This window comes from Bradyrhizobium commune (assembly GCF_015624505.1).
GTDB lineage: Bacteria > Pseudomonadota > Alphaproteobacteria > Rhizobiales > Xanthobacteraceae > Bradyrhizobium > Bradyrhizobium commune.
Map to the genome: position 1 here is coordinate 6,877,042 of NZ_CP061379.1, position 57,671 is coordinate 6,934,712.

The following is a 57,671-nucleotide window of genomic DNA, read 5'->3' on the forward strand; positions in this document are numbered from 1 at the left end:
CGGGCACCACCACCGTCGGCGAGCCGACCGCGATCCTGATTCAGGAAAATCTCGCCAAGATCGGCATCAAGGCATCGATCGAGAAGATTCCGGGCGCAAACTGGCGCACGACCCTCAACAAGAAGGAGCTACCGCTCGCCCTCAACCGCTTTAGCGGCTGGCTCGATTATCCCGAATACTATTTCTACTGGAATTTCCACGGCAACAATTCGATCTTCAACATCTCCTCGTATCAGAACAAGGCGATGGACGCGCTGATCGACAAGGCGCGCTTCACCACTGATGCGGCGGAGTACGACAAGGCCGTGAAGGACTTCATCGCGCTCTGCGTGCAAGATGTTCCCGTCATCCCGCTCAACCAGCCGATCCACGACGTCGCCATGCAAAAGGGCATCAGCGGCTATGAATTCTGGTTTCATCGCGAGCCGGACTACCGTCAGTTCGCGAAGGGCTAGTGCCGGTCGACGATGCGGGTAAGGCTTGAGGCGGCTCGCGCCTGCTCTGTCGAGAACGAACGCACGAGCCGCGCCTCGCTCGCACGCAACATCGCCGCATCGAGCCTGCCTTGCCGCAATCCGTCGAGGGCGCATCCAAAGATCCGGTAGAACTGCGCGCCGTCATAGGCGACCAGCAGCAGGTCGACGCCGGCATTGATCGCCTCGACCACCGCTTTGCAGACGTCGTGCTGGTAGATCGCACCCATCACGAGGTCGTCGGTCATGACGACGCCCTGGTAGTTCCATCGGTTGCGGATGATCCCCTCGACGACGGCCTTCGAATGCGAGGCAGCGTGGTCGGGATCAACGGCGGTGAGCGTGACATGGCCGACCATGAGTGCGCTGTGCGATTGCGCGAGCACTTCGCGGAACGGGAGCCAGTCGGATGCTTCCAGCTCCCTGACCGGCGTATTGAGATCTGCGCTGAAATGATGGGTGTCGGCGCGCACGCGGCCGATGCCCGGGAAATGCTTGAGCGTCGCGCCGACGCCGGAGGCCTCCAGCCCGCGCACATAGGCGCTTGCGATCGCGCCGACCACGACAGGATCGGTGGCGATCGCGCGCTGGCCGATCAGCGTGTGGAAATCGAGGCGATTACGCCGCTGCGGCGGCTTGAGATCGAGCACCGGCGCGAGATTGAGGTTGACGCCGAGCCCGGCAAGCTCGCGCCCATGGATGCGGCCAAATTCCTCCGCTTTGACCTGCTGATCGTCAGGGCTGAGCCCGGCGAGCGTCGCCAGCGCCGGCACCTTTGTCAGCGGAGGCGAGAGATGTCCGACGATGCCACCCTCCTGATCCGCGGCAATGATCAGCGGCGGCAGGCCCGCCGCGCGCCGCTTGTCCTGGAGCGCCGCGATCTCGGCGCGCAACGCCTCGACTGTCCCGCCGCGAATATTGTGCCGGGTGACGTAGACGCCGCCGATCAAGCCCTGCTCGGCGAGGCGCGCGACCTCGGGGAATGACGAATAGCCGACCATGAAGTGCGCACCGAGCTGCCGGGCCTCGGGAACGCTTGCGCTGAGGACATCGTGCTTGCGCAGCTCGAAGCTGAGATGCGCCACCGCCATCAGCATCGGCGGCAGGCACCAGAGCATGACAAGCAGCTTGCCGGGCAGGCTGAGCCAATGCCCTCTGCGCAGCAAGACGCTGGCGATTGCGATACTCGCAATGACAAGCGCGATATTTCCAACGCCACGCAACGGCACCAGATAGGGATCGTTCTTGTTCGCAGCCGCGAATGCCACGACCGGTGCGGTCAACCAGAGCAGGACGAGACCGGAGCGACGGAGGAATTGCATGATGCGTCACTTGCGAAAAGTGAGGAATGCTCCGCACCTATCAAAGCGAATCTCGCTGCGCGAGAGGCAAACGCGCATCTGCACGAAATCTGCAGAAGACTCCTGAAACCGTGCAGACGATGATCGCGGCTTCTGCACAAGGCGCGTCCAGACTTCGTGACGTCACCATCCACGAAAGGTCTTTTGGACATGACAAGCCTGGCTTCGACGATCGCAGCCGACATCCTGCCGATCAGGCATTCCTCGATTCCGGCCAAGGTCGGCCTCACGCTGGCGCTGGCCGCGCTTGCCGACTGGCTGTTCTATGGCGAGCGGATCGGGCTATCGCTCACGCTCTTTGCCATCGCCATCATCTGCGTGTCCCTGCTCTTCAATCACGCAACGCTGGACTTTCGGCGCGCAGTGACCGGTGCAACCATTCTCGTCGCCGGCCTGGTGCCGGCCATCGAAGAACTGAACGTTCTGTCGGTCCTGATCCTCGTCGCGGCGCTGACGATTGCGCTGCTGCTCACGACAAATGCGGAGACGACCGGGCTCGCCGACCGGACCCGGGCGCTGCGTAACTTCTTTCTATTTGGTCCGTTCAGGTTCTTCCCCGAGGTGCTCCAGATCTTCAACATGTCGGCGTTCACCCGCGGTATCGCGCTCTGGCTGCTGCCAGCGGTGCTCGGCACCGTCTTTGTCGCCCTGTTCGCCGCGGCCAATCCGTTGATCGAGCAATGGGTGTTGCTGCTCAATCCAAAACTCATCCTCGACTATGTCAGCATCCCGCGCGTGCTGTTCTGGACGATGATGCTGGCGCTGGTCTGGCCGTTCGTCCATGTGCGCTGGCGGCGCACGAAGATCGTCACTCCGGCCGCCGCCGATGTCGCCGAACCGGAGCCGTTGCCGCCTCTCGTCTCAGCCGAGTTCCTGGGGCCCTCCACGATTCTGCGCTCGCTGATTCTGTTCAACCTATTGTTCGCGGCGCAATCCGTCCTGGATGGTATCTATCTCTGGGGCCACGTGGCGCTGCCGGCCAACATGACCTATGCAGCCTACGCCCATCGCGGCGCCTATCCGCTGGTCGCAACTGCCCTGCTGGCCGCCGCCTTCGTGCTGGTCGCAATGCGTCCGGGCGGGCCGGCGGAAAAATCGACGGTGATCCGGGCGCTGGTCTATCTCTGGGTGGGGCAGAATGTGCTGCTGGTCGCTTCCTCCATCCTCCGCCTCGACCTCTATGTCGATATCTACATGCTGACCTATTGGCGCATCGCCGCCTTCATCTGGATGGGGCTGGTGGCACTGGGCCTGATCCTGATCGTGGCGCGCATCGTGCTCGACCGGTCCAACCGGTGGCTTGTCAGCGCCAATCTGATCGCGTTAACGATGGTGGTGTATATCTGCTCGCTCATGAACTTCGACGCGTTCATTGCCGACTATAATGTCGCCCACAGCCGGGAAGTCTCGGGCCAAGGCATGCCGATCGATGTCAACTACCTTGTCCAGCTCGGACCGCAGGCTCTGCCAGCAATCGAGAGGATCATGCCTATTCGTCCGATTGGATGCCGCAACCGGCTTGTGGCCACACAGCGTCTGGACATGGCCTGGCGGGCCTGGGGCCTGCGGAGCTGGCGGTTGCAGCGTCGGCTGGATGCCGAGGCCAAAAGCCAATCCGGCAGCCAGCCGGCAGGGTGAGCGGAGAGGCCCTTGGCGCATCGCATTCTCATCGTCGACGACGAGGGCCACATCCGCGAGGTCATCCGCGTCGCCTTGAAGAAGGCCGGCATGGACGTGATCGAGGCGCGCGACGGCAGGGAGGCGCTCGGCCGCTTTGCCGTCGACAGGCCCGATTTGATCGTGCTCGACATCGGCATGCCGGAATTCGACGGCCTCGATGTCTGCCGCGAGGTGCGCAGGAATTCCGACGTGCCGATCCTGTTCCTGTCGGCGCGCGACGAGGAGATCGACCGCATCCTCGGCCTCGAGATCGGTGGCGACGATTACGTGACAAAGCCGTTCAGCCCGCGCGAGCTGGTGGCGCGGGTCAATGTCATCCTGCGCCGTCTCAGCCCGCGCAATGGCGAGGCCAAGACCAGCGCCACCGCGCTGTCGCAAGGCGGCCTGCTGATTGATCCCGAACAGCATGTCGCGTCCTTTGCCGGCTCACCCCTCAAACTCACCGCGATCGAGTTCGGCATTTTGCGCGCGTTCCTGACCCGGCCGACCTCGGTGTTCAACCGCGAGCAATTGATGCGGGCAGCCTATCAGCTCAACATCCAGGTTTCCGACCGCACCATCGACAGCCATATCCGCAACATCCGCGCAAAACTCGCCACGCATGCCTGCAACAACGTGATCGAGACGATCCACGGCGTCGGCTTCAAGCTCGGCCGCTGCGAGAAAGAGGCATGAGCGCGGCGCCAGACAAATGGCGGCCGTCCCTCGGGCTCGTGATCTTCGCGGTGCTGGCGACCGTCGCGGTGCTGCCGCTGGTCGGCCTGTTCTTCTTCCGCCTCTACGACAACCAGCTGATCCGCCAGACCCAGGCCGAGCTGATCGCGCAGAGCCGGGTGCTGGCGACGATCTATGCGCAGGAGGTCGAGGCCCGGCTCGACAGCGGCCTGACGCTCGGCGCCGAGGTGCCACCGAACGTGCTGCCTGATCCCGGCGACCAGGTCACGCCGATCCGGCCGGCGCTCGATCTCACCGCCGACGATTTGTTGCGGCGGCGGCCGGATGCGCAACCCGCGCCGCGGCCCGCGCAGCCGGCCTATCTCCAGATCGGCGCCAAGCTGACGCCGATCATCCGCGAGACCCAGAAAGTGACGCTGGCGGGTTTTCGGATCCTCGATCCGCAAGGCGTGGTGATCGCCGGGCGCCAGGAGGTCGGGCAATCGCTCGCCCATATCGAGGAGGTCGCCGACGCTCTCCACGGCCAATATCGCGCCACCTTGCGCAACCGCGTGCCGGACAAGCCGCCGCCGCCGATCTATTCTTTCAGCCGCGGCCTCGGCGTGCACGTGTTCTCGGCGATGCCGGTGATCGTCAACAACCGCGTTGCGGGGGTAATCTACACCACGCGGACGCCCAGCAACATTTTCGACCATCTCTACCAGGAGCGGGCCAAGTTCGTGCTGGCGGGGCTCGCCGTGATCTTCGGCACGATCGCGATCGGGCTGGTATTCTCGCGCACCATCACGCTGCCGATGCGGGAGCTGATCGAGCGCGCGGCACGGATCGGGCGTGGCGACCGCGAGGCCTTCCGGCCGCTTCGGCACTACGGCACGCGCGAGTTCGCCCAGCTGTCGCACAGCTTCCTCGGCATGGCCGAGCAGCTGGCGCGGCGGTCGGACTACATCGCGACCTTCTCGGCGCATCTCACCCACGAGCTGAAATCGCCGCTGACCTCGATCAAGGGCGCGGCCGAGCTGTTGCAGGATTCGTATCACGGCAAGGCCGGCAGCCTGACGCCGGCCGAGCAGACAACGTTCATTGCCAACATCCTGTCGGACACAAAGCGGCTGGAGGCGATGGCGCAGCGGCTGCGCGAGCTGGCGCGGGCCGAAACCCTGCCGCAGAACGAGCGCACCGAGCTCGCGCCCGTCATCGCCGATCTCAGGAGCCGGTTTCCGGAAAGCTCAATCGAGGCCAGCGGCAGCCTCGACCGTCCCATCGGCATGTCCGGCGAGAAGGCGCTGATCGTGCTGTCGCATCTCGCCGACAATGCGATGCGGCACAAGGCGACGACACTCAGGCTGGAGGCAATCGATGAGCGCACGACCGTGCGGCTGACGGTGAGCAATGATGGCGAGGCGATCTCGGCACCGAACCGCGACAGGATCTTTGACGCGTTCTTCACCACCCGCCGCGACCAGGGCGGCACCGGCATGGGGCTCGCGATCGCGCGCGCGGTGATGGCGAGCCATGGCGGCTCGATCAGGCTCAAGCCCACCGACGCGGGCGCGGCCTTCGAGCTTCAGTTTCCAGCGGCCTAGATTGCGAACACCCAGGCGGCGACGATGGTGCCGATGGTGACCAGACCGGCGATGGTCCAGCCGGCGGCGTATTCCAGCTCAGGATGACCGGTCGCCCGCATGATCTCGACCGGATCGGCGGTATGCTTCTCTGCCATGACTGCCTCGCACGTGTTTCCCCGCGTTATGGATAAGTCGCGTCAGCCGCCATAAGGTTCCGTCACGGACGCGCGAGACAACAAAAAAGTCGAAAACAACCCCATGCACAGTAGAACGGCCCCCTCGGCGCGAGGCGGGGTCGCGTCGCGCAACCATTTGGCGCAGCGCGGCAAAACGGTGGCGCCGCGCAATCGCAGCGCGGTCGGCGGGCTTGCCTTCCGAATCGGGTTGCATGCTAGATTGGCCGCACGCATTCCATGGCAGGAGAGGGAAGCATGGCCGACAACAAGGCAAAGCGGGGCGGCGCGGATCGCGCGCTGATCGCACTCACCGAGAGGTACGAAGTCGCCTACTGGTCGAAGAAGTTCAAGGTGACCCCGGCGAAGCTGAAATACGCCGTCAAGAAGGTCGGTCATTCCGCACGCAAGGTCGAAGCGTACATCAAGCTCCAGAAGCACCGCGCCGCCGACAAGAAGCTGATCGCGCTGAGCGAGCCCTATGAGGTCCGCTACTGGTCGAAGAAATTCAAGATCACGCCGGCCAAGCTGAAGACCGCCGTCGCCACAGCCGGCCATTCCTCGAAAAAGGTCGAGGCCTATCTGACGGCCCAGAAGGCCGCGAAGAAGAAAAAGGCGGTCAAGAAGATGAAGAAGGCCGCAAAGAAAAAGAAGGCCGCCTCGGGGAAGAAGGCCAGCTAGGGTGTGTATAAAGGCAGAAGTCGGCGCGGCTATTCGATGACCTCGTCCGCACGCACCAATAACGACTGCGGTATCTCGATGCTGAGCGCCCTTGCGGTCTTCAGGTTGATCACCGTCTTGAACTGCGTCGGCTGCTCAATCGGAAGGTCGGCTGGGTTGGCACCCTTCAATATCCTGTCGACGAAAACAGGGGCGCGACGAAACATGGCGGTGAAGTCCACCCCGTAGCCTGCCAGGGCGCCCCAGCGGGAAGCGACAATGGGCGCGGCAATGGATGGCACGCGGCACCTGTCAACAAGCGCAGCGACCAGCGACGAGTTGGCGACAAATGCATTGGCGTCCGTGATCACGAGGCCGTCCATGGCGGTGGAGCCCACGGCGGACAGCGCGCTTTCGAGGTCGCCGGGGATGTCAACCTCGATCGGCCGCAGCTCTACCTTCAATGCCAGCGCGGCGGTCGTCATGGCGCTCATTGTGCCGGTGTTCAAGGGGTTGCCTCGTTGCATGAGGACCCCTGCCCGGGTCATCGACGGAGCTATGCCTGCAAGGACCTCTAACCGCTTGGCTCCTAATTCTGTGAGAAAGAAGGTCTGCCCCGTTATGTTACCGCCGGGATGAGCCATGCTGCTGGCAAGGCCTATGGTCACCAGATCGGGGCCTACGATCATCACGATCGGAATTTTCGTCGTCGCGCGGTGCGCGGCGATAATCCCGGGAAATGTCGCCGTCACGAGGACGTCGATATCGAGGGCGACCAGTTCTGCCGCCAGCGCAGGCAGCCGACCGTCGTCACCGCCAGCGTCACGATATTCAACATGAACGTTCTCGCCCTCAACCCAACCCAGATCGCGAAGCCCCCCGAGGAACGCCTCTACTTCCAGATTTCGGGGTGGGGGGAGGAAAAGGCCGATCCGCGCGATTCGCTTCGCTGGCTGAGCACGCGCTGCCAATGGCCATACCAATGTCCCACTCGCCAGCGTGATGAATTCGCGTCGCTTCATGGCCAATCTTAACCGCTTTCCCTCGGAAGCAGAGAGTAGGCAAATATCGACACAAGTCCAAGCGGGTCAATGACCGGGTTGGGTCAATCGCGGCGTTCTGACCAAGGACTGAACATTGTCGCTCATTCCCGGCAAGTAGACATGATCGCCGCCCGCCTTACTCGTAAAGGCGACCATAGCATCACATCGGTTTGCGCGAGCTCGCACTGAGATCGTCTCTGTTGTTTGCAGGGCTGGTCGCCCGCGGCAACACAATCGTGAACTCGGTGAATTGCCCGGGCTGCGTATCCACCTCTATCCTGCCGCCGTGTTGCTTCACGATGATGTCGTGGCTCATCGAAAGACCAAGCCCGGTGCCTTCTCCGGCCGGTTTGGTCGTGAAGAACGGATTGAACATTTTTTCCTTCACCTCCGGCGGGATGCCGGTACCATTGTCGCGGATGCGTATCTCGATGTGGTTGCCGAGATTTTTGGTGGCAGCGCCGAGCACCGGCTCGAAATCCGCCTCACCGTTCTCGGCTTCACGCTTGCTCGCGGCATAAAATCCGTTCGAGATCAGATTGAGCAAGGCGCGGGTGATTTCCTGCGGGAACAGCTCTACCACGCCGGCGTCCGGATCCAGGTCGCGCTGCAGCGTGATATTGAAACCCGGTTTCTCGGCGCGGGCGCCGTGATAGGCGAGATTGAGGCTCTCGTCCAACAGCGCATTGATATCGACCGCCCGCTGCTCACCCGATCCTTCCCGGGAATGCAACAGCATGTTCTTGACGATGGAATCGGCGCGCTTGCCGTGCTGAACGACCTTTTCGAGATTGCTTTTCAGGAGTTCGCGGATTTCATCCAGTTCCTTTCGTCGGCCGGCCTCGTCGAGCGCCGGATTTTCAAACATTTCGGTCATCTCATCGATGAGTTCGCTCGACAACGCCGCGAAGTTATTGACGAAATTGAGCGGGTTCTTGATCTCGTGGGCGATGCCGGCGGTGAGCTGGCCGAGCGAGGCGAGCTTTTCCGTCTGCACCAGGCGATCCTGCGCGGTGCGGAGGTCGTCGAGCGAAGCGGCAAGCTCTTTGGTGCGCTGCTGCACCTCGTCGAACAGGCGGGCATTCTCGATCGCGATCACGGCCTGATCGGCGAAAGTTTCGATCAGTTTGATCTGTCGCGGGGTGAATGGCCCAGCGACGGGTCTAGCTAGATCGAGAACGCCGAGCACCTCGCCATCGCGCAGAAGCGGCACGCCGATGATCGACTGCCAGCCTCCGAGCTTTATGGACTGGGGAAGCCCGTATTCGGCATCGGCGGCGATGTCGGGAATGTGGATCGTGCGACGCTCGACCGCGGCGCGTCCGGCGACCGTAGCGCGATCGAAACGATGCGGATGGTTCGACAGATATTCGACGAATTCGGGCGTGCCGCCGTAACTCGCGCCCACATGGAGAAGGTCGCCCTGCGACTGGAACAGAATGCAGATGGACGCATCGCAGAGACTGGCTGCGGATTCAAGAAGCGTCTGCAGGACCGTCTTGAGATCGAAGACCGAACGGCTGATCACCTGCAGCACCTCCGACGTCGCGGTCTGCTGCTGCAGTGACTCTTCGAGGTCGCGGGTCCGCTCCTGAACTTGTCTGAACAATTTCACATTGGAAATGGCGATCACCGCCTGGTCGGCGAAGGTCTCCAGCATATCGACATGATGATCGGCGAAGGGACCCGGCTCGACCCGCGTGACTCCGATGACGCCGATGGCCTCGCCTTCGAGCAGCAGCGGGACCCACAACGCGCTGCGCCATCCCCGCTGGCGCACCATCGTCAACTGATCGGATTCAGCGGCAAGTTCTAGTTCGGCGTCGACAATCCTGTGGATCTCGCCCCGGCGGACAGCATCGCTATAACTGAAGCCCGACAATGGCCGGGGATAGAAAGCCCTGAGCGCCGCATCGGCCGCAGGCGTCGTCGACGTAAACGCCGACAAGTGAACGATATCATCGACAATGCTCACGACGATCGTCGCAAATCCGCCGACAAGGTGATTGGAGCGCTCGGCAATGGCCTGGAAGACGGGCTGCACGTCATCGGGCGAACTGGCGATGACCTTCAGGATTTCCGCAGTCGCGGTTTGCCGCTCCAGCGCCTCCCGGGTCTCGTTGAACAGCCGCGCGTTCTGGATTGCGATCACCGCCTGGTCGGCGAAGGTCGACAGCAGGTTGATTTGCTTGTCGTTGAACGGACGCACTTCGGTGCGGCGCAGCAGGATCGCGCCGATACTCTCGTTCCCACGCAGCAAGGGCACGGACAGAACGGTATGAATGGTCGAGCCTGTGCTTTGGCCCATGGCTCTGGCGTCCGGAAACTCCGCGCCGTCCCCGGATAGCATGTCGTGAACATGGACAGGCTTTTGGTCCACAAAGGCGCGTCCAGCGGTCCAATTGCGGCTGATCGGCCATTTGTCGATCGTTACGGGAATGGGACCGGAATGCGCGCTGAAGCGGAGATGTTCTGCGTCCCGCAACAGCACGACTGCATCGTTGGCTTCGCAAAGCTCTCGCGCGCTTTCGACGATCTCTTTGAGAACCGGTTCGACATCGGTGGGCGAAGAGGCGATCACCCTCAGAACATTGCTGCTCCCGGTCTGGTAGGCCAGTGCCTGCTTGGTCTCGTTGAACAGCCGCGTATTCTCGATGGCGATCACGGCTTGGTCGGCGAAGGTCTCGACCAGCTCGACCTGCCTTGCCGTGAATTCCCCCGGTTCCTGCCGCGACATCGCCATCACCCCCTCGACTTTCCCGTCGCGCAAAAGCGGGACCGCGAGCACGGCGCGGATGCCGGCCAGATGGGTCGGCATCCTGATCTCAGGATCGGCCTCAACGTCGGGGGTACAGACGCTCCGCGCCGACGCAATGGCGCGGCCGATGGTCGAATGGCGGCCGGCCTGCAGCGGATTGGCTTTCATGAACCGGATCCAGTCCTCATTGAGATCTGGATGCGATGCCGCCCGGAAACGGAACACGTCTCCGTCTCTCAGAAATACGGTCCCCCGCCGTGCCGAACTGAGTTCGACGGCCGAGCGGGCCAGGGTCTCGAGCACCGTCTGAAGATCGAAGGCCGACCGGCTGATGACCTTGAGAACGTCGGCGGTCGCGATCTGCTGTTGCAGGGATTCTTCAAGGTCGCTGGTCTTGGCCTGAACCTCGTCGAACAGGCGGACATTTTCGATCGCGATCACCGCCTGGTCGGCGAAGGTCGCGACCAGTTCAATCTGCTTCTCGGTAAAGGCACCGGGCTCGCTGCGATTCAGCGATAGCGCGCCGATCAGCCGGCCTTCACGCAACAGCGGCACCGCAAGCGTCGCGCGATAGCGTGCGCGGCTCTGCTCGCCGGTCAGGCCATAATCCGGATCGGCCAGCACATCCGGAATGCAGACTGGTTTCAGGGAGGCTCCCGCGCGTCCGATCGCGGAGGGATGGCCGGGCGTCAACGGGCGGCGTTCGAGCATTTCATGAACTTCGGGGGGGAAGTTCCAGCTGGCAAGGATGCGGAACACGTTGCCATCGTAGCGAAAGAACATCGTCTGCTCGGATCCGCACAGCCGCGCCGCGGTATCCGAGATGGCCTCAAGCACGGGATTGAGATTCGAAGGCGAACGGCTGATGGCCGCAAGGACTTCGCTGGTCGCAGTCTGCTGCTCCAGTGCCTCGCTGAGGCCGCGCGTGCTGGCCTGCACCTCATCGAACAGCCGCGCGTTCTCGATGGCGATGGCGGCCTGATCGGCAAAGCTCTGAATGAATTCGATCTCGGTCTCGGTAAATGGCTTCCTGGGCCGGCGCGTGACGACGAGGGAGCCGACACCGCGAGATTCGGAGATAATTGGAGCGTAGAGCACCGTCATGCCGCCGGCCGCTTTCACAACTGCCCTTTTGTCCTCCGGCAGGTCGGCCTTGTCGGCGAGATCGGGAAAGTGGACCGGTTGCCGCTGTGCGATCGCCGCGCCGGTCGAACTTCCCTCGAGCGGCATCGAATCTGCTCCCCAGCCCCCCGCTCCAGCGCCGCGCCGCGCGACGCCCCTCACCCTGTCGCCTTCGACCAGGTAGACGGCCGCATCGTAAGGATTGAACAGGCGCTGGCAGGATTCGAGGATCGTGTCGAAGACCGGCGCCGCGTGCGCGACCGAACGGCTGATGATCCTCAGAATGTCTGCGGCCGCGGTCTGCCGCTCCAACGCCTCCTTGGTCTCGTTGAACAGCCGCGCGTTCTGGATCGCGATCAAGGCCTGATCGCGGAACGACTCCGCGACCGCGATGTCTTGCCCGCTGAAGTGATCGGGCTTGCTCGCCGTCAGCAGGAAGACGCCGATGCATTCGCTGTTGCGCAGCAAGGGCAGATAAAGGCCGCATTTGATGCCGTAGCGATCCGAGATGTATTGCTCGTGAGCGGGCAGCTGGGTCGCCAGGTAGTTGGGGACATGCACTGTCCGCCTTTCGACGGCCGCCATGGCCGGAAAATTGTGATCCGCTGCCAGCGGCATATCAGGTGCGAATTCGTGTCGTTCAAACAGCCTGTCCGCAAACGCCCCGGTGATAGCTGTCAGCGAGGCGCCTTCTATCCAGAACACGCCCGTCAGGTCGCAGTTGAACAATCGCGCCGCTGTAGCGCAGATGGCGTCGAATACCGACTTCACGTCGGTGGGCGAAGCGCTGATGACCTTCAGAATTTCTGCCGTCGCGTCTTGACGGGCCAGCGCCTTGTCTAGCTCTTTGGTCAGTTCGACGATCGGCCGACCCTTGCGCGGCGCGGCGACACGGGTCTTCCGACCGTTAGTCTTGGCGGTCTTCCGGCCTTTTGCCGGACTCGCCTTGCGGGCTTTCGTCTTGGTCTTCTTACCGCCCGCCTTCGATATCCGCGCCATATCCACCCCTGATTAAAAGGGGCATCTTATCGGGTGACGGCATCGTTCTGGAAGGGCCGGATTGGCCTCTGTCGCTCGTCGCGGACTGGCCGACTGATGTCGTCGCAGATGGGTCAATCGCTTCCGAAATGCCATGTCCGCTATCCCGAGAGCGACCGAACGGCGGGTGTCGTGGGACATCTCACGTCTGCTGCGCACAAACTCGCTTGCGCGCGGAGGATTTCGGCGCTTGCCTGCTGTTGCATCCGAGCGGCTACGCGTTCAGGAGTCCACGCCCTGGCACTTCGGACACTTGTCCTGCGGCCAGACGCATCAGCCGGCGTGCATCGCCGGCTCGCGCACGCGCAACGATGGTGACAATCCAGCCAGGTCAGATCGCCAACTACGTCAGATCAGTTGGCGCATCGATACGCCAGGCTGCGATAAACTGACGCGATTGTGAGACGCGCGCTGCGCGTTCGGCTTTGCCGCATCAGCATCCCGCTGCTAGGATGCATTACTTCATTTTGCTATTTAAGGTTTGACATCATTCTTTCGCGCCGGCTGATTTTTGCCGGCGCAGCTCGATCCATTTTCGAACACCTGAAAACTTTCGAACGAGCAGAACCAGCGTTCGCCATTCATGCTTCCCGGTTCGTCAACCACCCCCGTGCAAGGAGGAAATATTATGTCCCCTAGTGCAACACCCCACATGGTCGAACTTCCCAACAGCGTCCATCAACTGCCGACTGGCTCGAAGGCTCTGCGCCGCACCAGCGGCCAGCGCTGGATCGAGCTGACGCTCGGCGTGAAACGGTCCGCCGATCTGCCTGATCTGTCCGATCTGGACAACAAGCTGCCGAAAGCACGCAAATACATGACGCGCGACCAGCTTGAGGGCAATTATGGCTCCGATCCCAAGGCCCTCAAATCGATCGAAGATTTCGCCAAGGCGCACAAGCTCGTCGTCACGCGCAACGAGCCCGCCGCCGCGCGGCTCGGCATCGCCGGCACGGTCGACGATATCAGCGACGCCTTCGGCGTCACGCTGTTCGACTACGCCCATCCGCATCTCGGCGACTTCCACGCCCGCACCGGCCCCGTGCATGTTCCTGCCGAGGTCGGCGATGCCATCACCGGCGTGTTCGGCCTGAACAACCATCGTGTGCTGCGGCGCTCGCGCCATTCGGCACAGAGCGCCAAGCCGGATTTCGCCAGCGCGGTGCGACACTGGTTCGTTCCGACCGAGCTCGGCGCCATCTACGGATTCCCCCAGGTCGACGCCAGCAAGCAATGTATCGGCCTGCTCGAATTCGGCGGCGGCGTGGAGACGCCGGATGTCGCGGCCTATTTCGCCAAGATCGGCGTTCCCGCGCCGGCCGTTGCGGTTGTTGCGGTCGACGGTGTCTCGACCGATCCCGCCGGGGATCCGGACTCGACCGGCGAGGTGATGCTGGACGTCGATGTCGCCGGCGCGCTCGGAGGCGGCGCCAGGATCGCCACCTATTTCTCGACCTTCGACGAAAAGGGTCTGGTCGATTGCCTCGCCAAGGTCGTCAGCGATTCCGACAACGACCCCTCCGTCGTCTCGATCAGCTGGGGGTGGGATGAGAACCAGGCCTTCAACAATGCCGGCGTGATCTGGTCACCGGCGGCGATCGATCACTGCAACCACTCTTTCCTCGCGGCCGCGCATCTCGGCATCACCTTCTGCGTGTCCACCGGCGATGACGGCTCGGAAGCGCAGATGCAGGACGGCCGGGCCCATGTGAATTTCCCGGCCACCAGTCCCTATGTGCTGGCGGTCGGCGGAACGACCTTGCACGCGCGCAAGAACGCGAAGAAGCAGGTGCAGATCACCGAGACCGTCTGGAACGACGGGCCCGGCAGCGGCACCGGCGGCGGTGTCAGCGACGTCACGCCGGTTCCGAGCTGGCAGAAGGGCATCGTGCCGAAATCGATCAATCCCAAACACTTTGCCGGGCGCGCGATCCCGGACGTCGCCGCCAACGCCGATCCGGCCACGGGCTATCTGACGATGTCGGGCGGCAAGCTCGGCATCGTCGGCGGCACCAGCGCGTCCGCACCGCTGTGGGCGAGCCTGATCGCCCGGATCAACGCGGCAAACGGCGCGCGGTCCGGCAACTTCAATGCCCTGCTCTATTCCAAGTTCGGGCCTGCCGGCGTGCTGCGCGACATCACCGTGGGCAACAATGACACCGACGGTCTGCTCGGCGGGCAGTTCAAGGCGGGCCCGGGATGGGATGCCTGCACCGGCTGGGGCGTGCCTGACGGCGCAAAGCTCCTCACCGCGCTTCAGGGCGGGCCGACCAGTTAGCCTATTCGGTCTCGCGCAGGCGGGCGATTTGCCTGCCTGCGCGACCCGCAGAGACCCGGCCGCGTCCGTTCGACGCGGCCGATCGCGTCCCTGAACGCGTCCGCTTCTTCGGCGGAAGATCACGGGCTCCTTTGGCAAAGATATCCGCCAGCGCCCCAAATATGGCCGGCGCGCGTTCCACACGGGCAATCGTTCGTCCGCCTTCGATGGCAGCGACCAATGCGGCTGCGCTACCGGATGCGCGCGCGGGAGCGAAACCGCACCCCCTAAGATGCTCTGCAATAATCTCGGTCAGATGAGCAAATCCGAGTGCCAGCCGTTTGGTCAGCTCAGTGTCCAGCGGGGACAGCTCATTCGCCAGATTTTGCATGAGACATCCATACTGGAAGTCGTCGGCAATCATTTCGGCCGCGATGGCCGCAAAAATCTGACTGAAAAAATTCGGAGCGTCGCCTGTCGTGTTCGCTGAGACATGCCGGAACGCAGCAGCCCTCTTCGCAAGGTAAGGATCGATTGTTTCCTCTGCGAGCTGGGTCTTGCCGCGCGGAAAGTGAAAGTAGAACGATCCTTTTGGCGAGCCACTTTCTTCAATGATCTGGTTCAATCCAGTCGCAGCGTAGCCCTGGATGCGGAACAGTCGTTCGGCGGTGGCAATCGCGCGGGCGCGGGCGTCAGTTTTGCGTGGCATGTCGCAAACATACCGCGGCTTGCTTGACAGCGCTATGGCGATCGCCATATTATGGCGATCACCATAGTAAATGAATGCCGCAATCCCACGCTTCCGTCTGGAGATTTGCCTTGTCCCTGTCCATGTACGACGCCGCCGTTCCCGGCATGGTGCGCTCGCTGAAGAATCTCGACGCCATCCTCGACAAGGCAGTGGCCTATTCCGAGCGCAAGAAGGTGGACCCGACCGTCCTGGTGGGCAGCCGGTTGGCCATCGACATGCTGCCCTTCTCGACCCAGATCCATCGCGCCACGGAAACAGCGAGGGGCGGCGCGGCGCGCCTGGCCCAGGTGGAGATCCCGAGCTTCCCCGACGAGGACAAGACCGTGGCGGACCTGAAGAACCGCCTCGCCAGGACCATCGCCTTCCTGGAGAGCGTGCCGACGGAGAAGTTCACGGGGGCCGAGGACCGCACCGTCACCCAGAAGCTCGCCGGCAAGGACATGACCTTCCCCGCCAAGCAGTATCTGTTCGGCTTTCTGATCCCGAATTTCTACTTCCACGTGACCACCGCCTACGCGATCCTGCGCCACAACGGGGTGGAGATCGGCAAGATAGACTTTCTCCGCGGCATCTGAGGCGAACGCGGACTCGTCCGCGGTATTTTGCCTGGCTTCTATTGATTTGGATCAATCGCCGAATATCCCGACGCACTTATGGGCCGAGGTCTTATATTGTTCAGGTATTTGGAGGAAACATGAAATACATGCTTGAGTACACCGTACGCACAGCAGGTCTTTCCCATGACCAAAACTTTGCGGGGTCGCAGTCGCTTCTCACCGCGTTCAGTAAATGGAAGCCAGAAGAAGAGAAGGGTTTGACGATCCACGCCTTCGTTGCAAACTTGGCCGGACGGGGCGGTTATGTCCTGGTCGAAGCCGACGATCCCAAGATCATCACCACATTCGTTTCGAAGTACAACTTCTGGAATGACATCACTGTCGTTCCTGTCATCGATATTGGCGAGTCGGTACCGATAAACGCGAGTTCACTCGCGTGGGCGCAGAGCGCGTCTAGGAGCTGATGCGATGCGCCTCGGTGAAGTCATCGGGGCGCATTTCGCTGATCCCGTCATGGGCGTGGACAACATAGGCACTGTTTGATCTCTGTCATGTCCGCTAACGGTCCAATTGCAGACTTCCTGGGAGCGGGCGCCGAGGTCAGCTAGGGGGCCGATTCCGGAAGTCAACGACGATCCATGCGGGCACCTGGGTCGGTGCGAGCGTCGCACTTGAAATCTCAGAATTACGGTGCCAGTGCACTCAATTGGCCGCTTCGCTTCAGGCTCGGCACGCACGGACCGAAGGCTGTGCCGTCTAGCGAAGCATGATTAAGTACACTGTCACCGTAATTGCGCCTGACTGTCTCTTAAGCTGGCTTGGCGTTGCTCACTGATCTAGCTAGCTAGATCGAGCCTATGCATCTTTAAGCCGCGAGGCGTTCCAACGGAACGCTCAGCTTTAGTCGAAGGCCACTTCGCCGCCAGTCGTGCTCGATCTTGCCCAACAATTCTCCGGTCACACTGCGCTCGGTAAGAATGCTGCCAAAGCCGCGAGCCAATGGTGCGGTGTCGATCAACGGGCCGCCGGTTTCTTCCCACTCAAGATGCAAGTCGTCACCACTCGCACTCCATGTAACGCTGATTGAACCGCTCGTCTGCGAAAGCGCCCCGTACTTAACCGCATTCGTCGCAGCCTCATGCAACGCGAGGGCAAGGCCAGTCACAGCCTTTGCCCCGACAGGCACATCGGGACCGCTCAGGATGATGCGGGCGGGCGAGCCGTCTTCATAGGGCTGCAAGACTGTGCGCACCAGCGCATCCACCGTCGTGTGCTTGCTTGCGTGTTCCGTACCCATAATGCCGGGTCGAATAAGGTCCTTGGCCCGCAACAGCGCGTCCAGCCGACCACGAAGAGCTTCGGCCATTTCCTTGGGAGTGCGGGCAGATCTGGCACTCAGACTAATCATCGAATGGAAATTGGCGAAGATGTTTTTGACCCGATGGTCCGCCTCACGGGCAAGTAACCGTTGGCGCTCTTGCGCATTCTTCTGGCTCGTTATGTCCACCACCACGCCGACGAAGCGTGAGGACCCACCATCCTGGTCGGACAAGCACTCGCCACGCGCCTCGACCCAGCGGATACTTCCGTCCTTGCGCAGCAGCCGGTATTCCTGAACATAGCTTCCTCCGGTGGTGACGGCGCGGTTGACTGCGTTAGCGACCCGTTCTGCGTCCTCAGGATGAATGCCCGCAAGGTACTCCGCCAAAGGTGCGCCCTTGTCCCCTTTGGCGGGATCGACCGAGAACATTTCTGCGAACTGGGCATCGGCGAAAAAAGTGTCGGACTGCACATGCCAGTCGAATGTGCCCACCATCCCGGAAGCATTCAGGGCTTGACGAAGCCGCTCCTCCATTTTCGCTAGTGCCCGCTCGGTCAGAACCCGCTGCGTCGTCTCCACGACAATGGCGAGGACGCCAGCGGGACGGCCGTTCTCGTCCAGCACGGGGCTGTAATCGAGGTTCATCCAGACTTGCTCGGGAAAGCCTTTACGGTGAAGCGTGAGTTCCTGGTCGCGGTAGGAGAGTGTTCCTCCACTCAAGCCCACCTTCATCACGTTGTCGTTGAAGTCGGCGACCTCAGGCCAGCCCTCTCGCACTTTCGATCCGAACAGGAGGGGATGGCGTCCCCCTGCAAAGTCCGAGTAGGCGTCATTGTAGATCATGACGCCGTCCGGTCCCCACAGGAGCACGATGGGGAGTGGCGAGCGCAGCAGTATTCCGACCGTGGTCTTCAGGCTTTGTGGCCACCCCGAGACCGGCCCTAGGCCCGTGTCGGACCAGTTGCGGAGACAGATGAGCGTGCCCATCTCGCCCCCGCCGAAAGGAAAGCTATCGTTGTTCGCGGAATTTGCCATGTCAAAAGGCAGTTTCTACCGTGAAGACCTTTTGCATACAAGTGCGAGAGCAGCGTGCTTATCTCTGCTTCGGGGTCAAAAGCCGAAGGAATTCGCTTTGAGCACAATTGGTCCGCGGACCTCCGTCCGGCCCGTCATGAATACACATCAAGTGACTGCGCGGCGCTCAACTCTTCCCAGCCTGTGACCATAGCTCTCCCCTGGATGGGAAATCTGTCATAGGCTGCGCCCATCTGTGGCGGCGAAGCCGAGGGGAAACGCCAATGAAACGCACGATCTCAGCTTGCCTCGCTGGTGCCGTCCTTGTCGCCGGCGCGGCCCACGTCGCCGACGCCAACGGCGCCAGCGTTGCGCCGTCCAAAATCTCCGGCTCGACTGCGCTGGCGCTCGCGGGCGTGATCGCGCCGCTGTCGCCGGTGCTGTCGGGCGCCGAGAAGAAGGCGGTGGCGACGCTGTTCGCCGCCAATGCCGACATTTCCTACAAGAAGTCGATCGTGGTGACCGCGGACAAGATCGTCTGCCGCACCGGCAATGTCGACATCACCGTGCGCAATTGCGAGGTGACCTTCGGCAAGAAGGTCAAGACCGTGAACGGGCCCACCGCCAACGAGATCTTCGCGACCGAGGCGCTGGCCGGCATTCCCCCCGATGGCGCGGCCGGGTCGAATTTCGAGAGCCTGAGCAAGCTGAGCTGCACCATCGACCCCAACGCCATCCGGCAGAAGGACGGCAGCGGGGCGGATTGCACGTTCCAGCCGGGCAGCTGAGCCGGACCGGGAGAGCAAGGCAAGGGCGCCGCGAAATCGCCGCAAGACCAGCCAAGAACTAACCGGCCAAGAACTAATATGGCGAATTGAAAAGACAGGCCAAACCGGCGCACCCATATGAGGTGCGGAAGGCCCGCACCCTCATGATGAAAACTTGTCTCGCTTTTGTCCTGCTTCTGACCGCGACGGCGGCCTCCGCACATGGTCCATTGCCGACGCGGCCGACCGCGCCCTCCGATCTCGTCCGGGCGGGCCTCACCGATTCCGATACGACCGCCGGCGGCACCGCACGGCTGTGCGAGCAGGTCACCTTCTCGCGAGGGCTGCGCTATGGCGAGAGCGAGGCCAATGTGCTCGACGTCGCCACCAGCGCCGCCACCAAGGCTGACACGCCGCGGCCGGTGCTGCTGTTCGTGGCGGGCGACACTTTTACCGGCGACCGCGCGGCGCCGGACCTGTCGCGCGAGGTCCAGGACCAGACCATGTGCTTTGCCGCGCGCAACGGCATGATCGGCGTGCGCGTGAACTATCGCCTGGCGCCCGCGGCGACCTGGCCGACCGGTGCGACCGACGTCGCGGCGGCGCTGTCCTGGATCCACGGCAACATCGACCTGTTCAACGGCGATGCCCGCGAGATCGTCGCGGTCGGCTACGGCGCCGGCGCCTTCCATGTCGCAAGCCTTCTGGCGCATCCCGAGCTCCAGACCGACCGCGCCGAGGTCGCCGCGGTCGTGCTGGTGTCCGGCATCTACCGCGCCGGCAAGGATGCGAGCGACAGCGAGAAGGCCTATCTCGGCACCGACGCCGGCCAATATGACAAGCGGTCTGTGTTTCCCGGCATCCTCAATGTCGACGTGCCGATCGTGCTGGCCTGGGCCGCGGACGATCCCGCGAACCTCGTGGCCCAGGGCGAGACGCTGAGGAAAACGCTGTGCGGCGCCGGCCACTGCCCGCGCGCCTCGCTCCTGCGCAACCGCGACGGCATCGCCGCCGCGTTTGGTTTGGACGGTTCCGCCAACAGCCTCGCCGAGCCGACGCTGCTGCTGGCGCACCAGCTCGAGGCGCGGGGGTTGCCGTAGGGGCGCGGCACCAAGCTCCCCCCAGCCTCACCAATCTCGATCGCGGCAATCGGTCTCCCACCGTCACCCTGAGGTGGCCGCTTCTTCAGCGACCCTCGAAGGGCGACGGAGCCCACAGCGCGTCAGTACGCCTGCCGCTTTCGTCCTGCGCCATCAAGCCACAAGATCGACAAACGCTTGACCTAGATCAAGCGGCCCTGGCGCCGATTGAGCCGACCTCGCCAAGGGGCCAACAACAAGGTGTCGAACATGCGCGTCGCCGGCAGGATGCTGTTCGTTTCGATGGTCGCCTTGGCGTCGCTTGGCGCGATGTCCGGGCAACGTGCGGACCAAGCCGGAGACGACAAGGAAATCCGTATCGGCAACATCATGCCGTATTCGGGACTGCTGTCGGAGTTCGGCGCGATCGGTCAGGCGGAGGCCGCCTATTTCGACATGATCAACGACCGCGGCGGCATCAACGGCCGCAAGATCCGCTTCATCACCCGCGACGACAATTCCGACCCTTCGACCGCGCTGGAGCTGACGCGCAATCTGGTCGAGAAGGACGACGTGCATGTGATGTTCGGATCGTTCGGCACGCCCGGCAATCTCGCCACGCGCTGGTATCTGAACGAGAAGAAGATCCCGCAATTGTTCCTCGCCTCCGGCGACGAGGAGTTGAGCCAGGCCAAGGCGTTTCCCTGGACCATGGGCTGGCAGCCATCGTTCCGCTCCGAGGGGCGCATCTACGCCAACTACATCCAGGCCTATTATCCGCATCGCAAGATCGTGGTGCTCTGGCAGAACGACCAGTTCGGGCGCGCGCTGCTCAAGGGCATCGAGGAAGGTCTTGGCGACCTGAACCGTCTCGTCCTCGTCGATATCGCCTTCGACATCGACGACGAGCATCTCGACGGGCATGTCTCGATCCTCAGGCGCGCCGGCGCCGATATTTTCGTCTTTCTCGGCGTGCCCTCGACGGCGGCCAAGGTGATCCAGCTCGCAGCCGCCCTGAACTGGCACCCGGTCTTCGTCGTCAACGACGCCTCCGCCTCGATCGCCAATGCGATGGCGCCCGCCGGCCTGGAGAATTCGGCCGGGGTGATTTCGGCGGCCTTTCTGAAGGACCCGAGCGATCCCGCCTGGAAGAACGATCCGGCCATGAAGGACTGGTTCGCCTTCATGGACAAGTACCACCGCGTCGAGAGCACCAACAACAGCGCGGCGCTCTATGGCTACGCCGCGGCCGAGGCGCTGACGCAGGTGCTGAAGCAATGCGGCAACGATTTTTCGCGGGACAACATCATGCGCCAGGCGGCTTCGCTGAAGAATTATCAGCCCACCGTTGCGCTGCCCAACATCCGGATGAACACCTCGCCCGAGCGCTATCTGCCGATCAAGCAGATGCGGCTCGTCCAGTTCGACGGCCGGTCCTGGCAGCCCTTTGGCGAGGTGATCGAGACGGCATTCACGGAGGGCGCGGCGCGATGAGGCTGCTCACGTCGCGCTTTTGCCCGCGCGTAGTCTCCACACTGTCGCTGTCCTCCCCTGCGCTTCGCCCGCGGGCTTTTCGTTTCATGACGAATGTTTAAGATCGGCATGAACCACATTCGCCCCGCCGGGAGATTCCATGACCGAGACCATCCGCATCAAGCGCTTCAACGCGCGCCCCGTGATCGTGCCGATGAATTTGCCGCTCCAGACCGCGACCGGAGCGGTGGCCGAGGCACCGCTGGTGCTGATCGACTGCGAGACCGACCAGGGCGCGATGGGACACGCCTATCTGTTCGCGATCACGCCTTCGGCGCTGAAGCCGCTGACCGCAATGGTCGCGGAAATGTCAGAGCTGATCGCAGGCGACGAGCTGTTGCCGTTCGAGATCGAGCACAAGCTGACCCGGCGCTTCACGCTGCTCGGGCTCGCCGGCCTGCAACGGCTGGCGCAATCCGGCATCGACATGGCGGCATGGGACGCGCTGGCGCGCGCTCGAAGCCTCCCGCTGGCCCGCCTGCTCGGCGGCGCACCAAAACCGGTCAGGGCCTATAATTCGAAGGGGCTCGGCATCATGCCGGTCGGTGCCGCGGTCGAAGAGGCGCACAAGCTGCTCGCCGAAGGTTTTCGCGCTGCAAAAATCCGCGTCGGGCGGCCCGATGCGCGGGAGGATCTCGCCGTCGTCCGCGCGGTGCGCAGGGCCATCGGCGACGATGTGACGCTGATGTGCGACTACAACCAGGCGCTGACGGTGACGGAAGCGATCCGCCGCGGCGAGATGCTCGACGACGAGGGGCTGACCTGGATCGAGGAGCCGATCAGCCACGACGATTACAACGGCTGCGCCCGCATCGCGGATGCGCTGCGCACGCCGGTCCAGATCGGCGAGAACTTTGACAGCGCGTTCTCGATGCAATCAGCGCTTGCCGCGGAAGCCAGCGATTACGTGATGCCCGACGTACAGCGCATCGGCGGCGTCACCGGCTGGCTGCGCGCCGCGTCGCTGGCGCATGCCGCCGGGATCGAGATGTCGACGCACCTGTTCTCGGAGGTCAGCGCGCATCTGCTCTGCGTGACGCCGACGGCGCATTGGCTGGAATATGTCGACTGGGCCGACGCGGTGCTGGCGACGCGGCTGAAAATCAAGGACGGTTTCGCGCTTCCGGGCGAAGAGCCGGGGAATGGGATTGCGTGGGACGAGGCGGCGGTGAGGAAGTACGCGGTGGGATAGGTGTGTTCCCTCGCCCCGCTTGCGGGGAGAGGGAGAGGACTCACCGCGCCGCCGCGTTCAGATCCATCGTCTCGAGCAGGCTGTTCTGGCGCCAGTCGATGAAGGCGTCCTTGAGGCGGCTGATCTCACCGGCGTGTTCGGGCACGCCCCAGAGATTGTGCTGCTCGAGCGGATCGGTGGCGAGATCGAACAGCTGGCCGTCCTCGGCGCCGTGGATGAACACGACCTTCCATCTGTTATCGCGCACCATAGTGATCAGCCGCGCTCCGGTCATGGCGACGTCGCCGGCCTGCTCGCTGAACACGAATTCGCGGCCGGCCCAGTCCTCGCCATTCAACGCCGGCAGCAGGCTCCTGGCCTGGAACGGCTTTGGATGCTCCGCGCCGGCAAGGTCTAAAATGGTGGGCGCAAGATCGAACAGCTGGCACTTTTCGCGGATGCGGCGGCCGTCGGCGAAGAGGCTCGGCGACCAGAACAGCAGCGGGATGCGGGTGACGGGCTCGTACATCGACCATTTCTGGCTCAGCCCATGCTCGCCGAGATTGTCGCCATGGTCGGACATGAAGATGACGACGCAATTGTCGAGATAACCCTTGTCCTCCAGCGTTGTCAGCAGGCGGCCGATCTGCTCGTCGATCATGGTGACGTTGGCATAGTAATGCGCGCGCAGGCGGCGCATCTCTTCATGGGTCGGCTTAAGCTTCCATGACACCGCGTCGTGATCGACCTCAGTGTCGTGGCGGCGCTTCTCTTTCAGATAGGCCGGCAGTCCCTCGATCTCGGCCTCGGTCTGCTGCGGCACCGGGAGATCGTTACGGGCGAGATAATGCTCGAGATATTCCGGCAAGGGATCATAGGGTGGATGCGGCCCGGGCAGGCCGATCTGCATGAACAGCGCATCGGGCTTCGGCCGCGTCTGAAGCCACCACATCGCGGTTTCCGCGACGAAGATGTCGGGGTGCAGCGATTTCGGCATCTCCCAGGTGAAGGCGCCCATGCGGTCGCCGTAATCCGGCAGGCTGCGATAACCGGCGCGCGACGGTTTTGTCAGCTTGTGCGCGGCAAAGGCCTTGTCGAGCTCGTCGGCAAACCAGCGCCCCTCCAAGAAGCGGTCCTTGTTCTCGACCACGAAGCGCTCGTGGAAGCCGGCCTTGGCGTCATAGGGGATGGTGTGCATCTTGCCGACATTGACGCAGTGATAGCCGGCGTCGGCGAGATTGCTCACCCAGGTCTTCTGCCAGTGCTGCCCGTTCCTCAGCACGCCCGAGGCATGCGGATAGAGGCCTGAGAACAGCGCGGCGCGCGAAGGCACGCAGCTCGGCGCGTTGATGAAGCAATTGTCGAAATAGACGCCCTCGCGCACCAGACGATCGAGATTCGGCGTCTTCATATAAGGATGGCCCGTCGCGGCGATCGTGTCGAAGCGTTGCTGGTCGGTCATGACCAGAACGATGTGGGGCTTTGTCACGGTTGATTTGTCCTGCGCGGCGTTGGCTCGAGAGAAAATATGTCTGACATAATAATTCTTGTCAAACCTCCGGCGATCGGACTATCTTTCATACTGGAAGCCAATTCTCGCGTTCGCACTTGCAATAAATCTGACATTTATCCTGACGTTATCCCCGTGGCCGATCACAACGACAATCCGCAGTCGAGCGTCCTGGTGGCCCGCGAGGTGGCGCGGCTGATCCTGACCGGCGTGTGGCGCGAGGGTACGACGCTGCCGCGCGAGATCGAGCTCGCCGCGCGCTTCAACGTCAGCCGCGCCTCGATTCGCGAGGCGCTGTCGCTCTTGAAGGCGAAGGGATTGATCGCCTCGAAGCAGAAGGCCGGCACGCATGTGCGGGCGCGCTTCGACTGGAACATGCTCGACGAGGAACTCCTGAACTGGACGCTGTCGGCATTGCCGACGCAGGAGTTTGCCAAGCAGATCATGGAAGTCCGCAGGATCGTCGAGCCGGAGGCCTGCGCGCTCTGCGCGGCGCGCGGCTCCGACGAGGATTTTGCCCGGATCGAGCGCGCCTATCGCGGCATGGATGCAGCCGGCATGGACCGCGTCGCCTATGCCGAGCCGGACTTGCAGTTTCACCGCGGCATCCTGATCGCCACCGGCAACGATTTCCTGATCGCCTTTGGCGCCACGGTCGCAGCCGCGCTGCGGATGTCGTTCAATTTGTCGAGCACCAATCCGGGCGCGCCACGCAAGAGCCTGCCCTATCACCGCGCCGTGCTCGACGAGATCTGGGCGCGCAACGCCGGCGGCGCGCGCCAGGCCATGCACAGGCTGATGGATCTCACCGAACAGAACATCGTCACGGCGATGTCGCGCCAGAAGAAGAAGGACGCCGAGGACGAGAACGTCCGCACCAGACGGACGCGCTAGACCGCCGAACAATATCGAGGGAGGACAATATGAAAAACGCATCGCGCGCGAGCTCGATCACCCGCCGCAAACTGCTGAAGGCCAGCGCCGCCGGCGCAGCGCTCGCCGCATTCCCCGCGCCGCTGATCGCGCAGACAAAGCCGTTTGCCGGCGTGACGCTGCACGGCGCCTCATTCCAGCACCGCTTCTTCACGCTGCTGCAAAAATACATCCCCGAGTTCGAGGACCAGACCGGCATGAAGGTCGACCTCCAGCTCTCGGCCTTCCCGGTCTACAACCAGCAGGCCAATCTCGAACTGTCCTCGGGCGGCTCGGCCTATGATTTCGTCAATGTCACCTTCATCCTCGCCGCGCGCTGGGTCGCGGCCGGGCTGCTCGCCAATCTCGACGAATTCACGGGCGACGCAAACCTGACGCCGGCCGAATGGAATCCGAAAGACTTCGTCGACGGCGCGCAGGTGCCCTATCGCGACGCCAAGGGCGCCACCTACGGCTATTCCTGGGAAGGCGGCGCGATGCTGATGGGGCTGTCGCGCATGGATCTGATGGAGAAGAAGGGGCTGAAGATTCCGAAGACGTTCGCGGAATTGCAGCAGGTCTGCGCCGAGATCAACGGCACCGACGGCGTGGCCGGCATCACCTCGTTCCAGCTGCATCACTGGAACCTGCCGCCCTACATCCAGGGCTTTGGCGGCAACATCTTTAGAAATCCGCCCGGCGACATCATGCCGACGCTGAACACGCCCGAGACCATTCAAGGCATCGAGTTCTACGCCAACCTGCTCAAGAGCGCGCCGAAGGGTGTGCTGACCTACACCGAGGACCAGGCGCGGCAGTCGCTGCTCACCGGGCGCTCCAACATCTTCATCCACTCCAGCTCCTGGGTGACGCCGATCCTGCTCTCCGACGAGAGCAAGGTGAAGGAGACCTCGCGCGTGGTGCGCTCGCCCGCCGGTCCCGTGCACGACTATCCGGCCTCGAACAGCCAGGGGCTCGGCATTCCCAGGAACGCCAAGAACAAGAAGGCGGCGTGGGAATTCATCAAATGGGCGCTCTCGCCCGACATCTCGATGCGGCTGGTCAAGGAGCATGGCCACTCCTCGATCTGCCGCCGCTCGATCATCACCAGCGAGGCCTATCGCAAGCTCAACACGGTGAACGGCCAGGATCTCGGCGCGCTCTATCTCGACGTGCTGGAGCTGCCGGCCAAGGGCCAGAACTACATGGCCTATCGCACCGTGAAGGAGTTCCCGATCGTCGGCGACGTCCTCAACAAGGCCTTTGAGCAAGTCGCAACCGGCCAGTTGCCTGCGAAGGACGCGATGAATGCGGCGCAAGACCAGGCCATCGCCGCGCTGCGCCGAGCCGGGACGCAGCTTTGAGCGAGAGTGGAATTGACGCGGAGCGACGCAGCTTCAATGTCTGGGCGCTGACGCCGAGCCTGATCGTGCTGTTCGCAGTCGCCGTGCTGCCGGCGATCTATCTGGTCGTGACGAGCTTGACGCCGTTCCAGCTGACGACGCCGGGCTCGGCGACCGATTTCAGTTCACCGCTGCGCAATTACGGCCTGCTGCCCGGCGACCCCCGCTTCGTCAATTCGCTCCTCGTGCAGGCCAAGCTCTCGTTCTGGAGCGTGCTGTTCCAGGTGCTGATCGGCATGGGGCTGGCGCTGCTGCTGAACGTGCCCTCGCGCTTCGTCGAATTCGCCCGCACCTTCTTCCTGATCCCGATGGTGCTGCCGCCGATCGTGGTCGCGGTGATCTGGAAGCTGATCTACACGCCCGACATCAGCCCGCTCTATTACGTTGCGCAAGCCCTCAACTTCACCATGCCGGCACTGACCTCGAGCGTCGATTTCGCGCTGACCGCGATCGTCATCGCCGATACCTGGGAATGGCTGCCCTTCACCTTCCTGATGGTGCTCGCCGCACTCCAGACCATTCCGGATGAATATTCGGAAGCGGCCCTCGTCGACGGCGCCAACAAGCTGCAGATCTTCTGGTACGTGACCCTGCCCTTCATCACGCCGATCCTCGTCATCTCCGGCATGTTCCGCCTGATCGACAGCGTGAAGGCGTTTCCGCTGATCTTCCTCTTGACCAGCGGCGGTCCGGGCACGGTCACCGAGGTCACCAACTATTATGCGTATCTGCTCGCCTTCGACACCAACGAGATCGGCTATTCCAGCGCGGTCACCGTGGTGATGCTATTGCTGGTCTGCGGCATCAGCCTGGGCCTGGTCTGGACGGGCCGGCGCCGGGAGGCACTGGCATGAGCGAGTATTCCGGACGCCGCGCCACGCCGGGCCGGCTGTTCGCGATCTCGGTGACGCTGCTGATCCTGCTCTCGCCGTTCCTCTGGCTGTTGCAGATGAGCTTCAAGTCCAACGACCAGATCCTGCAATTCCCGCCGCCGCTGATCTTCACACCGACGCTGGAAAACTACGTCTCGCTCTGGCACAGCGCGTTCTCGGCCTCCTTCGTCAACAGCCTCGCGAGCGCTTCGCTGTCGACCGCGCTTGCGCTGCTATTGGGCGTGCCCGCAGCTTACGCGCTGTCGCGCTGGGCCGGGCGCGGCAAGCACGTGCTGAGCTTCGCGATCCTGGTGACGCGCATGGCGCCGCCGATCGCGTTCACGATTCCCTTCTTCCTGTTCTATCGCTGGATCGGGCTGCTCGACACCATCACCGGCCTGGTGCTGGTCTACACCAGCTTCAACCTGCCGCTGGTGATCTGGATGATGCAGCCATTCTTCGACACTATTCCAGTGTCGCTCGAAGAGGCCGCGCTGGTCGACGGCGCACGGACGCGCACGGTGTTCACAAAAATCGTGCTGCCGATGGTGACGCCCGGGATCGCCGCGACCGCGATCCTGTGCTTCCTCTATGCCTGGAACGATTTCTTCTTCGCGCTGATCCTGACCCGCACCAATGCGCGCACCGCGCCGGTCGCCGTCGTCAACTTTATGAACTATGAAGGCTGGGAATGGGGCAAGATCGCCGCCGGCGGCTCGCTGGTGATGGCGCCGGTCTTGATCTTCTCGCTCGCGGTGCGCCGCTATCTCGTCTCAGGGCTCACGGCCGGCGCGGTCAAGGGGTGAGATCATGAAGCTTCCAACCGGCGCATCGCGCACCGTCTTCATCTTCGCCCATCCCGCCGGCCATGTCGGCGCGCCCCGCTACTACACGCCCTATTTCGAAGCGCATGGCCTCGACTGGCACATGGTGGCGATGGACGTGCATCCGGACAATCTCACTGAAACGATCCGGGCGCTGGCGAAATCGGCGAGCACCGCGGGCTTCAATCTGACCATGCCGCACAAGCCGGCCGCGTTCGAGCTTTGCGACGAGGTCGGGCCGGCCGCGACCTTCGAGGGCGTGGTCAACACCATCCGGATCGAAGCCGACGGAAAGCTCGTCGGCGAATCCTTCGACGGCGGCGGTTTCCTGAACGCCGCGCGCGAAGCCGGCATCTTCGATCTCAATCGCCGTACCGTCGTGATCGGCACCGGCGGCGCCGGCCGTGCGATCTGCCACGCGCTGGCCGCGGCCGGTTTGAAGCGCTTGCGCATCCTCAACGAGGTGCCGGGCCCGGTCGAGGCGCTGGCAACAAAACTGCGCGGGCAATTTCCGGATCTCGACATCAGCATCGAGGAACGCTTCGACGATGCCGGCCTCTGTGTAAACGCGACCTCGCTCGGCCTGCACGCGACCGACACGCTGCCGATGGATCCGGCAAAGCTGCCGAAGGATTGTGCCGTGTTCGACATCATCGCCGCACGGCGCACCGAGTTCATGGAAGCCTGTGCGGGCCGCTGCCTGAAGGTGGTCGATGGCGTCGCGATGATCCGGCACCAATTGCCGCTGCAAACGGCGTTCTGGCGGGGCGTCCCGTCATCCTGAGCTGCTTCCCCATCGTCATTGCGAGGAGCCCTTGCGACGAAGCAATCCAGAGTCTTTCCGCGGAAAGATTCTGGATTGCTTCGCTGCGCTCGCAATGACGGAATGTGGAGCAACGACCCGGCCTGATCGGCAGGCCTACCACACCTCCGCGCCGGGAATTTTCTTGCGCACTGCGATGCGCTGGATCCAGATGCAGCGACGGACGGACCTGTTGGAACGGCCGACGGCGGATATGCCTTCGCCAGCTTGAAGCAGCGGCGCGATGTTCTCGCGCAGCGCGCGGCAGCGGGCGAACTCGGCCTGCCAGTCGATGACAGCGGCTTGCGCGCTCGACGTGACCAGCGCCAGCATCACAAGCCCAAGAGAGCCTGCCCTGATCATGCCCCGCATCTCCTTTACTGCGCCTTGCCGGCGTCGCGCCGGTAGCGAAAATCGCAATGATCGGCGCCTTGCATGATGGTCTGCGTGCGCGTCAGCTTGACGTCGGGGCCAAAACCTTCCGCGGTCGCGAAATCGGCGGTGCAGATCAGGAGAAATCCGAGCTCCGGCTCGCCAAGCGCCTTGTAGAATTCAGCATAGGCGCACCGCTTCACGTCGAAGGCGAATGCGTCCTGCGACTGCTCGATCACGTCGTAGGCAAGCGCGTCGTCGCGGGCGTAGGTCTTGAAGGCGGAGGCGACGGCCTGGCCGAGATTGGCCTCGTTCTTCGCCTTCCAGAATTCCTCGCCAAAGCCGCGATAGAGTTCGCCGAGCGTCTTGCGCACCAGCGCGTTCGCACGCGCCTCGCCGAGCTCGGCCTGGAACGCCTTAACCAGCGGCACCAGCACCTGTGCCTGGATTTTGGCCTGTTCGATCACGGATATGCTCATGGGCAGCCTTCCCGGCTTCGGATGCCTCGATTTCAGCGTGAGGCCTGTGAAATGGAACACACTTGAAGCATCGTTAAGGTTGTATCATACTCACGATGTAACCAAGGCGCACGGGACGCACGAGCCCCGGACCTGTTTTTAGATCATTTCATTCTCGAACACAGAGTTGGAGTAGGCAATGCTTCGCTCAATTCTCGGTGCTCGCTTATTGCCGTCGCGGTTCGACCGCAGACTTGATCCGCATCCCACCGGCTTGAAAGCATCCCCTCGCTCGGGGTGAGACGGATGACCACGACCGGCCTCGAAAAATTCCGTCCGCCGTGCCGTCCGGCTCAACGACGTGAAGACGGCATCGCGCGCAGGCGTTGCATGACCGAGCGGGTGTGAACGGCGCAGCATCGCCTCGACGAAGAGACAGTCCGCCAGCCCGGGAGAGCGCCGGCATCGACAGCTCGCAGCATCGAAAGGACGCCCATGGACGAAGCCAAGCCGCTGACCAGCGCATTCTCCAGGACCGCGAATTTCTCGATTCATCAGGTCGACACCGCGTTCAGGGCTGCCGCGCGGGCCGCCGCTGTCCCCGCTGCGGTGCCGTTCACCCCGCCACCTACGCTCGGGCCGCTGGCTGCTTTCGCAGGCACTTTCACCGGCCAGGGGTTCAACACGATCTTCCGGCCCGACAGCGCGACAACGCCGACGCCAATGCCGGGACCGATCAACACCACCGACCCGGCCGACAACGTGCTGGAGCTCAATCTCACCGACGAGACGCTATCGTTCTCGAACAATCTCGGGTCGATCCCCAATCGTGGCTCGGGGCCGCAGGCCGACGCATTCTTGAACGGCGTGCCGTATCTCCAGACCATCAACGACGTCACCACGGGTGCGCCGATCGGCATTCACTTCGAGCCCGGCATCTGGCTCGCGGTGCCGGAGACGACCAATCCGCACGAACCGGTCACCGTCGCGCGCATGGCCTCGATCCCGCATGGCACGACGATCACGGCGCAGGGGACCGCACTGCCGCCGGTCGCCGGCAAGCCGACCATCGCCGCCGTCGACATCACGCCGTTCCTGAACGGCAATCCGGCCAACAAGCACACATTCCAGAATCAGACCGCCGCCAACAAGACCACGCGCAGGCTGCCGCAAGACCTCACCGCGCTGATCGCCTCCGGCAAGCTCACCCAGGCCATGATCACGGACCCCAACACCTTGCTGCGCAACCAGATCGCGCACCAGACCATCAGTCAAACCATCATCATCGAGACCTCGACCAAGCCCGGCTCGCCGCTGTCCGGCGGTCCCTTGCCGGCCGTCACCTCGGCGGGACCGCATCCGCAGGCGCCGAACTTCGCCGGCGGCACCGCGAACATCGCGTTCCTGCAGGGGGTCCCGGCCCCGCCGCCGGGCCGCGCGGGCGCCAACGCCAACGCGTTCCAGATGGACGCCGTATTCTGGATCGAGACGGTGATCTACGACATCGACGTGCCGCGCATCCCGTCCGGCGAGCCGCCGATCATCCTCCAGCCGGTGCAGAAGAGCACGGTGCCGCTGGTGCCGAGCTTCGTCGCAATGCTGCCGTTCGTGCCCGGCAAGGGATTTGCCGGTGGCCGCGTCAGGGTGGCGACGACGCAGATCCAGTATTCGCAGAAGGTGATGCTGGATTTTGCCGGCCTGACCTGGCCGCACGTCTCCGTCGCCTCGCTGGTGCCGGCAGCCCCGGTGCCGATTCCGGAGCATCTGCTGCCGCTGACGTGAGAGCGGCTCACGCAGGTTTTTATACTTTAAAGTACAGAAACTGGTCCCAAGCACAGGGGCGCAGCATTCTCGATCCGGGATCAGGCCAGGTTCGGCGTAAAGATGACCTTACCCTTGAAGCTCGCAGCCTGGGCGATCGCATCGGGAAATTGCTCCAGGCCGTAGGTCGCAGCGACCGGCGCCGTGAGTGCTCCCGACGTCACCAGCGCGGTCAGATGATCGTACATTTTGCCCATGGTCTCGGCCGTCGCAGTCTTGTGCCAATGCACGAGCCAGAAGCCGCGCACCGATACCTCGGCAAAAATCGCTCTTTGGCTCGAGCCGGAGAAGGGCTGTCCGCTCATCGCGCTGTAGAGAACGACCATGCCTTTCGGCGCGACGCAGTTCATCAGGTTCAGGGTCGATGCGCCGCCGACCATATCGAGCGCCAGATGGATGGAGGCTCCGCCCGTCTCGCTGGCGACGCGCTTGGGCAGATCGGGACCGTCGACGAGCACCACATCCGCTCCCAGCGCGCGCAACTCCGGCACCAGTTCCTCGCGGCGAACGACGTTGACCAGCTTGATTCCCAGCGATTTCGCAACCGCGATGACCGCACGACCGGTTGCCGAATTGGCGCCATTCTGAATCACCCAGCCACCGTTCGGGATCTTTACCATATCGGTCAGCAGCAGATAGGCCGTCGCAGGATTGACGCCGACCATCGCGAGCTGCCGAACGTCCGCCTGCAGCGACAAGGGCCGCTGCCATGTCGCGGTGAACTTGACCCGCTCGGTCCAGGTCGGAACCATGATCGGTATCAGGGTTCGGTCGCCTTCCTTCAGGTGCTTTACGTTTGCACCGGCCGCGATCACACGGCCCACGCCTTCGATTCCGAGGGTGGCCGGCAGCGGCGGCAGAAATCCGTAGCGTCCCGCCGCGATCATGAGGTCGGTGGCATTGACGGGAGCGGCCTCGACGGCGACCACGACGTCATCAGGGCCTGGAGTACCCACATCGGGCACGTCGTTCAGCTTCACTGCGTCCGCAGGCTTTCCGAACGCCACGACTTGAACCGCCTTCATCTGTCGTCTCCCTTTGCTTCATTCTGTACTTTGTAGTATAGAATAGGAGGAAGGTCAACGAATCCGCCGGATTGCTCCGGTCACGTCTCCTTGAGGACTTAACTTCCGCAGCCGGAGTGCATAAACAGGTTGGATGGCAAGACCACGCAGTTTCGATCCCGACGACGTCCTCGAAGTCGCGCGCGAGGTGTTCTTGCGCAAGGGCTACCAGGCGGCGTCGCTCGACGAGATCACGGCGGCGAGCGGCATCGCCAAGCCGAGCCTCTATGCGGCGTTCGGCGACAAGAGCGCGCTGTTCCTGCGCGTGCTCGATCGCTATCACGACCGCATCCTCGGCTGGGCGGAGCGCGTCCTGGCCCAGCCTGGCCCGGCCCGCGACGCGATCCGGCAATGGCTCACCGGCTTCGTGCCGTATTGCTCCGGCGCCAAGGGATCGCGGGGCTGCCTGTCGATCAACTCGGCGACCGACGGGTCGCTCGACCAGGCAGAAATCCGCAAGAGCATCGAGCGCTACAACAGACGGCTCGAGCAGCTGTTGCGCGCGCGCCTGCATGCCGACCGGACGCAGTTCAGGAAGGGCTTTGATCCCGATCTCACGGCACACACGATCATGGTGGTGCACACGGGATTGATGACGCTCGCGCATCAGGGGTCCGACGCGAAGCAGGTTCAGGCCGTGATCGACCAGGTGATGACCCTGCTGGCTTGAAAAGGGCGAGGCGCGATGCCGAAGCCGGTCGGGACCTCACGCTTCGCTTGATCCGGACTACGCGCTGTTCCAGCGAAGCGGAGCAAGGCGCCCCAGTCCGTCTACGCTCTTCGAGCTACGCCGGACACGCTTGGCATTGAGATGAATTGGATCGTGGCTTGCCTAGCCGAAGCTCGCGGCGGCAGCCCGCCTGCGCCCTTTGGGCTTCGGCGTGGCATCCTTCACTCGGCTATCGCGAGCGAAGGATGGTGGGCACGACAGGGATCGAACCTGTGACCCCTACCATGTCAAGGTAGTGCTCTCCCGCTGAGCTACGTGCCCTAGAGGTCATTAAAATCGGGTGGGGTCCCTATAACGGCTCAGGGGACCCGGCGCAAGGACACTCGACAGCCGATTTAGGCCGCCAGCATCTTGTTCACTTCGCTCACCAATTCGCGCAGGTGAACGGGTTTCGACAGTACCTTGGCGTTCTTTGGGGCGTCCGAATCCGAGTTCAGTGCGACCGCTGCAAAGCCGGTGATGAACATGATCTTGATGTCGGGATCGAGTTCCGAGGCCCGGCGCGCGAGCTCGATACCGTCCATCTCCGGCATCACGATGTCGGTGAGCAGCATCTCGAATGGCTCTTCGCGCAACCGCTGATAGGCGGCCATGCCGTTGTCGTGCGAGGAGACCTGAAAACCGGCGTTTTCCAGCGCCTTGACCAGGAAACGGCGCATGTCGTTGTCGTCTTCGGCGAGCAGGATCTTTGGCATGGCAGGAACGTTGAATCCCCAAGGGCAATCACAAGACGATCACAAGGCATCGGCAGAGGTCACTAAGCCCGACAGACGGTAAATTTCGGGTGAAAATCTTTACCCTGGGCGGCTTGCGCGACCGGCTCTTTGTGAACCGGAACGGGCCCCAAATCAATCGAGCCGCGCCGCCAAATCCGCAGGCAGATGCCCGCAGGGTTAAGACGTGTTCCAGTGCCGATCACACTTTTTCGCTTGGCAGAATGATTGCGATTCCGGACAATGACGACACATAAGAGCCGTTCGACCGGCCGAATCACTTTGATCCGGACCTTGCCGGATGCTGCGGCACCACGGGACGAAGCCTGAGAATTTAGGGACGAAGCCTGAGAAGATGACCCGGTTTGACGGCGACGTGTCGCCAGCCTTCGAGATCGTAGAGCCCGCCGAATGGCGCGCGCCTGTGATTTTCAACTCGCCCCATTCCGGCTCGACCTACCCGGACGAGTTCCTGAACGCCTCGCGGATCGATTTGCCGACGCTGCGGCGCTCGGAAGATTCCTTCATGGACGAGCTGATCGGCCATTTGAGCGAGCGCGGCTTTCCGACCGTGCGGGTCAACTTTCCCCGCTCCTATGTCGACGTCAATCGCGAGCCCTATGAGCTCGATCCCCGCATGTTCACCGGCCGACTGCCGAGCTTTGCCAATACCCGCTCGATGCGCGTCGCGGGTGGGCTCGGCACCATCCCGCGCGTGGTCGGCGACGGCCAGGAGATCTATCGCGACCGCATCCTGGTCGATGACGCGCTGGCGCGGATCGAGACGCTGTACAAGCCCTACCATCGCGCCCTGCGCCGGCTGATCAACAAGGTGCACCAGATGTTCGGCACCGTGGTGCTGGTCGATTGCCACTCGATGCCCTCGGTCGGCGTCAGCAGAGACGAGCCGCGCCGGCCCGACGTCGTGATCGGCGACCGTTACGGCACGAGCTGCACGCCGCTATTGCCCGACCGGGTCGAGGAGACCATGAGCGGGCTCGGCTATTCGATCGGCCGCAACAAGCCCTATGCCGGCGGCTTCATCACCGAGCATTACGGCAATCCGGCGAGCGGGCTGCATGCGGTGCAGCTCGAACTCAACCGCGCGATCTACATGGACGAGCGGCGGCGCGAGCGCGGTCAGCGCTTTGCGCAAGTGGCAAACGACTTCGCAGTGCTCGCCGACGTGCTGGCCACGACGATTCCGTTCGGCGATCTCGGCCCGTTCCAGGCCGCGGCGGAATAAACGCTCAGTTTTTCCAACGATCGCGTCGCGCGCGATTGGCGCGAACAGGTTTTCACTTCGCATCAACGCGCGCATGAAAATGAAAACCGAGAGCCAAAGAAAAAGGGCCGCTTCTGATGAAGAAGCGGCCCAAGTCTAGGGAGGAAACGCCCAAGGAGGGCAGCGGTAACGCAGAGCGCTACCGCACCGCAACAATATGCGGCCGCGACGCACAAAGTGCAAGGGCTTTCGAGCCGTTTCCCATGCAAAACGCACATAGCTCAATTGCTTTAAAAGAAACCCAGATTCAGTTTCTTTGATAAGGAAATTCAATGGGTTGATAGTCATTTGCATACGAACAAGGCATGGTCGGAACTAAGCTTTCAACTCTATGATCGATATTTGGCCAGCAGATGGCTCGGATGAGGCAGTGTCACGCCGCATTCAAAATACCAGGGTGCAAGATTAAGACAGCGCTGCCCGTCTCCGGCGATTTGAGCTAGGCAGAGGCGAACTTCACCCGACTTTCGTTTTGAGGATGTGCCGTGACGGTGATCGACTTCTCAGCCTTCATCGGACGGCTTGCCACCGCCTCCGGCGAAACCATTTTGCCGTTCTTCCGCACCTCGCTGTCGATCGACGACAAGAGCAAGACGAAAGATTTCGATCCCGTCACCGAAGCCGACCGCGCCGCGGAAGCGGTGATGCGGCGGCTGATCAAGGCCAACTTTCCCCAGCATGGCATCGTCGGCGAGGAATTCGGCAATGAGCGCGAGGACGCCGACTATGTCTGGGTGCTCGACCCCATCGACGGCACAAAATCCTTCATTGGCGGCTTTCCGATCTGGGGCACGCTGATCGCGCTGCTGCACAAGGGCACGCCGGTGTTCGGCATGATGCATCAGCCCTTCATCGGCGAGCGCTTTTCCGGCGACAACGGCTCGGCCAACTATAAAGGCCCCTCCGGCGAGCGCCGGCTCCAGGTCCGCCGCTGCGCCTCGCTGTCGGAGGCGACGACCTACACCACCAGCCCGTTGCTGATGAACGAGCGCGATCGCGGCATTTTCGGACGAGTTGAGAAAGGCGTGCGGCTGTCGCGCTATGGCGGCGACTGCTACTCCTATTGCATGCTGGCCGCCGGCCACGTCGATCTCGTGGTCGAGACCGAGCTGAAGCCTTACGATATCGCAGCGCTGATCCCGATCGTGACCGGCGCCGGCGGCGTCGTCACCACCTGGGAAGGCAAGCCCGCACAGGGCGGCGGCCGCATCATCGCCGCCGGCGATGCGCGGGTTCACCAAGAAGCACTGAAACTGCTCAACGGATAAGCGACAGAGGGGCCTGCATGAAAAAACGCCGCTCGCTCCTCCTTGCCATCCTGCTGCTGGTATCGACGGTCGCGTCCGCGCAGAATTTCCCGGCCAAACCGGTCAAGCTGATCGTGCCGTTTCCGGCCGGCGGGCCCAACGACATCATCGCGCGCGTGATCGGCCAGCGCATGTCGGAACTGGCGGGCCAGCCGGTGCTGATCGACAATCGCGGCGGCCAGGGCGGCGTGCTCGGCACCGACGCGGTCGCCAAGAGCGCGCCCGACGGCTACACCATTGCGATCTCCTCTGCGGGCGCGCTCGCGATCAGCCCGAGCATGGAGAAGGTCGCCTACGACACGCTCGCCGATCTCGCCCCGGTGACACTGGTCGCAACCGTACCGGAAATGCTGGTTGTGGCGACCAACGTGCCCGCCAAGGACATCGGCGAATTGATCGCGCTGGCGAAAGCGCAGCCGGGAAAGCTCAACTTCGCCTCCTCCGGCCCCGGCAGCCTGCCGCACCTCGCCGGTGAATTGTTCAAGCTGACGGCCAAGATCGACATCGTGCACGTGCCCTATCGCGGTGCAGCTCCTGCGGTGAACGATCTCTTGGGTCAGCAGGTGCAGATGACGTTTTTGGATCTCCCGGTGCTGCTGCCGCAGGTCAAGGCGAGCGCATTGCGGCCGATCGCAGTCGGCTCGGCGGAGCGCGCCCCGACCGCGCCTGACGTGCCGACCACGAAGGAAGCGGGCTTTCCCGATCTGCGCATCGAGAACTGGTACGGCATGGTGGCGCCGAAGGGCACGCCGAAGGAGATCGTGACCGCGCTGCATGATCTCGCGACAAAGGCGATGGCGGATCCGGCCGTGAAGGAAAAGCTCGCAGCCCAGGGCGCGACGCTGATCGGCGACGAGCCGGAGCATTTTCGCAGTTTCATCGCGGATGAGACCAGGAAGTGGGCGCAGGTGATCAAGGACGCCGGCGTCGAGACGGCAAAGTAGCTCTACCCCCCTCACACCGCCTCCGCCCGCAAATGCTCCACCAGCATCTTCGCCGGCCTTGGCAGCGTCTTGAAACTCCTCGCGCAGATCACCAGCCTCCGGTTGGCCCAGGCGTCGCGCAGGCGGACCATGGCGAGCGGCATCAGCTTGGCGCAACGGCGGGCGGCGGCTTCGGGCACCAGGGCGACGCCGACGTCGGCGGCGACCATCTGGCAGATCGCGTCGAAGTCGCGCAGCCGCGCGCGGAAATGCGGGCGCATACCGAGCCGTGCCGCATGCTTGGAGATATGGACCTGAAGTGCGGTCGCGCTGGTCAGCCCGACGAAATCGCAAGCGCCCGCCTCCTGGAAGTCGATCCGGCGGCGGCCGGCGAACGGGCCGCGACGCGATGTCACCAGCGTCAATCGATCCTCGCTGAACGGGAAGCGCTCGATATGATCCGGCAGCGCGTGCTCGGCGGCGAAGCCGAGATCGGCGGCGCCCGCGGTGATCGCGGCGGCAATGTCGGTGCTCTCGCGCTCCTCGATGTCGATGGCGACATCGCGATGCTCGCGCAGGAAGCCGGCCAGCGCCTTGGGCAGGTGCTCGGAGAGACCCGAGGTGTTGGCGAGGAAATGCACGCTGGCGCGCACGCCGCTGGCAAAGCCGGCGAGATCGCCGCGCATGGCATCGACCTGGTGGATCACAAGCCGCGCATGATCGAGCAGGCTCTCGCCCGCCGCGGTCAACTCGACGCCGCGGCGGCCGCGCTTCAAGAGCGCGACGCCGAGCGCGTCCTCGAGCCCCTTGATCCGCGCGCTGGCCGAGGCCAAAGCCAGGTTCGACCGCTCCGCACCGCGGGTGATGCTGCGCTGGTCTGCGACCGCGATGAAGAGCTGGAGGTCGACGAGGTCGAAACGCATGGTGGATCTCCTGCTTCCGGCGTCCAGCCTTCGTTTGTGGCGAAGGCTGCCTCCGTAACCTCCAGATTGTGCCGGAGCGCGGCTTCGGTCAATGTGCCGGCATGATCGACCCGCTTCTCATCCTCATCGCCGCCGTCTTCCTGATCGCCGGATTCGTCAAGGGCGTGGTCGGGCTCGGCCTGCCGACCGTCTCCATGGGCCTGCTCGCCGTGAGCATGGCGCCGGGGCGCGCGATCGCCATCGTGATCGTGCCCGCCATCGTCACCAACATCTGGCAGACTTTCGTCGGCCCACATTTGCGCGACATCCTCAAGCGGCTGTGGCCGCTGATGATCGGCACCGTGATCGGCTGCTGGCTCAATGCCGGCGCACTGACCGGCCCCTATGCGCGCTACGGCACGGTGGTGCTCGGCGTGCTGCTCGTCCTCTATGCGCTGATCGGTCTCAGCAAGTTTCAGGTCCGCGTCGCGCCGCAGAACGAGAAATGGGTCGGCGGCGTGGTCGGCGTCGTCACCGGCATGATCTCGGCCTCGACCGGCGTGCAGGTGATTCCCTCGATGCCGTTCATGCAGGCAATCGGCATGGAGAAGGACGAACTGGTGCAGGCACTCGGCGTGTTCTTCACCACCGCGACACTGGCGCTGGCCTTCAACCTCACCGCCGGCGGCCTGCTCACGCCGGCCAACGCCGTGCCGGGCGCGATCGCCATGGCCTGCGCCTTTGTCGGCATGTTCATCGGCCAATCGGTGCGGGCGAAAATGCCGGCCGAAGCGTTTCGCCGCTGGTTCCTGGTCGCGATGATCCTGCTCGGCGTCTATCTCACCGGCAGCGCGCTGCTGAAAGAGTTCATGTAGCGAAGGCTACCGCGTCTCCAGCATGGCGACGCGGATGCCGAGATAGATGAAGAGGCCACCAAGCGCCCGGTTGACCCAGGCCATCACGCCTTCAGACCGCCTCAGCCGATGCGCGGCCCTGGCCGCGAACGCCGCTAGCACGAGGCACCACAATGTTCCCGTAAAGATGAAGATCAGGCCGAGCGTCAGAAAGGCGAGCGGCTTGTGCGCAGAGTCAGCTGCGACGAATTGCGGCAGGAAGGCCAGGAAGAACAGCGCGACCTTGGGATTGAGCGCATTGGTGAAGACGCCCTGCAGGAACACCCGCCGCGGCGAACTCCGCGCCGGTTCGTCCTTGATCGCTGCGAGTGCCGGCTTCGACCACAGCATCTGAAGCCCGGTCACGACGAGATAGGCGGCGCCGACCAGCTTCAGGATCGAAAACGCAGTAGACGAGGCCATCAGCAGGGCCGAAAGGCCGATCGCGGCGCCCGCGACGTGGAAAAAGCAGCCGCAACTGATGCCCAGGGTGGCCGCGGCCCCGCCGCGCCAGCCCATCTGCATGCTGCGGCCGATCACATAGACCGTATCGGGCCCCGGCGTGATGTTGAGCAGCACGCCGGACAGGATGAACAGCCAGATTTCGTGAATGCCGAGCATACCAAGGCCCCCGCCGCCCGGCCGGGCGGTCCCAAGCGATCGGGCTTAGTCGGTTCGCTCCTCCCCGTCCACCGCCGGAATTGCTGAGGATTTGCATCGAATTTGCAATGCGGATCATACTTTCGTTCGGCATCATCTGCTCTATAAGGGTCGGATTCTTGAAATGCGGGATTCGCGGGCCGCTGCTGCGCCGTGGCAGGTCCCGCTCCCTTGGAGCCCCGAGGATATGGAAAGACGTCTGGCCGCCATCGTCTGCGCCGATGTCGCCGGCTATTCCCGGATGATGGGCAGTGACGAGGCCGGCACCCATGCCGCCTTCAAGGCGCATCGCAGTGCGATCCACCCGATCATCCTCAACCATGGCGGCCGCGTCGTGAAGAACACTGGCGACGGCTTCCTGCTGGAGTTCCCCTCCATCGTTGGCGCCGCCGAGGCCGCGATCGCCATGCAGGTGCTGATGGCGGAGCGCAACCATCATCTGCCCGCCGACCGCGCCATGCAGTTCCGGCTCGGCATCCATATGGGTGACGTCATCGCCGACGAGGACGAGGTGTTCGGTGACGATGTCAACATCGCCGTCCGCCTCGAATCGGTGGCGAGCCCCGGCGGGTTCGCGATCTCGGCCAAGGCCTATAGCGAGGCGAGCAAGCATCTCACCGTGCCGCTCAGCGACGCCGGCAATCACCGCTTCAAGAACATCAGGGATCCGGTCGGGGTCTGGACCTGGGTGCCCGAGGGCGCACCGGTGCTGGCGCCCGAGCTGAAGGAAGCCTCCGCGCTGTCCCGAACCGCGATCGTCGGCGTGCTGCCCTTTGCCAATCTCAGCGACGCCCAGGACGAATATTTCTCCGACGGCCTGACCGAGGATCTGATCCACGCGCTGTCGCTGCAATCCTTCTACCGCGTGCTGAGCCGCAACTCGACCTTCGCCTTCAAGGGCAAGAATGCCGGTACCCGGCTGATCGCGCGCGAGATCGACGCGACCTATCTGATCCAGGGCTCGGTGCGCCGCGCCGGTGCCAAGATCCGCGTCACCGCCGAGCTGATCGCGCCGGAGACCGGCGAGCAGCTCTGGACCGGCCGCTACGACCGCGACATCGGCGATCTCTTCGCGATGCAGGACGAGATCACGACCAATCTGTCCGCGGCGATCGCCACCGAGATCGTCCGGGCCGAGGCCTCCGCGCCCGCGCGCCCGACCACCGACGTGACGGCCTGGGACCGCTTCCTGAAAGGTCTGTCGCACTACTACCGGCAGACCAAGGAAGATCTGGATGCGGCGGTCAGCCTGTTCCGGGAGGCCATCGCGCTCGATCCAAAGCTGTCGATCGCGCACGCTTATCTCGCCACGATCCAGATCCAGAGCATCCAGTTCGGCTGGGTCAAGGGCACGCGCGAGATGTGGGCGGAGGCGATGGGCCTGGCTGAGACCAGCGTCCGGCTCGATCCGCGCTCGTCCTTTGCGTTCTCGATCCTGTCCTGGGCGCACGCGATGGAAGGCCATGACGAGGCGGCGATGGACGCCGCCAAGCGCGCGGTCGCGCTCAACCCCTATGACATGGGCGCGCGCGGCGTGCTCGGCATCTGCCATTTCGTCATCGGCGAGCACCGCCAGGCGATCGAGCTGTTCTCGATGGCCGCCCAGCGCGACAACAGCGACCCGCGCTATCAATGGGCGGCGCTGAACGCCTTCAGCCATTATCTCGTCGGTCAATATGACGCGACGCTGTCGTGGGCCCGCGAGCAGCTCTACGTCAACCCGAACCACATGCAGGCCCTGGCGATCCGCGTCGCGGCATTGGCGCAGCTCGGGCGGACCGCCGAGGCGATCGAAGCGACCTCCGTGCTGATGGGCAATTACCCGACCCTCAACGTCGATCGTCACTTGCGGAATTTTCACTGGAAGCGGCCAGAGGACATCGCGCATTACCGCGAGGGGCTCCTGAAGGCAGGTGTGCCGCCGACCAAGCTCACGCTGGTCCAGAGCGACGTCAAGCGCGCCGCCGAATCCTGAAGAGTAAGCGAGCGCTGTGATCTCAGCGCCCGGCTTTATTGACACCACAGTGAATTCGGCCACACTTCATCACACGCCGAAGTAGCATAATCTCCCCGCGTCCGCTGTCTGTTTGTTAGGACTTTCCGCGCCTGATCGGCGCGGCTGTTTTTCGCGATTCGTTTGTTTCAGGACTTTGCTGATGGATAATCCCCACAAGAAGCCCTACGTCCCCTCGATCGAGGTCTCGGCCAACAATCCCTGCCCGTTCCTGCGCGGCCTCGTCGGCGAAGGCTTCGTCGACGGCGGAACGGTGCCGCTCACCACGCTGTCGCAGACGATTGCGAATGCGAGCGGTGAGAAGGGGCTGAAAAAAGTGTCGGCCCGGATTCAGGTCCGCGGGGTGGCCCTGATCGCCAACGGCTTCGGTCACATCCTGAGGAGCATCTGGTCGGGCGCGCAACTCGATGCGCTGCGCGGCGGTCCGCTGGACAAGCTCGGCGCCGGCTCGCGCATCCTCGGCGTCGACGGCAAGGTCAACGAGGACGAGATCGCGCGCCTTGCGAGCTTCGGCCGGAGCTACACCGATCCGAACGGCGGCGGCAGCGAGCCCGGCCTCAACGCCGCCGAAATCGACATCTTCATGCGCGACAACCTCAAGCGCGCAGGCCACGCCGCGCGCTGGTACTACCCGCTGCTGATGAAGTTCGAGTGGCCGATCCTGCTGAAGATCATGGGCAAGGTCGACGGCAAGGGCGACCGCTATCTCAGCATCGCCGACGTGCGGACGCTGTTCAACGCGCGCCAGTTCCCCGATCGCATCAACCGGCGGATCGTGTCGCAGCCATTGCTGTCGGCCTGCGCGCTCAGGTTTCGCTGGGCGCTGGGGCTCGCAGCGCTGCTTCTCGCGGTCGGTGTAGCGGCTTTGGTCGCGGTCGCCGAATTCCCCAACCAGGTTCGCGCCATGCTGCCGCAGAAAGGGATTCTTGCGCAGCTGATTCCGCCGCCTTTGCCGAAACTCCCGGAGACGACGGCCGCCTATTGGCTCGAGCAAAACTGGTCGCTGAAGGACCGGCACTGGTTCCATCACGCGAGCCAGGGCACCGCGACCTTCCCGGTGCCCTATAACTGGTTCATGGCGCTGGAGCAGCCGCGGCTTCGGCTGGTCTCGCGGCCGGGCATGTTGAGCGACAGCGCTTACCTCGAGCGCTTCGGCTTCATCCCGAGCCCAAAATCGATCCAGACCGACGCCACCACGCTTCGCCACTTCGGCTATGCCAATGTCTACGACACGACGCAGCCACCGGACTGGTCGACCCGATGGACGGCGGCGGAGAATGTCGACGGCCTGCCGGTCGGCTTCGCGCGGATGACCGGCGTGGTCGATCCCGCGACCGGCCGCCGCGAAGCGGACAAGATCGGCCTGACCTGCGCGGCCTGCCACACCGGCCAGATCCATTACAAAGGCATCGACGTGCGCTTCGACGGCGGGCCGGCCATGACCGACCTGAAGAAGCTCGAGCTCACGACCGGCCTGTCGATTGCCTACACGCTTTATGTGCCGTTCCGCTTCCAGCGCTTTGCCGATCGCGTGCTCGGCTCTGATGCCAGCAAGGCGGATCGCGATGCGCTCAAGCAGCAGCTGGGCGCAATCGGCAAATTCCTGATCGACTGGCAGACCAGGTACGACGACACGGTCCACGGCAAGAAGCAGGCGGACACCGAGGAAGGCTTCGGCCGCCTCGATGCCCTCAACCGCATCGGCAATCAGGTCTTCTCGCAGGATTTCGCGTTGAGCGGGGTTAAAGGCTTCGAAAAGAACCTGCATGCCCAGGACGCGCCGGTCAGCTACCCCGCGATCTGGACCGTGCCGTGGTTCAAATTCGCCCAGTACGACGCCTCGATCGAGCAGCCCCTGATCCGCAACGCCGGTGAAGGGCTGGGCGTGACGGCGCTGCTCAATCTCTCCGACGCCTATCCCGAAGACAGGTTGCTCCGGTCCTCGGTCCATATCAGGACGCTCGGCTGGATCGAGGACCTGCTCAGAGGCTCCGATCCGTTCAAGATGGCCGATCCGAGCTTTAGCGGCCTGCTGGCGCCGAAATGGCCGTCGCAGATCCTCGACGATGCATGGAAACTGAAGCCGGATCGCGTTGAACGCGGCCGCGCGATCTACGCCGAGATGTGTTCGGGCTGCCATTTGCCGCCGGTCAACACCCCAGCCTTCTGGTCCTCCGGCCATTGGGAGCCGAGCGGCGACAGTAAGGTCCTGAACGCGGTGACGATCCCCACCGAGGAGATCAAGACGGACCCTCAACAGTCGCTCGTGCTCGGCAACAGGACGGTCGACGTGCCCGGCTTCCTGAAAGTGAATACGGCGGACCTGAAGACCTGGTGGCAATGCGACATCCCGACCGCGAGCTCGCCGACCGAGATGTCCTACGCGCTCGGCCTGATGACGGTCGTCGACCTCGTCGCCCGCAAATGGATGGACGACGAGAAGACTCCCGATGCCGAACGGGCGCAATTGTGGAATCTCGCGCGCAAGAACTGCCTCAACCCGGCGCCAGGGCCGCGCTACCGGGCGCGTCCGTTGAACGGCATCTGGGCCACCGCGCCCTATCTGCATAATGGCTCGGTACCCTCGCTGTACTGGCTCTTGAAGCCGCAGAACGAGCGCCCGACCAAGTTCTGCATGGGACGCCGCGACTACGATCCGGTGACGGTCGGCTTTGCGATCACCGCGGGCGAGCGGTGCAAGACCGGCGAAACGGAGTTCTCGGCGGGGATCACGGGCAACAGCGTGCTCGGCCATTCCTTCGAGCGCAAGGACGGCGAACCGAAACAGCCCGGCGTGATCGGCCGCATGTTCAAGGACGATTCCGAGCGCTACGATCTGATCGAGTACCTCAAGACGCTGTGAATTTCAGCTCTCCCCGTTGGCGGGGAGAGGGCAATATCCATCTACATCGTCATTGCGAGCGTGGCGAAGCAATCCAGACTGTCTCCGTGGAGGCAGCCTGGATTGCTTCGTTCGCAAGAGCTCCTCGCAATGACGAAGGATAGACCTCACCCGAACAGCGGTGTGCCCGGCACGAACGCATCGAAGGCGGCCCAGAACTGGGCGCGGTAGCGGTCCTGCTCCTGGAGGATCTCGTGCTTCGAGCCGGCGATCACGAGATGGGAGCCGGCGCGCAGATGATAGGCGAACTCCTCGATCGCGGCCGTGGAAACGACCGTGTCGTTGGAGGCCGCCAGCATCAGGATCGGCTGGCGGATCTCGGAGGGATAGCTCATGCCCTTGAAGGTGTGCATCGCGCGGAAGGCGGTATCGGCCCAGGCGACCGTCGGTGACGCCAGGCCGAGCGTCGGATCCTCCTCGAGGATCGCAGCATTACGCGCGTAGCGCACGGGATCGCTGGTCAGTGGATTGTTGATGAAGGGATTGAGCCCGGTGATGTGGTCGCTGCCGCCTGGGACATAACGACCGCCCTGCCCGGTCAGGCGCATCGTCTTGAGCAGCGCACGCACCGGAAACGAGGTGGCGCGGCCCGGCAGGTCGATCATCGGCGCCGACAGCACCATGCGGTCGAACCAGCGCTTTTGCGCATGCGCTACGCGCAGCATCACCGCACCGCCCATGGAATGGGCGAGCGCGAAGAAGGGCGGCGGGCAATCCGGCAGCACCACCTGCTGCACGAAGGCCTCCACGTCGATCTCGTAATCGGCGAAGTCGCGCACATAGCCCTTGCGCGGATCGCGCAGGCGACGCGACGAATGGCCCTGCCCCCGCCAGTCGAACGTCGCCACCGCAAAACCGCGGTCGCGCAGGTCGCGCACGGTCTCGAAATATTTCTCGATCTGCTCGCTGCGTCCGGTGAAGACGCAGACAGTGCCCTTGCGGTTCGCCGGCGGCGCCCAGCGCGCAAAACGCAGCTCGACGCCATCAGGCGTCTTGATGGTGCCGCTGACGACGTTTTCGGGCACGGGATTGGACGGAATCGAGACCAGCGTCATGGGGCGCGAAGTGCTGACAATCAAGGGGCGGAAGCGTTGAAAAGGCGCCAGTATCGCCCTCTTGAACGCAGTATCCCTGAACCCATATCACCATGGTGCAGGCCGCTACCAGTGTTTCGGAACCGGAACATCAGGCTGCACACAGACGAAAGCCCGGCCCGATCGGCGGGCGGGTTGCCAACCAGTCGCTCAATGGAGGACTTGACCATGCGTACCTACGATCTTACCCCGTTCTATCGTTCCACCGTCGGCTTTGACCGCCTCTTCAACCTGCTCGACCAGGCCGGTTCGGACGGCAGCCCCGGCTATCCCCCCTACAACATCGAGCGCACCGGCGAGGACGCCTACCGCATCACCGTCGCGGTCTCCGGCTTCTCCAAGGACGAGCTCTCTATCGTCGCGAAGGAAAACACGCTGACGATCAAGGGCGAGAAAGTCGCCAACGAGAACTCGAAATCCGAAGTGCTCTACCGCGGCATCGCAGCGCGCGCCTTCGAGCGCGCCTTCCAGCTTGCCGATTTCGTGCAGGTGAAGGACGCCTCGCTCGAGAACGGCCTGCTTCACGTCGACCTCGTGCGCGAGATTCCCGAGGCCAAGAAGCCGCGCCAGATCGCGATCAACAGCGGCGCATCGAGCGCGCAGGTGATCGAGAGCTCGGTCGCCGCCTAAGCACGTCGACAGCCATCAGGTTGCGAAAACGCCCCGGTGCCCCGGGGCGTTTTTTGTTTGGCGCGGCTCTCTCGCCGTCGTCGTCCCGGCGAAGGCCGGGACCCATACCGCGTGATCTATCGATCGATCGCTGTCTCCGTGCCACGGCAACTGCCAGTCCTCGCCAAACATCTCCCAGTGGTTATGGGTCCCGGCCTTCGCCGGGACGACACCGTTTGTTTGGAGTCCTTGCTGCAACGCATCACAGGCTGGTGAGCCGGCGTAACGCTGCCACCTCGCACTCCGTCCTTTGGGTATCGAGCCCAAAACAAGACGGAGAACGATCATGACTTTCTGGCGCAGCCTTTTCGTCGCTGCGAGCCTGCTGGCGGCCCCCATCAGCCTCGCTCACGCGCAGACGCCGCAGACGGTGAAGGCGAAGAACGTCGTGCTGGTGCACGGCGCCTGGGCTGACGGTTCGAGCTGGTCGGAGGTGATCCCGATCCTCCAGGCCGCCGGCCTGCACGTGACTGCCGTGCAGAATCCGCTGTCGTCGCTTGCCGACTCCGTCGAGGCGACCAAGCGCGCGCTGGCCGAGCAGGATGGACCGACCGTGCTGGTGGCGCATTCCTGGGGCGGCACCGTGATCAGCCAGGTCGGCACCGATCCGAAGGTCACCGGCCTCGTCTATGTCGCCGCGCGCGCCCCGGATGCGAACGAGGATTTCGTCGCGCTGTCGAAGCAGTTTCCAACCGGACCGGTTCGCGCCGGCATCGTTGAGCACGACGGCTACACCAAGCTTTCGGAAGATGCGTTCCTGAAATATTTCGCCAACGGCGTCGCGCCGGAACGCGCCAAGGAGCTTTATGCCGTGCAATGGCCGACGGCAGCCTCGATCTTCGCCGGCCGCACCACCGAGGCCGCCTGGCATTCGAGGCCGAGCTGGTACGCTGTGTCGAAGAACGACGGCACCATCAATCCTGATTTCGAACGCTTCCTCGCCAAGCGCATGAACGCAACCACGATCGAGCTCGACGCTGGCCACCTCTCGCTGGTGTCGCATCCGAAGGAAGTGGCGAATCTGATCCTGGAAGCGGCGGGCTACGGTCACAGCTGAGGGCAAGCTGCCTGACGCGAAAGGCGCCTGAGATCTCAGGCGCCTTTTGCTTTGCTCGCCTCCCTCCGGCGTCGCCTAATCCAGCCCCTGCGCGGCGGGCATCTCCTGCGTCGGCAGGATCGTCGGTGCGGGCTTGGCCTGGCCGACGGTTGCAGCTGGAGTTTCCGCAGGCTTCGCCTGCACGGCGGCGGTCTGCTGCGCAGGCTGCGCTTGCTGCGGCGCCGGCGCTGGCTCGACCGGCTTTGCAGCCGCCACCGGCGTCTCGCCGCGCGGCGGCGCGGCCTTCGGCAGCGGGACGGTGCGGCTTGCGACATGCGGGATCGCGGCGGGCGGACGCGGCGGACCGCCGCGAACTACCGTCGGCGGCGGCAGCGCGCTTTGCGGCCCGTAAGGCGCGACAGCGGGCTCCTCATAGGCCGGCGCCATACCATAGGCGTCGCGGGCCGGCATGAAGCGCAGGATCCGCCCGTCGCGGGCGTCGATCACGAGCCGCCCGTCGTCACCGCGACGGTCGATCACGGCGATGGTATAGACGCCGCCGCGAAAGCGCGGGATGCCGAGCGGCGAAAAGCCGTTTTCACGCAACACCGCATACACTTCGGTCGGCGGCAGCAGAGCCGGCGCCGGGCCGCGCTCTTCGTAGCCATAACCGTAGCCGTAACGCTGTGGCGGCGGGGGCACGGCCTCCGGCGGCCCGTACGGCCCGTCGAAATCCGACACCGCGATATAGGCCCCGCGCGCGGCGCCGTTCGCCAAAATTTGCGCATTCGCCGCGGTCGCGGCCAGCACCAGCGCGGCGGCGGCCACACATCCTGTGAAAAACTTCATGATCGACACGCTCCTGTCAGGCCCCGAACAGCTCGCGCTCTTTCGCTTCTGGCGGCGTGGCGCGCGGTTCGAAGGGTTGATCCGAAGCTTCATTCGGGATTTCGGCGGCGCTTGGGCCGGATCAGGGCGCGTTTGCTTCAAAACCGGGGCCGCGCGCCATGCGGAAAGCGATGATTGACACTTTGGGAATCGGGACTTGCACGCGCTTGTGTGCTAGACAAAAATTTGGCAAGGTGATGGTTAGGACAGGAAGACTGTCTCAATTTTGCTTGCGGTTCCGGCATAGGGATTGCAACGAAAGTCGGTGCTTTCGAGCGCCAGGAGACAACAGGCAAAGCCGTTCTCGGGGACGAAGAACGCCTTGGTCTGAATTCTTGGCCTGAATTTAAGAAAATGCGGCTCGCAGAGGACGAGCGGTGGCCCTGAAGCGGGTGCCGCGGAACGCCCAAGGTGCGCCGAAGATGGCGGTGAGGCAGCTTGCCGCATGGAGAGGATAGAGCAATGAACGGGTCGCAATTCGAGCGCGCAAACATCGTGGCAGAAGACCTGTCGGCGACGGTCGCCTCGAAATCGACCGACCCGATTCAGGAACACAATTCGCGACCGCCGGCCGAAGGCCTCTACGATCCGTCGCTCGAAAAGGATTCGTGCGGCGTTGGCTTCATTGCCAACATCAAGGGCAAGAAGTCCCACGAGATCGTCTCGGACGCGCTCAGCATCCTTTGCAACCTCGAGCATCGCGGCGCTGTCGGCGCCGATCCGCGCGCCGGCGACGGCGCCGGCATTCTGGTGCAGATTCCGCACGCCTTCTTCGTTCGCAAGGCCAAGGAGCTCGGATTCGCGCTGCCCGCCCCCGGCGAATACGCCATCGGCGCGCTGTTCATGCCGCGCGACACTGCCTGGCGCAACGTCATCAAGAGCATCATTGCCGATCAGATCAAGGAAGAGGGCCTGACCCTGCTCGGCTGGCGCGACGTGCCGACCGACAATTCCTCGCTCGGCGTCACCGTGAAGCCGACCGAGCCCGCCTGCATGCAGGTGTTCATCGGCCGCAACGCCGTCGCCAAGACGGAGGACGAGTTCGAGCGCCGGCTCTACATCCTGCGCAAGTCGATCTCGCAGGCAATCTACCAGCGCCGCGACCGCGGCCTCGCCGGCTATTATCCCTGCTCGATGTCCTGCCGCACCGTGATCTACAAGGGCATGTTCCTCGCCGACCAGCTCGGCAAGTACTATCCCGATCTGCACGAAGCGGACTTCGAGAGCGCGCTGGCGCTGGTGCATCAGCGCTTCTCGACCAACACCTTCCCGGCCTGGTCGCTGGCGCATCCCTACCGCATGATCGCGCATAACGGCGAGATCAACACGCTGCGCGGCAACGTCAACTGGATGGCGGCGCGCCAGGCGTCCGTCAGCTCGGATCTCTACGGCAAGGACATCAACCGGCTCTGGCCGATCTCTTACGAAGGACAAAGCGACACGGCCTGCTTCGACAACGCGCTCGAATTCCTGGTGCAGGGCGGCTACTCGCTGCCGCACGCCGTCATGATGATGATCCCGGAGGCGTGGGCCGGCAATCCGCTGATGGATGAGAAGCGCCGCGCCTTCTACGAATATCATGCCGCGCTGATGGAGCCGTGGGACGGCCCCGCCGCGATCGCCTTCACCGATGGCCGCCAGATCGGCGCCACGCTCGACCGCAACGGATTGCGGCCTGCGCGCTATCTCGTCACCAAGGACGACCGCATCGTGATGGCGTCCGAGATGGGCGTGCTGACGATCCCCGAGGACCAGATCATCACCAAGTGGCGGCTCCAGCCTGGCAAGATGCTGCTGGTCGACCTCGAGCAGGGCCGTCTCATTCCCGACGACGAGATCAAGGCGGAGCTCGCCAGGAGCCATCCCTACACGGAGTGGCTGGAGCGGACCCAGATCGTGCTGGAAGAGCTGCCGAAGGTGCCGACCACGGGCGTGCGCTCCAATCTGTCGCTGCTCGATCGCCAGCAGGCGTTCGGCTACAGCCAGGAAGACATCGCGATCCTGATGACGCCGATGGCGGCCATCGGCGAGGAAGCAGCCGGCTCGATGGGCAACGATACGCCGATCTCGGCGCTGTCGGACAAAGCCAAGCCGCTGTTCACCTATTTCAAGCAGAATTTTGCGCAGGTCACCAACCCGCCGATCGACCCGATCCGCGAGGAGCTGGTGATGAGCCTCGTCTCGATCATCGGACCTCGGCCGAACCTGTTCGACCTGCAGGGCCTTGCCACCACCAAGCGCCTCGAGGCGCGTCAGCCGATCCTGACCGACGCGGATCTCGAGAAGATCCGCTCGATCTCGGAAGTGGCGGAGTCGCACTTCAAGTCGCGCACGCTGGACACGACGTTCCACGCCGGTCTTGGTGCGGCCGGCATGGATCAGGTGCTCGACGAGCTTTGCGCGCGCGCCGAAAGCGCGGTGCGCGAGGGCGTCAACATCATCATCCTGTCCGACCGCATGGTCGGCTCGGACCGCGTGCCGATCCCGTCGCTGCTCGCCTGCGCCGCCGTGCATCATCATTTGATCCGCACCGGCTTGCGCACCTCGGTTGGCCTCGTCGTCGAATCCGGCGAGCCGCGCGAGGTACATCACTTCGCCTGCCTCGCCGGTTATGGCGCCGAGGCGATCAACCCGTATCTGGCGTTCGAGACCATCATCGCGATGAAGGACCGCCTGCCCGGCTCGCTCGACGACTACGAGATCGTCAAGCGCTACATCAAGTCGATCGGCAAGGGCCTGCTCAAGGTGATGTCCAAGATGGGCATCTCGACCTACCAGTCCTATTGCGGCGCCCAGATTTTCGACGCGGTCGGCCTCAAGGCGGACTTCGTGTCGAAGTTCTTCGCCGGCACGCACACCCGCGTCGAGGGCGTCGGCCTTGCCGAGATCGCCGAAGAGGCCGTGCGCCGCCATGCCGACGCGTTCGGCGAGTCGCTGGTCTACAAGACCGCGCTCGATGTCGGCGGCGAATATGCCTATCGCAGCCGCGGCGAGGACCATGCATGGACCGCCGAGTCGGTCGGGCTGCTTCAGCACGCCGCGCGCGGCAACTCGCTCGAGCGCTATCGCGCCTTCGCAAAAATCCTCAACGAGCAGTCGGAGCGTCTGTTGACGCTGCGCGGCCTGTTCCGGATCAAGAACGCCGACGAAGAGAAGCGCAAGCCGGTGGCGCTCGACCAGGTCGAGCCGGCCAAGGACATCGTCAAGCGCTTTGCCACCGGTGCGATGAGCTTCGGCTCGATCTCGCGCGAGGCGCACACCACGCTGGCGATCGCCATGAACCGGATCGGCGGCAAGTCGAACACCGGCGAGGGCGGCGAGGAAGCCGACCGCTTCAAGCCGATGCCGAACGGCGACAGCATGCGCTCGGCGATCAAGCAGGTTGCCTCGGGCCGCTTCGGCGTCACCACGGAGTATCTCGTCAACTCCGACATGATGCAGATCAAGATGGCGCAGGGTGCCAAGCCCGGCGAAGGCGGCCAGCTGCCCGGCCACAAGGTCGACGCGACCATCGCCAAGGTCCGTCACTCGACGCCGGGCGTCGGCCTGATCTCGCCGCCGCCGCATCACGACATCTACTCGATCGAGGATCTGGCGCAGCTGATCTACGACCTCAAGAACGTCAACCCGACGGGTGACGTCTCGGTCAAGCTCGTCTCCGAGATCGGCGTCGGCACCGTGGCCGCGGGCGTTGCCAAAGCGCGCGCCGACCATGTCACCATCGCCGGCTTCGAGGGCGGCACCGGCGCTTCGCCGCTGACCTCGATCAAGCACGCCGGCTCGCCCTGGGAGATCGGCCTTGCCGAAACCCACCAGACGCTGGTGCGCGAGCGGCTGCGCAGCCGCATCATCGTCCAGGTCGACGGCGGCTTCCGCACCGGGCGTGACGTCGTGATCGGCGCGCTGCTCGGCGCGGACGAGTTCGGTTTTGCCACCGCGCCGCTGATTGCGGCCGGCTGCATCATGATGCGCAAGTGCCATCTCAACACCTGCCCGGTCGGCGTCGCGACGCAGGATCCCATCCTGCGCAAGCGCTTCACCGGCCAGCCCGAGCACGTGATCAATTACTTCTTCTTCGTCGCGGAGGAAGTCCGCGAGATCATGGCTTCGCTCGGCTTCCGCAGCTTCAACGAGATGATCGGTCAGGTGCAACTGCTCGACCAGACCAAGCTGGTCGCGCACTGGAAGGCCAAGGGCCTCGACTTCTCAAAGCTGTTCGTCAAGCAGAAGGAAGAGAAGGGCCAGAAGATCTATCACTCGGAGCGCCAGAACCATCATCTGGAGGCCGTGCTCGACCGCTCGCTGATCGAGAAAGCGACGCCCGCGCTCGACCGCGGCGCGCCGGTGAAGATCGAGGCCGCGATCAACAGCACCAACCGTTCCGCCGGCGCCATGCTGTCGGGCGCGGTCGCCAAGATCTACGGCCATGCGGGGCTTCCGCATGACACCATCCATGTCAGCCTCAAGGGCACTGCCGGCCAGGCGTTCGGCGCGTGGCTGGCGCACGGCGTCACCTTCGAGCTCGAAGGTGAGGGCAACGACTATGTCGGCAAGGGCCTCTCCGGCGGCAAGATCATCGTCAAGCCGCCGAAGCACTCTGGCATTGTGCCGGAAGAGAGCATCATCGTCGGCAACACCGTGATGTACGGCGCCATCCAGGGCGAGTGCTACTTCCGCGGCGTCGCCGGCGAACGCTTCGCCGTGCGCAACTCGGGTGCGGTCGCCGTCGTCGAAGGCGCGGGCGACCATTGCTGCGAATACATGACCGGCGGCATCGTGGTCGTGCTCGGCAAGACCGGGCGCAATTTTGCGGCCGGCATGTCAGGGGGCATTGCGTACGTGCTCGACGAGACCGGCGAGTTCGACAAGCTGTGCAACATGGCGATGGTCGAGCTCGAGCCGGTGCTGTCGGAGGAGATGATCAACGCCGACACCTATCATCACTCCGGTGACCTCGAGGCGCATGGCCGGGTCGACGTGTTCAAGAACCTGCTCGAGTCCGACGTCGAGCGTCTGCACATCCTGATCACGCGCCACGCCAAGGCGACCGGCTCCAAGCGCGCCGCCGACATCCTTGCCGATTGGAAGGAATGGTTGCCCAAGTTCCGCAAGGTGATGCCGGTCGAGTACCGGCGCGCGCTGCGCGAAATGGCCGCCAACGCGGACGCCGAGCCGAAAATCGCGATCGGGGCGTAGGCATCACACACCCCGTCATTGCGAGCGCAGCGAAGCAATCCAGACTTTCTTCTCGGATACACTGGATTGCTTCGTCGCTTCGCTCCTCGCAATGACGAGAAGAAACAAACGACTAAGCGGCAGGGACTTCGGGTTTAATGGGCAAGATCACGGGTTTTCTCGAAATCGAACGGCACGACCGCAAGTACACCCCGGTCGCCGAGCGCGTGAAGCATTACAACGAGTTCGTCGTTCCCTTGACCGAGAAGGAAACGCGCGACCAGGCCGCGCGCTGCATGAATTGCGGCATTCCCTATTGCCACGGCACCGGCTCGGTCGCGCCCGGCACGCCCGGCTGCCCGGTCAACAACCAGATCCCCGATTTCAACGACCTCGTCTATCAGGGCAATTGGGAAGAGGCCGCGCGCAATCTGCACTCGACCAACAACTTTCCGGAGTTCACCGGCCGCATCTGTCCGGCGCCGTGCGAGGCCTCCTGCACGCTCAACATCGACGACAACCCGGTCACCATCAAGACCATCGAATGCGCGATCGTCGACCGCGCCTGGGACAATGGCTGGCTGAAGCCGGAGGTCGCCTCCGTCAAGACCGGCAAGAAGGTCGCGGTGGTCGGCTCCGGCCCGGCCGGCATGGCCTGCGCCCAGCAGCTCGCCCGCGCCGGACATGACGTGCATCTGTTCGAGAAGTACGCCAAGGCCGGCGGCCTGCTTCGCTACGGCATTCCCGACTTCAAGATGGAAAAGGGCATCATCGACCGCCGCGTGGCGCAGATGGAAGGCGAAGGCGTCACCTTCCACTACAACAGCCACGTCGGCGCTGACGGCAATGTCGATCCGCGCGAGATGCTCAACGAGTACGACGCGGTCGCGCTGACCGGCGGTGCGGAAGCCCCGCGCGACCTGCCGATCCCCGGCCGCGAGTTCGACGGCATCCATTATGCGATGGACTTCCTGCCGCAGCAGAACCGCCGCGTCTCCAGCGAGCCGCTCAACGGCGTCACCGAGATTTTGGCCGGCGGCAAGCATGTCGTCGTGATCGGCGGCGGCGACACCGGCTCCGACTGCATCGGCACCTCGCTACGCCAGGGCGCGCTGTCCGTGACCCAGCTCGAGATCATGCCCGCCCCGCCCGAGCACGAGAACAAGGGCCTGACCTGGCCGAACTGGCCGCTGAAGATGCGGACGTCCTCGAGCCAGGCCGAAGGCGCAATCCGCGAATTCGCGGTGCTGACGCAGAAGTTCACCGGCGAGAACGGCCAAGTCAAGAAGCTGCACTGCGTGCGCGTCGACGACAAGTTCAAGCCGATCGAAGGCACCGAGTTCGAGCTCGACGCCGAGCTCGTCCTGCTCGCCATGGGCTTCGTCCACCCCGTGCACGAGGGCCTGTTGAAGATGCTCGCGGTCGACCTCGACCCGCGCGGCAACGTCAAGGCCAACACGCTCGACTATCAGACCTCGCGCCCGAACGTGTTCACGGCCGGCGACATGCGGCGTGGCCAGTCGCTGGTAGTGTGGGCGATCCGCGAGGGCCGGCTGTGCGCGCGGTCGATCGACACGTTCCTGATGGGGAAGACGGATCTGCCGCGGTAGGTTCGACGCGAGCCGCGCAAGCTCAAAAGCAGACAAGCAATCCGCTGTCGTCCCGGCGCAGGCTTGGGCTGCGATGAGCTGCCCTCTAATTCTGCAACCTCACCCCTAACATCACCACCGTGCCCTGCGAGCTCGAGCCCGCGACATTCGAATCCAGGATGTCGTGGCGCAGCGTGCCCTTGATCCAGACATTGCGGTTGAGCTTGTAGATCAGATTGCCTTCGATCGAGTAGGTCTTGTCGTTGCGGTTCTGGCCCTGGTAGTCGTAGGTGCCGTAGGTGAACTTGCCGATCGCGGTGAGCCAGCGGCGGAAGTCGTGATCGACCTCGGCCGCGTAGGTGTGCACCAGCACGCCGGAGGAGCCGGGGATGGTGGTCTCCGCGATCTGCGTGTCGGTGTTGAATTTCACCGTGGTGAGACCGCTGGCGTTCCAGATCAGCGAGCCAGATGTCAGGAAGCCCGAGAGCTGGCTCAGCCGCGGATCGACATAATTGCGCGCGGAATAGCCGACCGAGACTTCGCCGGTGAGGATGCGCGAGAACTCGAAGGACGAGCCGACCTTGGCGTAGCCGCCGTTTGAATCGCGCAAGTAACCGTTGCGGTCGGCGGCCTGGTCGTGGACGCGGGTATCGCCCTGGATCTCGACGAAGGGTTTCAGGCCCGGCTTCAGCTCGTAGGAAAAGCGCCCGACACCGCCATACTGGTTGAAGTCGCGGTCGTTATTGCTGAAGGTCGAGCCGTCGGTCAGCTTGGAGTCGGTATAGGCGGTGCGATCCACTGTCGCGCCCGCGGCGACCTCGAAGCGATTGAAGGTCTGGTCGAAGCCGAAGGTGCCGCCATAGGTGGCGTAGACCGGATATTTTTGCAGGCCCGCCTGCACGTTCGGGCTGCCGGGATTGTCGGTCGCAAGCCGCAGGCGGAATTGCGAGGTCAGCTTGAGATCGCGATCGACATCGAAGCGGCCGTCGACATGGCCGGTGAAATCCGGGCGGTCGATATCGACCGGCGACGGCGAAGCGAGACCGTCGATCGTGGCAGGCATGTTGTTGGTGTAGCCGGAGAACGAGCCGCGCAAATCCGCGACCAGCGCGTGGCGCTCCCAGTCGGACTGCACGAGGAGATCAGGTGCGACCACATAGACCGGCGAGCCGACCGGCTTGTTCAAACGCGCCGGATTGGTGTCGTAGCCCGTGGAGAGTTCGAGGCCGCCCTTGATGAGAAAACTGCCGGCATAGTCGCCGACCGCGCCGAACGCATCGTCGTCCGCCTTGAGGCGGCGGCGCAATGGCTGGCCCGGCACGGTGCCGGCCATCGCCGGCGGCACCGGCGCTTTGTTCGCGGTCTCCGACGGCGGCGACGCGATGCGAGGCGGGCCGAGAGTGGATACGGGCGGCGTGGCCGGCGGCACCGGCGAACCGGGACCGGCCGGGCGTTTCGGCTTCGCCTGACCCGGATAGAGCTTCGGCTGCTGACGCTTGCGGTTCAGCGAGTCATAGCCGGAGCTGCTCGCGCCATTGGCGGCGGGCAGGCCGTAGGTCGGGACCTGGCCGATGCGCGAGGTCGCGGGCGTCTCGCTTCTCTTGCGCGGGTCGTCATTGGGATCGGGCGGCTGCGGGATCGCATCCGACGGCGCCTGCGGGACGCCCGCCGTACGGCGCGTCGGCAGCGTGTCCGGCGAGACGAAGCCGCCGCGGCTGGGATTGAACAGGTCGGGCGTGAGGCTCTGGGCGGCTGCCGGAGCGCTTTCCAGCGTGGTCAGCAGCAGGCATGGCAAAACGGCGCGAAAGCGTTGCGCGCGCATGCTCCGGCCCCTGCCTGGAGGCAACCCCACGAT

Annotated in this window: 46 protein-coding genes and 1 tRNA gene (1 of these 47 running past the window's edge); 30 read left to right on the forward strand and 17 right to left on the reverse strand. The window is 63.8% G+C overall.

The features are described from left to right. On the forward strand, nt 1–455 hold the final stretch of the coding sequence (locus IC761_RS32280) for an ABC transporter substrate-binding protein (protein ID WP_195800667.1). 1,168 nt of this gene lie to the left of the window's left edge; 455 of the gene's 1,623 nt are visible here — the last part of the coding sequence; its start codon lies off the left edge, out of view; the stop codon is at nt 453–455. Here IC761_RS32280 and IC761_RS32285 read toward each other — a convergent pair. Beyond that, nucleotides 452–1,795, reverse strand: coding sequence for a glycoside hydrolase family 3 N-terminal domain-containing protein (locus IC761_RS32285; protein WP_195800668.1), 1,344 nt, complete (start codon nt 1,793–1,795; stop codon nt 452–454). The two genes, IC761_RS32280 and IC761_RS32285, sit on opposite strands and share 4 nt — an antisense overlap. Before the next feature lie 189 nt (nt 1,796–1,984). Here IC761_RS32285 and IC761_RS32290 point away from each other — a divergent pair, with 189 nt between their 5' ends. From IC761_RS32290 to IC761_RS32300, 3 genes are read left to right on the forward strand one after another with little or no spacing between them, the layout of a single operon-like run. Further along, a complete protein-coding gene (locus tag IC761_RS32290; protein WP_195800669.1) occupies nt 1,985–3,472 on the forward strand; it encodes a DUF4153 domain-containing protein in 1,488 nt (495 codons plus the stop codon). Between the two features lie 12 nt (nt 3,473–3,484). After that, a complete protein-coding gene (locus IC761_RS32295) occupies nt 3,485–4,189 on the forward strand; it encodes a response regulator (protein WP_195800670.1) in 705 nt (234 codons plus the stop codon). After that, nucleotides 4,186–5,772: an ATP-binding protein gene (locus IC761_RS32300; RefSeq protein ID WP_195800671.1), complete on the forward strand. Its 1,587-nt coding sequence runs from the start codon at nt 4,186–4,188 to the stop codon at nt 5,770–5,772. Before IC761_RS32295 ends, IC761_RS32300 begins: the two co-directional genes overlap by 4 nt. Here the strand turns inward: IC761_RS32300 and IC761_RS32305 are convergent. Next, complete coding sequence (locus tag IC761_RS32305) at nt 5,769–5,909, reverse strand: hypothetical protein (protein WP_165935896.1); 141 nt, start codon at nt 5,907–5,909, stop codon at nt 5,769–5,771. The genes IC761_RS32300 and IC761_RS32305 overlap by 4 nt on opposite strands. Before the next feature lie 276 nt (nt 5,910–6,185). Here IC761_RS32305 and IC761_RS32310 point away from each other — a divergent pair, with 276 nt between their 5' ends. Beyond that, complete coding sequence (locus tag IC761_RS32310; protein WP_195800672.1) at nt 6,186–6,608, forward strand: DUF3606 domain-containing protein; 423 nt, start codon at nt 6,186–6,188, stop codon at nt 6,606–6,608. A gap of 29 nt (nt 6,609–6,637) precedes the next feature. Here IC761_RS32310 and IC761_RS32315 read toward each other — a convergent pair whose 3' ends face one another. Both IC761_RS32315 and IC761_RS32320 read right to left on the reverse strand, forming a co-directional pair. Continuing rightward, nucleotides 6,638–7,609, reverse strand: a complete 972-nt coding sequence (locus IC761_RS32315; RefSeq protein ID WP_195800673.1) for an ABC transporter substrate-binding protein — start codon at nt 7,607–7,609, stop codon at nt 6,638–6,640. 181 nt (nt 7,610–7,790) lie between these two features. After that, nucleotides 7,791–12,509: a GAF domain-containing protein gene (locus tag IC761_RS32320; protein WP_195800674.1), complete on the reverse strand. Its 4,719-nt coding sequence runs from the start codon at nt 12,507–12,509 to the stop codon at nt 7,791–7,793. Between the two features lie 667 nt (nt 12,510–13,176). Here IC761_RS32320 and IC761_RS32325 point away from each other — a divergent pair. Then, nucleotides 13,177–14,826, forward strand: coding sequence for a S53 family peptidase (locus IC761_RS32325; RefSeq protein ID WP_195800675.1), 1,650 nt, complete (start codon nt 13,177–13,179; stop codon nt 14,824–14,826). Between the two features lies 1 nt (nt 14,827). Here IC761_RS32325 and IC761_RS32330 read toward each other — a convergent pair whose 3' ends face one another. Continuing rightward, entirely contained in the window at nt 14,828–15,562 is a 735-nt protein-coding gene (locus tag IC761_RS32330) for a TetR/AcrR family transcriptional regulator (protein ID WP_246791397.1), read from the reverse strand. Nucleotides 15,563–15,624: 62 nt separating this feature from the next. Between IC761_RS32330 and IC761_RS32335 the strand changes: the two genes are divergently transcribed. Both IC761_RS32335 and IC761_RS32340 read left to right on the forward strand, forming a co-directional pair. Continuing rightward, entirely contained in the window at nt 15,625–16,131 is a 507-nt protein-coding gene (locus IC761_RS32335; RefSeq protein WP_195800676.1) for a DUF1993 domain-containing protein, read from the forward strand. 119 nt (nt 16,132–16,250) lie between these two features. Next, complete coding sequence (locus IC761_RS32340) at nt 16,251–16,577, forward strand: DUF3303 domain-containing protein (protein ID WP_195800677.1); 327 nt, start codon at nt 16,251–16,253, stop codon at nt 16,575–16,577. Between the two features lie 401 nt (nt 16,578–16,978). Here IC761_RS32340 and IC761_RS32345 read toward each other — a convergent pair whose 3' ends face one another. After that, nucleotides 16,979–18,421, reverse strand: a complete 1,443-nt coding sequence (locus tag IC761_RS32345) for a PAS domain-containing HWE histidine kinase family protein (RefSeq protein WP_246791398.1) — start codon at nt 18,419–18,421, stop codon at nt 16,979–16,981. A gap of 311 nt (nt 18,422–18,732) precedes the next feature. Here IC761_RS32345 and IC761_RS32350 point away from each other — a divergent pair, with 311 nt between their 5' ends. The 4 genes from IC761_RS32350 (at nt 18,733) to IC761_RS32365 (ending at nt 23,019) form a co-directional block, all read left to right on the forward strand. Next, nucleotides 18,733–19,236 carry a hypothetical protein gene (locus tag IC761_RS32350; RefSeq protein ID WP_195800679.1) on the forward strand — a complete coding sequence of 168 codons (504 nt, stop codon included), beginning with the start codon at nt 18,733–18,735 and terminating at the stop codon, nt 19,234–19,236. 146 nt (nt 19,237–19,382) lie between these two features. Continuing rightward, complete coding sequence (locus tag IC761_RS32355) at nt 19,383–20,315, forward strand: alpha/beta hydrolase (RefSeq protein ID WP_195804844.1); 933 nt, start codon at nt 19,383–19,385, stop codon at nt 20,313–20,315. 249 nt (nt 20,316–20,564) lie between these two features. Then, nucleotides 20,565–21,788: an ABC transporter substrate-binding protein gene (locus IC761_RS32360; RefSeq protein ID WP_195800680.1), complete on the forward strand. Its 1,224-nt coding sequence runs from the start codon at nt 20,565–20,567 to the stop codon at nt 21,786–21,788. 139 nt (nt 21,789–21,927) lie between these two features. After that, nucleotides 21,928–23,019: an enolase C-terminal domain-like protein gene (locus tag IC761_RS32365; protein ID WP_195800681.1), complete on the forward strand. Its 1,092-nt coding sequence runs from the start codon at nt 21,928–21,930 to the stop codon at nt 23,017–23,019. 40 nt (nt 23,020–23,059) lie between these two features. Here IC761_RS32365 and IC761_RS32370 read toward each other — a convergent pair whose 3' ends face one another. Beyond that, nucleotides 23,060–24,487, reverse strand: coding sequence for a sulfatase family protein (locus IC761_RS32370; RefSeq protein ID WP_210338504.1), 1,428 nt, complete (start codon nt 24,485–24,487; stop codon nt 23,060–23,062). A gap of 156 nt (nt 24,488–24,643) precedes the next feature. Here IC761_RS32370 and IC761_RS32375 point away from each other — a divergent pair, with 156 nt between their 5' ends. Genes IC761_RS32375 through IC761_RS32395 form a run of 5 tightly spaced genes read left to right on the forward strand, consistent with a single transcriptional unit; the run spans nt 24,644 to nt 29,303 of the window. Beyond that, nucleotides 24,644–25,402, forward strand: coding sequence for a FadR/GntR family transcriptional regulator (locus tag IC761_RS32375; RefSeq protein ID WP_210338505.1), 759 nt, complete (start codon nt 24,644–24,646; stop codon nt 25,400–25,402). Between the two features lie 29 nt (nt 25,403–25,431). Then, on the forward strand, nt 25,432–26,784 hold the full coding sequence (locus IC761_RS32380) for an ABC transporter substrate-binding protein (RefSeq protein WP_195800683.1): 1,353 nt from the start codon (nt 25,432–25,434) through the stop codon (nt 26,782–26,784). After that, nucleotides 26,781–27,677 (forward strand): carbohydrate ABC transporter permease, encoded by an 897-nt coding sequence (locus tag IC761_RS32385; protein WP_195800684.1) that lies wholly within the window; start codon nt 26,781–26,783, stop codon nt 27,675–27,677. The genes IC761_RS32380 and IC761_RS32385 overlap by 4 nt, the downstream gene beginning before the upstream one ends. After that, the gene (locus tag IC761_RS32390) at nt 27,674–28,501 is read left to right on the forward strand and encodes a carbohydrate ABC transporter permease (RefSeq protein WP_195800685.1); all 828 of its coding nucleotides are present in this window, start codon (nt 27,674–27,676) and stop codon (nt 28,499–28,501) included. The genes IC761_RS32385 and IC761_RS32390 overlap by 4 nt, the downstream gene beginning before the upstream one ends. A 4-nt stretch (nt 28,502–28,505) precedes the next feature. Further along, entirely contained in the window at nt 28,506–29,303 is a 798-nt protein-coding gene (locus IC761_RS32395) for a shikimate dehydrogenase family protein (RefSeq protein WP_195800686.1), read from the forward strand. A 135-nt stretch (nt 29,304–29,438) separates the two neighbouring features. On the opposite strand, the gene IC761_RS32400 is transcribed toward IC761_RS32395, so the two are convergent. Further along, nucleotides 29,439–29,684 carry a hypothetical protein gene (locus tag IC761_RS32400; RefSeq protein ID WP_438265067.1) on the reverse strand — a complete coding sequence of 82 codons (246 nt, stop codon included), beginning with the start codon at nt 29,682–29,684 and terminating at the stop codon, nt 29,439–29,441. Between the two features lie 14 nt (nt 29,685–29,698). Continuing rightward, entirely contained in the window at nt 29,699–30,172 is a 474-nt protein-coding gene (locus tag IC761_RS32405; RefSeq protein WP_195800688.1) for an L-2-amino-thiazoline-4-carboxylic acid hydrolase, read from the reverse strand. A 474-nt stretch (nt 30,173–30,646) separates the two neighbouring features. Here IC761_RS32405 and IC761_RS32410 point away from each other — a divergent pair, with 474 nt between their 5' ends. Continuing rightward, nucleotides 30,647–31,933: a heme-binding protein gene (locus tag IC761_RS32410; RefSeq protein ID WP_195800689.1), complete on the forward strand. Its 1,287-nt coding sequence runs from the start codon at nt 30,647–30,649 to the stop codon at nt 31,931–31,933. Between the two features lie 80 nt (nt 31,934–32,013). On the opposite strand, the gene IC761_RS32415 is transcribed toward IC761_RS32410, so the two are convergent. Continuing rightward, a complete protein-coding gene (locus IC761_RS32415; RefSeq protein WP_195800690.1) occupies nt 32,014–32,997 on the reverse strand; it encodes a zinc-binding dehydrogenase in 984 nt (327 codons plus the stop codon). Nucleotides 32,998–33,130: 133 nt separating this feature from the next. Here IC761_RS32415 and IC761_RS32420 point away from each other — a divergent pair, with 133 nt between their 5' ends. Then, nucleotides 33,131–33,706 (forward strand): TetR/AcrR family transcriptional regulator, encoded by a 576-nt coding sequence (locus IC761_RS32420; RefSeq protein WP_195800691.1) that lies wholly within the window; start codon nt 33,131–33,133, stop codon nt 33,704–33,706. A gap of 246 nt (nt 33,707–33,952) precedes the next feature. Here the strand turns inward: IC761_RS32420 and IC761_RS32425 are convergent. Both IC761_RS32425 and cpdR read right to left on the reverse strand, forming a co-directional pair. Then, nucleotides 33,953–34,027, reverse strand: a tRNA-Val gene (locus IC761_RS32425). Nucleotides 34,028–34,101: 74 nt separating this feature from the next. Further along, nucleotides 34,102–34,461, reverse strand: coding sequence for a cell cycle two-component system response regulator CpdR (gene cpdR / locus IC761_RS32430; protein WP_007597092.1), 360 nt, complete (start codon nt 34,459–34,461; stop codon nt 34,102–34,104). 373 nt (nt 34,462–34,834) lie between these two features. Between cpdR and IC761_RS32435 the strand changes: the two genes are divergently transcribed. From IC761_RS32435 to IC761_RS32445, 3 genes are all read left to right on the forward strand, one after another. Further along, nucleotides 34,835–35,725 carry an N-formylglutamate amidohydrolase gene (locus IC761_RS32435; protein ID WP_195800692.1) on the forward strand — a complete coding sequence of 297 codons (891 nt, stop codon included), beginning with the start codon at nt 34,835–34,837 and terminating at the stop codon, nt 35,723–35,725. Nucleotides 35,726–36,249: 524 nt separating this feature from the next. Further along, complete coding sequence (hisN, locus tag IC761_RS32440; protein ID WP_195800693.1) at nt 36,250–37,032, forward strand: histidinol-phosphatase; 783 nt, start codon at nt 36,250–36,252, stop codon at nt 37,030–37,032. Between the two features lie 17 nt (nt 37,033–37,049). Beyond that, a complete protein-coding gene (locus tag IC761_RS32445) occupies nt 37,050–38,015 on the forward strand; it encodes a Bug family tripartite tricarboxylate transporter substrate binding protein (RefSeq protein ID WP_195800694.1) in 966 nt (321 codons plus the stop codon). Nucleotides 38,016–38,026: 11 nt separating this feature from the next. Here the strand turns inward: IC761_RS32445 and IC761_RS32450 are convergent, their stop codons facing one another. Beyond that, nucleotides 38,027–38,917, reverse strand: coding sequence for a LysR family transcriptional regulator (locus IC761_RS32450; protein WP_195800695.1), 891 nt, complete (start codon nt 38,915–38,917; stop codon nt 38,027–38,029). Between the two features lie 101 nt (nt 38,918–39,018). Between IC761_RS32450 and IC761_RS32455 the strand changes: the two genes are divergently transcribed. After that, a complete protein-coding gene (locus tag IC761_RS32455; protein ID WP_195800696.1) occupies nt 39,019–39,771 on the forward strand; it encodes a sulfite exporter TauE/SafE family protein in 753 nt (250 codons plus the stop codon). Between the two features lie 6 nt (nt 39,772–39,777). On the opposite strand, the gene IC761_RS32460 is transcribed toward IC761_RS32455, so the two are convergent. Further along, nucleotides 39,778–40,410, reverse strand: a complete 633-nt coding sequence (locus IC761_RS32460; protein WP_195800697.1) for a LysE family translocator — start codon at nt 40,408–40,410, stop codon at nt 39,778–39,780. A gap of 226 nt (nt 40,411–40,636) precedes the next feature. Between IC761_RS32460 and IC761_RS32465 the strand changes: the two genes are divergently transcribed. Both IC761_RS32465 and IC761_RS32470 read left to right on the forward strand, forming a co-directional pair. Further along, nucleotides 40,637–42,424, forward strand: coding sequence for an adenylate/guanylate cyclase domain-containing protein (locus IC761_RS32465; protein ID WP_195800698.1), 1,788 nt, complete (start codon nt 40,637–40,639; stop codon nt 42,422–42,424). A 181-nt stretch (nt 42,425–42,605) separates the two neighbouring features. Next, nucleotides 42,606–45,326, forward strand: coding sequence for a di-heme-cytochrome C peroxidase (locus IC761_RS32470; protein WP_195800699.1), 2,721 nt, complete (start codon nt 42,606–42,608; stop codon nt 45,324–45,326). 146 nt (nt 45,327–45,472) lie between these two features. On the opposite strand, the gene IC761_RS32475 is transcribed toward IC761_RS32470, so the two are convergent. Beyond that, nucleotides 45,473–46,420, reverse strand: a complete 948-nt coding sequence (locus IC761_RS32475) for an alpha/beta hydrolase (protein WP_195800700.1) — start codon at nt 46,418–46,420, stop codon at nt 45,473–45,475. Between the two features lie 207 nt (nt 46,421–46,627). Here IC761_RS32475 and IC761_RS32480 point away from each other — a divergent pair, with 207 nt between their 5' ends. Both IC761_RS32480 and IC761_RS32485 read left to right on the forward strand, forming a co-directional pair. Further along, complete coding sequence (locus tag IC761_RS32480; RefSeq protein ID WP_195800701.1) at nt 46,628–47,089, forward strand: Hsp20 family protein; 462 nt, start codon at nt 46,628–46,630, stop codon at nt 47,087–47,089. 325 nt (nt 47,090–47,414) lie between these two features. Then, complete coding sequence (locus IC761_RS32485; protein ID WP_195800702.1) at nt 47,415–48,185, forward strand: alpha/beta fold hydrolase; 771 nt, start codon at nt 47,415–47,417, stop codon at nt 48,183–48,185. Between the two features lie 75 nt (nt 48,186–48,260). On the opposite strand, the gene IC761_RS32490 is transcribed toward IC761_RS32485, so the two are convergent. Beyond that, nucleotides 48,261–49,013 (reverse strand): hypothetical protein, encoded by a 753-nt coding sequence (locus IC761_RS32490; protein WP_195800703.1) that lies wholly within the window; start codon nt 49,011–49,013, stop codon nt 48,261–48,263. Here IC761_RS32490 and IC761_RS32495 point away from each other — a divergent pair. From IC761_RS32495 to IC761_RS32505, 3 genes are all read left to right on the forward strand, one after another. Next, complete coding sequence (locus IC761_RS32495) at nt 49,012–49,191, forward strand: hypothetical protein (RefSeq protein ID WP_195800704.1); 180 nt, start codon at nt 49,012–49,014, stop codon at nt 49,189–49,191. The two genes, IC761_RS32490 and IC761_RS32495, sit on opposite strands and share 2 nt — an antisense overlap. 323 nt (nt 49,192–49,514) lie before the next feature. Then, on the forward strand, nt 49,515–54,248 hold the full coding sequence (gene gltB, locus IC761_RS32500; RefSeq protein WP_195800705.1) for a glutamate synthase large subunit: 4,734 nt from the start codon (nt 49,515–49,517) through the stop codon (nt 54,246–54,248). 137 nt (nt 54,249–54,385) lie between these two features. Further along, the gene (locus tag IC761_RS32505) at nt 54,386–55,837 is read left to right on the forward strand and encodes a glutamate synthase subunit beta (RefSeq protein ID WP_195800706.1); all 1,452 of its coding nucleotides are present in this window, start codon (nt 54,386–54,388) and stop codon (nt 55,835–55,837) included. 85 nt (nt 55,838–55,922) lie between these two features. Here the strand turns inward: IC761_RS32505 and IC761_RS32510 are convergent, their stop codons facing one another. Continuing rightward, nucleotides 55,923–57,668, reverse strand: a complete 1,746-nt coding sequence (locus IC761_RS32510) for an outer membrane beta-barrel protein (protein WP_195800707.1) — start codon at nt 57,666–57,668, stop codon at nt 55,923–55,925. Nucleotides 57,669–57,671 lie beyond the last annotated feature (3 nt).

What these genes read in the sequence shown, in the direction of transcription:
- IC761_RS32285 (WP_195800668.1), bottom strand. Translation starts at nt 1,795, where the DNA reads ATGCAATTCCTCCGTCGCTCCGGTCTCGTCCTGCTCTGGTTGACCGCA.
- IC761_RS32290 (WP_195800669.1), top strand. Translation starts at nt 1,985, where the DNA reads ATGACAAGCCTGGCTTCGACGATCGCAGCCGACATCCTGCCGATCAGG.
- IC761_RS32300 (WP_195800671.1), top strand. Translation starts at nt 4,186, where the DNA reads ATGAGCGCGGCGCCAGACAAATGGCGGCCGTCCCTCGGGCTCGTGATC.
- IC761_RS32305 (WP_165935896.1), bottom strand. Translation starts at nt 5,909, where the DNA reads ATGGCAGAGAAGCATACCGCCGATCCGGTCGAGATCATGCGGGCGACC.
- IC761_RS32310 (WP_195800672.1), top strand. Translation starts at nt 6,186, where the DNA reads ATGGCCGACAACAAGGCAAAGCGGGGCGGCGCGGATCGCGCGCTGATC.
- IC761_RS32315 (WP_195800673.1), bottom strand. Translation starts at nt 7,609, where the DNA reads ATGAAGCGACGCGAATTCATCACGCTGGCGAGTGGGACATTGGTATGG.
- IC761_RS32320 (WP_195800674.1), bottom strand. Translation starts at nt 12,509, where the DNA reads ATGGCGCGGATATCGAAGGCGGGCGGTAAGAAGACCAAGACGAAAGCC.
- IC761_RS32325 (WP_195800675.1), top strand. Translation starts at nt 13,177, where the DNA reads ATGTCCCCTAGTGCAACACCCCACATGGTCGAACTTCCCAACAGCGTC.
- IC761_RS32330 (WP_246791397.1), bottom strand. Translation starts at nt 15,562, where the DNA reads ATGGCGATCGCCATAGCGCTGTCAAGCAAGCCGCGGTATGTTTGCGAC.
- IC761_RS32340 (WP_195800677.1), top strand. Translation starts at nt 16,251, where the DNA reads ATGAAATACATGCTTGAGTACACCGTACGCACAGCAGGTCTTTCCCAT.
- IC761_RS32345 (WP_246791398.1), bottom strand. Translation starts at nt 18,421, where the DNA reads ATGGGCACGCTCATCTGTCTCCGCAACTGGTCCGACACGGGCCTAGGG.
- IC761_RS32350 (WP_195800679.1), top strand. Translation starts at nt 18,733, where the DNA reads ATGAAACGCACGATCTCAGCTTGCCTCGCTGGTGCCGTCCTTGTCGCC.
- IC761_RS32355 (WP_195804844.1), top strand. Translation starts at nt 19,383, where the DNA reads ATGAAAACTTGTCTCGCTTTTGTCCTGCTTCTGACCGCGACGGCGGCC.
- IC761_RS32360 (WP_195800680.1), top strand. Translation starts at nt 20,565, where the DNA reads ATGCGCGTCGCCGGCAGGATGCTGTTCGTTTCGATGGTCGCCTTGGCG.
- IC761_RS32365 (WP_195800681.1), top strand. Translation starts at nt 21,928, where the DNA reads ATGACCGAGACCATCCGCATCAAGCGCTTCAACGCGCGCCCCGTGATC.
- IC761_RS32380 (WP_195800683.1), top strand. Translation starts at nt 25,432, where the DNA reads ATGAAAAACGCATCGCGCGCGAGCTCGATCACCCGCCGCAAACTGCTG.
- IC761_RS32390 (WP_195800685.1), top strand. Translation starts at nt 27,674, where the DNA reads ATGAGCGAGTATTCCGGACGCCGCGCCACGCCGGGCCGGCTGTTCGCG.
- IC761_RS32395 (WP_195800686.1), top strand. Translation starts at nt 28,506, where the DNA reads ATGAAGCTTCCAACCGGCGCATCGCGCACCGTCTTCATCTTCGCCCAT.
- IC761_RS32400 (WP_438265067.1), bottom strand. Translation starts at nt 29,684, where the DNA reads ATGATCAGGGCAGGCTCTCTTGGGCTTGTGATGCTGGCGCTGGTCACG.
- IC761_RS32405 (WP_195800688.1), bottom strand. Translation starts at nt 30,172, where the DNA reads ATGAGCATATCCGTGATCGAACAGGCCAAAATCCAGGCACAGGTGCTG.
- IC761_RS32410 (WP_195800689.1), top strand. Translation starts at nt 30,647, where the DNA reads ATGGACGAAGCCAAGCCGCTGACCAGCGCATTCTCCAGGACCGCGAAT.
- IC761_RS32415 (WP_195800690.1), bottom strand. Translation starts at nt 32,997, where the DNA reads ATGAAGGCGGTTCAAGTCGTGGCGTTCGGAAAGCCTGCGGACGCAGTG.
- IC761_RS32420 (WP_195800691.1), top strand. Translation starts at nt 33,131, where the DNA reads ATGGCAAGACCACGCAGTTTCGATCCCGACGACGTCCTCGAAGTCGCG.
- cpdR (WP_007597092.1), bottom strand. Translation starts at nt 34,461, where the DNA reads ATGCCAAAGATCCTGCTCGCCGAAGACGACAACGACATGCGCCGTTTC.
- IC761_RS32435 (WP_195800692.1), top strand. Translation starts at nt 34,835, where the DNA reads ATGACCCGGTTTGACGGCGACGTGTCGCCAGCCTTCGAGATCGTAGAG.
- IC761_RS32445 (WP_195800694.1), top strand. Translation starts at nt 37,050, where the DNA reads ATGAAAAAACGCCGCTCGCTCCTCCTTGCCATCCTGCTGCTGGTATCG.
- IC761_RS32450 (WP_195800695.1), bottom strand. Translation starts at nt 38,917, where the DNA reads ATGCGTTTCGACCTCGTCGACCTCCAGCTCTTCATCGCGGTCGCAGAC.
- IC761_RS32455 (WP_195800696.1), top strand. Translation starts at nt 39,019, where the DNA reads ATGATCGACCCGCTTCTCATCCTCATCGCCGCCGTCTTCCTGATCGCC.
- IC761_RS32460 (WP_195800697.1), bottom strand. Translation starts at nt 40,410, where the DNA reads ATGCTCGGCATTCACGAAATCTGGCTGTTCATCCTGTCCGGCGTGCTG.
- IC761_RS32465 (WP_195800698.1), top strand. Translation starts at nt 40,637, where the DNA reads ATGGAAAGACGTCTGGCCGCCATCGTCTGCGCCGATGTCGCCGGCTAT.
- IC761_RS32470 (WP_195800699.1), top strand. Translation starts at nt 42,606, where the DNA reads ATGGATAATCCCCACAAGAAGCCCTACGTCCCCTCGATCGAGGTCTCG.
- IC761_RS32475 (WP_195800700.1), bottom strand. Translation starts at nt 46,420, where the DNA reads ATGACGCTGGTCTCGATTCCGTCCAATCCCGTGCCCGAAAACGTCGTC.
- IC761_RS32480 (WP_195800701.1), top strand. Translation starts at nt 46,628, where the DNA reads ATGCGTACCTACGATCTTACCCCGTTCTATCGTTCCACCGTCGGCTTT.
- IC761_RS32485 (WP_195800702.1), top strand. Translation starts at nt 47,415, where the DNA reads ATGACTTTCTGGCGCAGCCTTTTCGTCGCTGCGAGCCTGCTGGCGGCC.
- IC761_RS32495 (WP_195800704.1), top strand. Translation starts at nt 49,012, where the DNA reads ATGATCGACACGCTCCTGTCAGGCCCCGAACAGCTCGCGCTCTTTCGC.
- IC761_RS32490 (WP_195800703.1), bottom strand. Translation starts at nt 49,013, where the DNA reads ATGAAGTTTTTCACAGGATGTGTGGCCGCCGCCGCGCTGGTGCTGGCC.
- gltB (WP_195800705.1), top strand. Translation starts at nt 49,515, where the DNA reads ATGAACGGGTCGCAATTCGAGCGCGCAAACATCGTGGCAGAAGACCTG.
- IC761_RS32505 (WP_195800706.1), top strand. Translation starts at nt 54,386, where the DNA reads ATGGGCAAGATCACGGGTTTTCTCGAAATCGAACGGCACGACCGCAAG.